The organism is Pseudoalteromonas luteoviolacea (assembly GCF_001696455.1).
GTDB lineage: Bacteria > Pseudomonadota > Gammaproteobacteria > Enterobacterales > Alteromonadaceae > Pseudoalteromonas > Pseudoalteromonas luteoviolacea_C.
In genome coordinates, this window is record NZ_MAUJ01000001.1 from 1,845,487 (window position 1) to 1,903,157 (window position 57,671).

At 42.6% G+C, this 57,671-nt stretch carries 56 protein-coding genes and 1 pseudogene (2 of these 57 only partly in view); 10 read left to right on the forward strand and 47 right to left on the reverse strand.

Annotated features, from left to right (window positions below; all coding sequences use genetic code 11):
* The 15 genes from rnhB to rpsB form a co-directional block, all read right to left on the reverse strand.
* Nucleotides 1–57, reverse strand: the beginning of a protein-coding gene (rnhB, locus tag A7985_RS08020; protein ID WP_065789881.1) for a ribonuclease HII. It extends 537 nt beyond the left edge of the window; the window shows 57 of its 594 coding nt (coding positions 1–57); its start codon is at nucleotides 55–57; its stop codon lies off the left edge, out of view.
* On the reverse strand, nucleotides 47–1,201 hold the full coding sequence (gene lpxB / locus A7985_RS08025; protein ID WP_065789882.1) for a lipid-A-disaccharide synthase: 1,155 nt from the start codon (nucleotides 1,199–1,201) through the stop codon (nucleotides 47–49). The genes rnhB and lpxB overlap by 11 nt, the downstream gene beginning before the upstream one ends.
* A gap of 121 nt (nucleotides 1,202–1,322) precedes the next feature.
* A complete protein-coding gene (gene lpxA, locus A7985_RS08030; RefSeq protein ID WP_065789883.1) occupies nucleotides 1,323–2,093 on the reverse strand; it encodes an acyl-ACP--UDP-N-acetylglucosamine O-acyltransferase in 771 nt (256 codons plus the stop codon).
* Nucleotides 2,094–2,095: 2 nt separating this feature from the next.
* Nucleotides 2,096–2,548, reverse strand: coding sequence for a 3-hydroxyacyl-ACP dehydratase FabZ (fabZ, locus tag A7985_RS08035; RefSeq protein ID WP_063357028.1), 453 nt, complete (start codon nucleotides 2,546–2,548; stop codon nucleotides 2,096–2,098).
* Nucleotides 2,549–2,559: 11 nt separating this feature from the next.
* Nucleotides 2,560–3,600: a UDP-3-O-(3-hydroxymyristoyl)glucosamine N-acyltransferase gene (lpxD, locus tag A7985_RS08040; protein WP_065789884.1), complete on the reverse strand. Its 1,041-nt coding sequence runs from the start codon at nucleotides 3,598–3,600 to the stop codon at nucleotides 2,560–2,562.
* Nucleotides 3,600–4,118, reverse strand: a complete 519-nt coding sequence (locus tag A7985_RS08045) for an OmpH family outer membrane protein (protein WP_065790058.1) — start codon at nucleotides 4,116–4,118, stop codon at nucleotides 3,600–3,602. Before A7985_RS08045 ends, lpxD begins: the two co-directional genes overlap by 1 nt.
* A 10-nt stretch (nucleotides 4,119–4,128) precedes the next feature.
* The gene (gene bamA, locus A7985_RS08050; RefSeq protein ID WP_065789885.1) at nucleotides 4,129–6,600 is read right to left on the reverse strand and encodes an outer membrane protein assembly factor BamA; all 2,472 of its coding nucleotides are present in this window, start codon (nucleotides 6,598–6,600) and stop codon (nucleotides 4,129–4,131) included.
* A gap of 71 nt (nucleotides 6,601–6,671) precedes the next feature.
* On the reverse strand, nucleotides 6,672–8,024 hold the full coding sequence (gene rseP / locus A7985_RS08055; protein WP_065789886.1) for a sigma E protease regulator RseP: 1,353 nt from the start codon (nucleotides 8,022–8,024) through the stop codon (nucleotides 6,672–6,674).
* A gap of 2 nt (nucleotides 8,025–8,026) precedes the next feature.
* Nucleotides 8,027–9,232: a 1-deoxy-D-xylulose-5-phosphate reductoisomerase gene (ispC, locus tag A7985_RS08060; protein ID WP_065789887.1), complete on the reverse strand. Its 1,206-nt coding sequence runs from the start codon at nucleotides 9,230–9,232 to the stop codon at nucleotides 8,027–8,029.
* On the reverse strand, nucleotides 9,229–10,095 hold the full coding sequence (locus A7985_RS08065; protein ID WP_065789888.1) for a phosphatidate cytidylyltransferase: 867 nt from the start codon (nucleotides 10,093–10,095) through the stop codon (nucleotides 9,229–9,231). The genes ispC and A7985_RS08065 overlap by 4 nt, the downstream gene beginning before the upstream one ends.
* Nucleotides 10,096–10,106: 11 nt before the next feature.
* The gene (locus A7985_RS08070; protein ID WP_065789889.1) at nucleotides 10,107–10,880 is read right to left on the reverse strand and encodes an isoprenyl transferase; all 774 of its coding nucleotides are present in this window, start codon (nucleotides 10,878–10,880) and stop codon (nucleotides 10,107–10,109) included.
* Between the two features lie 228 nt (nucleotides 10,881–11,108).
* Nucleotides 11,109–11,666: a ribosome recycling factor gene (gene frr, locus A7985_RS08075; RefSeq protein ID WP_063370657.1), complete on the reverse strand. Its 558-nt coding sequence runs from the start codon at nucleotides 11,664–11,666 to the stop codon at nucleotides 11,109–11,111.
* Nucleotides 11,667–11,770: 104 nt separating this feature from the next.
* Nucleotides 11,771–12,511: a UMP kinase gene (gene pyrH / locus A7985_RS08080; RefSeq protein ID WP_063370658.1), complete on the reverse strand. Its 741-nt coding sequence runs from the start codon at nucleotides 12,509–12,511 to the stop codon at nucleotides 11,771–11,773.
* A gap of 141 nt (nucleotides 12,512–12,652) precedes the next feature.
* Entirely contained in the window at nucleotides 12,653–13,504 is an 852-nt protein-coding gene (gene tsf / locus A7985_RS08085) for a translation elongation factor Ts (RefSeq protein ID WP_065789890.1), read from the reverse strand.
* A 106-nt stretch (nucleotides 13,505–13,610) separates the two neighbouring features.
* Nucleotides 13,611–14,339 (reverse strand): 30S ribosomal protein S2, encoded by a 729-nt coding sequence (rpsB, locus tag A7985_RS08090; protein ID WP_063362921.1) that lies wholly within the window; start codon nucleotides 14,337–14,339, stop codon nucleotides 13,611–13,613.
* Nucleotides 14,340–14,629: 290 nt separating this feature from the next.
* Between rpsB and map the strand changes: the two genes are divergently transcribed.
* The 5 genes from map to A7985_RS08115 all read left to right on the forward strand — a co-directional run bounded on the left by map (nucleotide 14,630) and on the right by A7985_RS08115 (nucleotide 19,874).
* Entirely contained in the window at nucleotides 14,630–15,418 is a 789-nt protein-coding gene (gene map, locus A7985_RS08095) for a type I methionyl aminopeptidase (RefSeq protein ID WP_065789891.1), read from the forward strand.
* A 185-nt stretch (nucleotides 15,419–15,603) separates the two neighbouring features.
* Complete coding sequence (glnD, locus tag A7985_RS08100; RefSeq protein WP_065789892.1) at nucleotides 15,604–18,222, forward strand: [protein-PII] uridylyltransferase; 2,619 nt, start codon at nucleotides 15,604–15,606, stop codon at nucleotides 18,220–18,222.
* A gap of 10 nt (nucleotides 18,223–18,232) precedes the next feature.
* On the forward strand, nucleotides 18,233–19,060 hold the full coding sequence (gene dapD, locus A7985_RS08105; RefSeq protein WP_065789893.1) for a 2,3,4,5-tetrahydropyridine-2,6-dicarboxylate N-succinyltransferase: 828 nt from the start codon (nucleotides 18,233–18,235) through the stop codon (nucleotides 19,058–19,060).
* A gap of 106 nt (nucleotides 19,061–19,166) precedes the next feature.
* Nucleotides 19,167–19,472, forward strand: a complete 306-nt coding sequence (locus A7985_RS08110) for a hypothetical protein (RefSeq protein ID WP_065789894.1) — start codon at nucleotides 19,167–19,169, stop codon at nucleotides 19,470–19,472.
* A 36-nt stretch (nucleotides 19,473–19,508) separates the two neighbouring features.
* Nucleotides 19,509–19,874: a hypothetical protein gene (locus tag A7985_RS08115; protein WP_065789895.1), complete on the forward strand. Its 366-nt coding sequence runs from the start codon at nucleotides 19,509–19,511 to the stop codon at nucleotides 19,872–19,874.
* A gap of 86 nt (nucleotides 19,875–19,960) precedes the next feature.
* Here the strand turns inward: A7985_RS08115 and putP are convergent, their stop codons facing one another.
* Nucleotides 19,961–21,439, reverse strand: coding sequence for a sodium/proline symporter PutP (putP, locus tag A7985_RS08120; RefSeq protein WP_065789896.1), 1,479 nt, complete (start codon nucleotides 21,437–21,439; stop codon nucleotides 19,961–19,963).
* Nucleotides 21,440–21,715: 276 nt separating this feature from the next.
* On the opposite strand from putP, the gene A7985_RS08125 reads away from it, so the two are divergent.
* Both A7985_RS08125 and A7985_RS08130 read left to right on the forward strand, forming a co-directional pair.
* Nucleotides 21,716–22,939 (forward strand): EAL and HDOD domain-containing protein, encoded by a 1,224-nt coding sequence (locus tag A7985_RS08125; RefSeq protein ID WP_065789897.1) that lies wholly within the window; start codon nucleotides 21,716–21,718, stop codon nucleotides 22,937–22,939.
* Nucleotides 22,940–23,167: 228 nt separating this feature from the next.
* Nucleotides 23,168–25,195, forward strand: coding sequence for a TonB-dependent copper receptor (locus tag A7985_RS08130; protein ID WP_065789898.1), 2,028 nt, complete (start codon nucleotides 23,168–23,170; stop codon nucleotides 25,193–25,195).
* Nucleotides 25,196–25,442: 247 nt separating this feature from the next.
* On the opposite strand, the gene A7985_RS08135 is transcribed toward A7985_RS08130, so the two are convergent.
* Entirely contained in the window at nucleotides 25,443–26,381 is a 939-nt protein-coding gene (locus A7985_RS08135; RefSeq protein ID WP_065789899.1) for a hypothetical protein, read from the reverse strand.
* Nucleotides 26,382–27,091: 710 nt separating this feature from the next.
* Between A7985_RS08135 and A7985_RS08140 the strand changes: the two genes are divergently transcribed.
* A complete protein-coding gene (locus tag A7985_RS08140) occupies nucleotides 27,092–28,132 on the forward strand; it encodes a helix-turn-helix domain-containing protein (RefSeq protein WP_065789900.1) in 1,041 nt (346 codons plus the stop codon).
* Between the two features lie 87 nt (nucleotides 28,133–28,219).
* On the opposite strand, the gene A7985_RS08145 is transcribed toward A7985_RS08140, so the two are convergent.
* The 10 genes from A7985_RS08145 to ccmA are packed head-to-tail and all read right to left on the reverse strand — an operon-like array spanning nucleotide 28,220 to nucleotide 35,962.
* Complete coding sequence (locus A7985_RS08145) at nucleotides 28,220–28,951, reverse strand: MlaA family lipoprotein (RefSeq protein ID WP_065789901.1); 732 nt, start codon at nucleotides 28,949–28,951, stop codon at nucleotides 28,220–28,222.
* Nucleotides 28,952–30,229 carry a c-type cytochrome biogenesis protein CcmI gene (ccmI, locus tag A7985_RS08150; RefSeq protein ID WP_065789902.1) on the reverse strand — a complete coding sequence of 426 codons (1,278 nt, stop codon included), beginning with the start codon at nucleotides 30,227–30,229 and terminating at the stop codon, nucleotides 28,952–28,954.
* On the reverse strand, nucleotides 30,226–30,696 hold the full coding sequence (locus A7985_RS08155) for a cytochrome c-type biogenesis protein (protein WP_065790059.1): 471 nt from the start codon (nucleotides 30,694–30,696) through the stop codon (nucleotides 30,226–30,228). The genes ccmI and A7985_RS08155 overlap by 4 nt, the downstream gene beginning before the upstream one ends.
* Nucleotides 30,692–31,270, reverse strand: coding sequence for a redoxin family protein (locus tag A7985_RS08160; protein WP_065789903.1), 579 nt, complete (start codon nucleotides 31,268–31,270; stop codon nucleotides 30,692–30,694). Before A7985_RS08160 ends, A7985_RS08155 begins: the two co-directional genes overlap by 5 nt.
* 4 nt (nucleotides 31,271–31,274) lie before the next feature.
* Nucleotides 31,275–33,227, reverse strand: coding sequence for a heme lyase CcmF/NrfE family subunit (locus A7985_RS08165; protein ID WP_065789904.1), 1,953 nt, complete (start codon nucleotides 33,225–33,227; stop codon nucleotides 31,275–31,277).
* A 1-nt stretch (nucleotide 33,228) separates the two neighbouring features.
* On the reverse strand, nucleotides 33,229–33,708 hold the full coding sequence (gene ccmE, locus A7985_RS08170; protein ID WP_063370671.1) for a cytochrome c maturation protein CcmE: 480 nt from the start codon (nucleotides 33,706–33,708) through the stop codon (nucleotides 33,229–33,231).
* Nucleotides 33,705–33,911, reverse strand: coding sequence for a heme exporter protein CcmD (gene ccmD / locus A7985_RS08175; protein ID WP_065789905.1), 207 nt, complete (start codon nucleotides 33,909–33,911; stop codon nucleotides 33,705–33,707). The genes ccmE and ccmD overlap by 4 nt, the downstream gene beginning before the upstream one ends.
* A 2-nt stretch (nucleotides 33,912–33,913) precedes the next feature.
* Nucleotides 33,914–34,651, reverse strand: coding sequence for a heme ABC transporter permease (locus A7985_RS08180; RefSeq protein ID WP_065789906.1), 738 nt, complete (start codon nucleotides 34,649–34,651; stop codon nucleotides 33,914–33,916).
* Between the two features lies 1 nt (nucleotide 34,652).
* Nucleotides 34,653–35,339, reverse strand: coding sequence for a heme exporter protein CcmB (gene ccmB, locus A7985_RS08185; protein ID WP_063370674.1), 687 nt, complete (start codon nucleotides 35,337–35,339; stop codon nucleotides 34,653–34,655).
* Nucleotides 35,339–35,962 (reverse strand): cytochrome c biogenesis heme-transporting ATPase CcmA, encoded by a 624-nt coding sequence (gene ccmA, locus A7985_RS08190; RefSeq protein WP_081310464.1) that lies wholly within the window; start codon nucleotides 35,960–35,962, stop codon nucleotides 35,339–35,341. The genes ccmB and ccmA overlap by 1 nt, the downstream gene beginning before the upstream one ends.
* A gap of 106 nt (nucleotides 35,963–36,068) precedes the next feature.
* Between ccmA and fliK the strand changes: the two genes are divergently transcribed.
* On the forward strand, nucleotides 36,069–38,588 hold the full coding sequence (gene fliK / locus A7985_RS08195) for a flagellar hook-length control protein FliK (protein WP_065789907.1): 2,520 nt from the start codon (nucleotides 36,069–36,071) through the stop codon (nucleotides 38,586–38,588).
* Between the two features lie 2 nt (nucleotides 38,589–38,590).
* Nucleotides 38,591–38,887: an EscU/YscU/HrcU family type III secretion system export apparatus switch protein gene (locus A7985_RS08200; RefSeq protein ID WP_065789908.1), complete on the forward strand. Its 297-nt coding sequence runs from the start codon at nucleotides 38,591–38,593 to the stop codon at nucleotides 38,885–38,887.
* Nucleotides 38,888–39,207: 320 nt separating this feature from the next.
* Here the strand turns inward: A7985_RS08200 and A7985_RS08205 are convergent, their stop codons facing one another.
* From A7985_RS08205 to fliM, 20 genes and pseudogenes are all read right to left on the reverse strand, one after another.
* A complete protein-coding gene (locus tag A7985_RS08205) occupies nucleotides 39,208–40,464 on the reverse strand; it encodes a hypothetical protein (protein WP_065789909.1) in 1,257 nt (418 codons plus the stop codon).
* A gap of 444 nt (nucleotides 40,465–40,908) precedes the next feature.
* Nucleotides 40,909–41,337: a DUF2802 domain-containing protein gene (locus A7985_RS08210; protein ID WP_065789910.1), complete on the reverse strand. Its 429-nt coding sequence runs from the start codon at nucleotides 41,335–41,337 to the stop codon at nucleotides 40,909–40,911.
* A 3-nt stretch (nucleotides 41,338–41,340) separates the two neighbouring features.
* Nucleotides 41,341–41,838: a chemotaxis protein CheW gene (locus A7985_RS08215; RefSeq protein ID WP_023401824.1), complete on the reverse strand. Its 498-nt coding sequence runs from the start codon at nucleotides 41,836–41,838 to the stop codon at nucleotides 41,341–41,343.
* A 24-nt stretch (nucleotides 41,839–41,862) separates the two neighbouring features.
* On the reverse strand, nucleotides 41,863–42,660 hold the full coding sequence (locus tag A7985_RS08220) for a chemotaxis protein CheW (RefSeq protein WP_065789911.1): 798 nt from the start codon (nucleotides 42,658–42,660) through the stop codon (nucleotides 41,863–41,865).
* Complete coding sequence (locus A7985_RS08225) at nucleotides 42,653–43,438, reverse strand: ParA family protein (protein WP_065789912.1); 786 nt, start codon at nucleotides 43,436–43,438, stop codon at nucleotides 42,653–42,655. Before A7985_RS08225 ends, A7985_RS08220 begins: the two co-directional genes overlap by 8 nt.
* Before the next feature lie 61 nt (nucleotides 43,439–43,499).
* Nucleotides 43,500–44,660: a protein-glutamate methylesterase/protein-glutamine glutaminase gene (locus tag A7985_RS08230; RefSeq protein ID WP_065789913.1), complete on the reverse strand. Its 1,161-nt coding sequence runs from the start codon at nucleotides 44,658–44,660 to the stop codon at nucleotides 43,500–43,502.
* Between the two features lie 84 nt (nucleotides 44,661–44,744).
* Nucleotides 44,745–47,014: pseudogene (locus tag A7985_RS08235) on the reverse strand (chemotaxis protein CheA).
* A 15-nt stretch (nucleotides 47,015–47,029) separates the two neighbouring features.
* Nucleotides 47,030–47,794: a protein phosphatase CheZ gene (locus A7985_RS08240; RefSeq protein ID WP_065789914.1), complete on the reverse strand. Its 765-nt coding sequence runs from the start codon at nucleotides 47,792–47,794 to the stop codon at nucleotides 47,030–47,032.
* Between the two features lie 21 nt (nucleotides 47,795–47,815).
* On the reverse strand, nucleotides 47,816–48,199 hold the full coding sequence (gene cheY / locus A7985_RS08245) for a chemotaxis response regulator CheY (protein ID WP_010364893.1): 384 nt from the start codon (nucleotides 48,197–48,199) through the stop codon (nucleotides 47,816–47,818).
* Nucleotides 48,200–48,246: 47 nt separating this feature from the next.
* Nucleotides 48,247–48,981, reverse strand: coding sequence for an RNA polymerase sigma factor FliA (locus tag A7985_RS08250; RefSeq protein WP_065789915.1), 735 nt, complete (start codon nucleotides 48,979–48,981; stop codon nucleotides 48,247–48,249).
* A gap of 2 nt (nucleotides 48,982–48,983) precedes the next feature.
* Nucleotides 48,984–49,844 carry a MinD/ParA family ATP-binding protein gene (locus A7985_RS08255; RefSeq protein ID WP_023401816.1) on the reverse strand — a complete coding sequence of 287 codons (861 nt, stop codon included), beginning with the start codon at nucleotides 49,842–49,844 and terminating at the stop codon, nucleotides 48,984–48,986.
* Nucleotides 49,837–51,360 carry a flagellar biosynthesis protein FlhF gene (gene flhF / locus A7985_RS08260; protein WP_065789916.1) on the reverse strand — a complete coding sequence of 508 codons (1,524 nt, stop codon included), beginning with the start codon at nucleotides 51,358–51,360 and terminating at the stop codon, nucleotides 49,837–49,839. The genes A7985_RS08255 and flhF overlap by 8 nt, the downstream gene beginning before the upstream one ends.
* Nucleotides 51,361–51,379: 19 nt before the next feature.
* Entirely contained in the window at nucleotides 51,380–53,479 is a 2,100-nt protein-coding gene (gene flhA, locus A7985_RS08265) for a flagellar biosynthesis protein FlhA (RefSeq protein WP_065789917.1), read from the reverse strand.
* A gap of 58 nt (nucleotides 53,480–53,537) precedes the next feature.
* Nucleotides 53,538–54,668: a flagellar biosynthesis protein FlhB gene (gene flhB / locus A7985_RS08270; RefSeq protein ID WP_065789918.1), complete on the reverse strand. Its 1,131-nt coding sequence runs from the start codon at nucleotides 54,666–54,668 to the stop codon at nucleotides 53,538–53,540.
* 9 nt (nucleotides 54,669–54,677) lie between these two features.
* Complete coding sequence (gene fliR, locus A7985_RS08275) at nucleotides 54,678–55,457, reverse strand: flagellar biosynthetic protein FliR (RefSeq protein WP_065789919.1); 780 nt, start codon at nucleotides 55,455–55,457, stop codon at nucleotides 54,678–54,680.
* 1 nt (nucleotide 55,458) lies between these two features.
* Nucleotides 55,459–55,728 (reverse strand): flagellar biosynthesis protein FliQ, encoded by a 270-nt coding sequence (gene fliQ, locus A7985_RS08280; protein ID WP_063375892.1) that lies wholly within the window; start codon nucleotides 55,726–55,728, stop codon nucleotides 55,459–55,461.
* Between the two features lies 1 nt (nucleotide 55,729).
* The gene (gene fliP / locus A7985_RS08285; RefSeq protein WP_065789920.1) at nucleotides 55,730–56,473 is read right to left on the reverse strand and encodes a flagellar type III secretion system pore protein FliP; all 744 of its coding nucleotides are present in this window, start codon (nucleotides 56,471–56,473) and stop codon (nucleotides 55,730–55,732) included.
* A 5-nt stretch (nucleotides 56,474–56,478) separates the two neighbouring features.
* Complete coding sequence (gene fliO, locus A7985_RS08290) at nucleotides 56,479–56,850, reverse strand: flagellar biosynthetic protein FliO (RefSeq protein WP_065789921.1); 372 nt, start codon at nucleotides 56,848–56,850, stop codon at nucleotides 56,479–56,481.
* An 11-nt stretch (nucleotides 56,851–56,861) separates the two neighbouring features.
* Nucleotides 56,862–57,257, reverse strand: coding sequence for a flagellar motor switch protein FliN (gene fliN, locus A7985_RS08295; RefSeq protein WP_063375895.1), 396 nt, complete (start codon nucleotides 57,255–57,257; stop codon nucleotides 56,862–56,864).
* A gap of 24 nt (nucleotides 57,258–57,281) precedes the next feature.
* Nucleotides 57,282–57,671: the end of a flagellar motor switch protein FliM gene (gene fliM / locus A7985_RS08300; protein ID WP_063370695.1), read on the reverse strand. The gene runs 705 nt beyond the window's last position; only the last 390 of its 1,095 coding nucleotides appear in the window; its start codon lies off the right edge, out of view — the gene reads right to left on this strand; it ends in the stop codon at nucleotides 57,282–57,284.

Consider the following 57,671-nt stretch of genomic DNA (forward strand, 5'->3'; position numbering starts at 1 on the left):
TCGACCTACTTCATCTACGCCTGCGATATACTTAAAATCAGGTCGTTCAATTTGCATCAATTACCTCCGCAACTGCAATTGCTGCCTGTTCACTGGCATTCAAACGAATATTTTTATGAATTTCATAAAAACGCTCAACCAATGCTGAATTGTCTTCTCTAAGCAGTGGAAGCAAAGCATCTGTTAGCGCATCTGGATTACATTCTTCTTGCAAAAACTCAGGCACCAAGGGGGCGTCTGCTAATAAATTTGGCAAAGAGAAATATTTAATATTAAAAGTAAAGAACGTACTAAAAATTTTATAGCTCAACGTTTTAAGACGATAACCCACCACCATAGGCTTTTTATAGAGCATCGCCTCCAACGTGGCTGTACCTGAGGCAAGTAACACGGCATCAGCAGCCTTCATCGCCAAGGCAGATTGACCATCAAGCAAAACTGGCCTCAGCTCGGGCGCTACTTTATTTAAAACCTGATTAAATTGCTTCTGTCGCTTTTCGTTAACCAGCGGAACGACAATCTTTAGGTTTGGAATTTTGTCTACCAACTGCTTAGCTGTTTGCAGGTATGTTTCGCTCAATAATCCAACTTCCGAGCCTCGACTTCCTGGCAGCAGCGCTAACACGGTATCTGATTCTTCTAGGCCTATCTCAGACCGCGCAGCTAGCTTATCGGACTCTAATGGGATCTCGTCAGCCAAAGTATGGCCAACAAAAGTACAGGGTACTTCATGCTTGTCGTAAAACGCTTTTTCAAAAGGTAATAACGAAAGTACTAAGTTTGTTGCTTCCGCAATAGTATGAATACGCTTTGGACGCCACGCCCACACTGAAGGGCTCACGTATTGAATGGTCTTAATACCCGCAGCTTTCAATGGCTTTTCAACACGAAGATTAAAATCAGGTGCATCAATACCAATAAATACATCCGGTGGATAGTCGATAAAATAGTTTACCAACTCTTTTCTGATTTTTAATAATCTTGGTAAACGTCCCAAGACCTCTACTAGCCCCATAACGGCTAGCTCTTCCATATCAAATAAACTTTTACAGCCTGCTGCTTGCATTTTGGGTCCTGCAATACCAACAAATTCTGCATTTGGGTATCGCTTTTTAAGCGCTTTGATTAATCCTGCGCCCAGAATGTCGCCAGACAGTTCGCCTGCAACAATGCCAATGGTGATTGATTTTTCGTTTGCCATTTTTGTTCTTCTGCAAAATAAAAAAACGCCATACTATGTATGGCGTCATTATATCAGAACCCACTCTTTGTTATTTGCCTATTTAGTGATTGGATTAGGCAATACCAAGAGCTAATCTGTCTTAGCGTACTAAACCGCGCTCTGAGTTTGCTATAAAGTCCAACATCTGCTGCACAGCAGGGAACTTTTGAGCTTCTTCTTGCAATGATTCCACGGCTTCAGCAAGTTTTAAGCCTTTACGGAACAACGTTTTATACGCTCTTCGTGTTGCCATAATCTCATCAGATTCAAAGCCACGACGCTTCAAGCCTTCTGTATTAATTGCAACTGGGCGCGCTGGGGTGCCTGTCGTTGTCACAAACGGCGGTACATCCTGATTAACACCAGAATACATACCAACAAATGCATGTGAACCCACTTTGCAGAACTGGTGAACACCAGAATTACCCGCAAGGATAACCCAGTCACCAATATGCACATGCCCTGCAACACTTGCATTATTGGCAAAAATAACATTATTGCCAATCACTGCATCATGCGCGACGTGTGTGTAAGCCATAAATAAGTTATTACTACCGATTATGGTCACGCCTTTGTCTTGTATAGTACCACGATGTATCGTCGCACACTCTCGAATGACATTGTTGTCACCGATGATCAGTTTTGTTGGTTCATCCTTGTACTTTTTATCTTGACAGGCTTCGCCTACTGACGCGAATTGAAAAATGTGATTACCAGAACCGATTTCACTCGGCCCTTTAATAACAACGTGAGATTCAATTTTACAGTCATCACCAATCACCACGTCGTTACCGATGTAGCTATATGGTCCAACAGAGACGTTACTTCCTAATTTAGCACCTGGCTCAATAATTGCGGTAGGATGGATCACGCTTAAAACTCTCTTCTAGCACACATTAATTCGGCACTACATACTACGTTGCCGTCAACCTTCGCTTCACCGGAAAACTTCCAGATGTTGCGACGCTCTTTAACAAACTGCACATGTAAGTGCATTGTATCTCCAGGAACAACGGGCTGCTTAAACCTTGCGTTGTCAATGGCTGCAAATAAGTATAGCTCATTATCAGAACGGTTCTCGACTGTCTTAAAGCCTAATAGACCTGTCGCCTGAGCAAGCGCTTCAAGGATCATAACACCTGGGAAAATTGGTTGTTCTGGAAAGTGCCCTGTGAAAATAGGTTCATTCGCCGTGACATTTTTTATCGCATGAAGATACTCACCCGGTTTGTAATCGACAACTTTATCAACTAAAAGCATCGGGTAGCGATGTGGTAATAACTTTAAGATCTCTTGAATGTCAAAGCTGTTTAATTCGTTGGCCAAAATACCACCTTTTATTTATCCGTAGTTTGTAACTGCTCAGTTAAACTTTCTAACGCTTTAATTCGCGCTTTAAAATCAGAAAGATTTCGTAAGTGGGCAATGTTCTTGCGCCATTCTTTATTCGTTGTATGCGGCATGCCAGAAGAATAAATACCAGGCTTGGTAATCCCCTTCGTGACCATACTCATACCTGTAATAACAACACCATCACACACTTCGTTGTGACCATTGATTGCTACCATGCCGCCAATTTGACAGTGCTTCCCAATTTTAACACTACCAGCTAACACCGAGCATCCCGCAATTGCGGTGCCATAGCCAACTTCCGCGTTATGGGCAATCTGAATTTGATTGTCTAGTATGACGTTGTCATGGATGATCGTGTCGTCGATAGCACCACGGTCTATCGATGTGCATGCGCCAACTTCTACACGATTACCAATAATGACTGTGCCAATCTGAGGGATCTTAACCCATTCCCCAGATTCATTCGCATAACCGAACCCGTCACTACCTATCACAGTACCCGATTGGAACAAGCACTGCTCGCCAATCACCACATCATGATAGATGGTTACATTCGCCCAAAGTTTAGTATTAGCACCAATGCGCGCATTTTTACCAATAAAACAGCCTGCACCGATTTCCACGTTGTCGCCAATGACCGCACCGGACTCTATCACGGCGTTAGCCGCTACCTTGACGTTTTCGCCTAACGATGCGCCTTCGTCAATACATGCTCTGGGATGGATAGCACTCGCAGCACTTGGTGTCGTGTCCATATATTGCGCCAACTTGGCGTACGCAACATAAGGGTTATCACAGACTAATTTATTGCCCGTGTAGTGCTCAGCATCATCGGCTGACAAGATCACAGCACCTGCTTGCGTCGACTCTAATTGACTGCGGTACTTTTTATTTGCCAAGAACGCAATGTCTTGGCTCTTGGCATTCACCAAGGTCGCGATTTTCACAATTGGCTGACTACCGTCACCTTCCAAAGAGGCGCCTAGATATTCTGCCAATTGTGACAACGTGTATTGTTTCGTCATTATTTTTTGCTAACTACTTCAACAATTTCATTTGATAGATCGCTAACTTTATCAGGGTTGAAGTAAATTGTCGTTTCTTTTACTCGAACTTCGTCAAAGTTTCCTTTTTTAGCAACATATTGAATCGCATCGAAGATTAGCTTTTGAACTTTTGCTAACTCTTGGTTTTGACGTTGCTTAATTTCTTGCTCTAGCGGACGGCCTTTTTCAGCAAGTGTTTTTTGCATGTTTTGAATTTTGTCACGTAGCGCAGTTTTTTGCTCTTCGCTCATTGTCGCGCTTTCGCGTTTGAATTTTTCAGCTTCAAAACGAATATCGCCTTGTAGTTTTTCAAGTTCTTGGCGACGCTCAGCAAATTCATTTTTTAACGTTTGCTCAATTTTTGCCATTTGCGGTAACTGAGAATAAATATTCTGCATGTCAATTAAGCCCACTTTATGAGCGAATGCATTAACTGAGTTACCCATTAACAACGCTGCCAAAATACCCATAGCAGATGTTTTAAAAATCTTTTTCACAATAAACTCCTTAGAAAGTATTGCTGATGTTGAAGCTGATGTTTTGAGTGTCATCATCGTCTTCTTTTTTCAGCGGATACGCAAAACTAATTAACATTGGTCCCATTGGAGATATCCACTGTATAGATAAACCCGTAGAAACCCTAAAACGGCCAGGATCAGAATAATCTGATAATTGTTTGTATTGATCTTCTGGCAAGTTTGTATAGCGACTTACGTCGAATTCAGTGTCCCATACGTTAGCTGCATCTACGAAGAAGCTAGTACGTACTGAACTTGTATTTTCTTCATCTAGGAAAGGTGTAGGTACAATCATCTCTGCACCTAATACCGCCTTAGCATTACCACCGATACGACCAAGTGGAACTAACTGGTCAAACTGAGGATCTCCCCCAATAGTACCTGTCGAAGAGCCATCTTTCGAAGGTGTACCTGGTATGCCTAATGGACGACGTTGAACCGCCTGAGGCAGGATTGTATTTCTCTCGAAACCCCTCAACTCCATTTCGGTGATACGGTAGAACTCTTGGAAAGGTAAAACCTGATCAAAGCCGTTTTTCTCACCATAACCATTACCATATGCCAACGCAGCACGTGTTGAGAATACCCAACGGTGGTCATTACTTATCGGCCAATAGAAACGAGAATCGTAGCTCAACTTAAAGTAGTTCAAGTCAGAGTTTGGAGTCGTAAAGTTTAAATTTGCCGACTGGCGTGAACCATCTGTTGGGAACATACCACGGTTTACCGTAATACGAGACCAACCAATACCTAACTCAAACTTCGTGAAATCGAATCCATCGTCCGGATTGTTTGGATCTTCGAATGTAAGCCTCATTACTCGCGTTTGCTCGTAATCAGCAATACGATCCAGATCTTCTTCAATCCAACGGAAACTAAAGTTTAATCGGTTAACTGGGTTAATTGGTATACCAAAATGAGTACCAATACCGTAACTACGAGAATCGTAATCGACTAGGCCAATTTCGCCGCCATCAAAGTTGCTATAGAAAATACTGCTACCTTGAGAAATACCATCAGGCGTAAAATAAGGATCTGTGTATGAAACACTGTAGCGCGTAGAAGCACGTGATGTGTTGATGTTAAACGCAACTTGGTCACCAGATCCCAAGAAGTTAGATTCACTCACGCCCACATTAAATTGCAAACCTGCATATGAACCATAAGCAACACCTGCTTGGAAACTACCTGCCGGTTGCTCTTTTACATTGAAATCGACATCCACTTGGTCATCAACACCAGGAATAGGCTTAACTTCAAACTCAACCTTTTCCATATACGGTAAACGTTGGATCTGTAATTTTGAGCGTTCTAGACTTTGGTTTGACAGCCAAGCGCCCTCTAACTGCGTCATTTCTCTTCGCACTACATGATCTGCGGTATTTTGGTTGCCGTTGACTAAAATGCGTCGAACATAAACACGCTTGCCAGGATCAACTGATAAGGTTAAATGTACTTCTTTATTTTCGTCGTCAATTTCTGGAATTGTGCGAACTTCGGCATTGGCGTAGCCAAATCTTGCTAGGTACCCTTTGATGAATTCTTCTGATGATGTCACCAATGAGCCGTTATAAAGTTCACCTGCTCTCAATGGAACAACACTACGAATTAACTCTTCACGCCCTAATAGGTCACCAATAAAGTCAAAACCTTTGACCGTATACTTCTCACCTTCAGTGATATTTGCGGTCACATACACCGACTCACGCTCAGGACTTACTGATACTTGCGTTGAATCAATGTTAAATCTCAAATAACCCCTATCAAGATAATAACTCCTGATCTTTTCAAGGTCGCCTTCGATTGTTTGCTTTTGGTAACGGTCACTAGACAGGAACTTCCACCAAGGCAAATCTTGCTGAGATTCAACTAAGCGTAACAACTGCTCGTCTGAGAATAGTTCGTTACCAACTAAGTTGATTTGGCGAACAGACGCTGCGTCACCTTCTTCAAACTCAAATTTGAGTTTTACTCGGTTACGCGGTAATTCGACAATACTGACATCGATTTTAGCGTTGTATTTACCAATACTGTGGAAGAACTCTATTAAGCCTTTTTCGATACCATCAATTACCGTACGGTCTAATGTCTCACCGGTACGTATATCTTTGTCATCTAAACTTTCTTGAAGTTGTTCGTCTTTGATGTCTTTGTTGCCGTCAAACTCAATAGAGGCAATTGTCGGACGTTCTTTAACTTTGAAAACGATCTGGTTGCCATCACGATAAGCGGTAATATCGTCAAAGTGACCTGACGAAAATAATGCCTTAATCGTTTTTGAAACTGTGTAATTATCAACCTCATCGCCAACATTGATTGGAATATGAGTTAATGCAGCACCTAGTGCAACACGTTGTAACCCTTCAACTTTTAAATCTTCTACGATAAAGGAGTTTTGCCCTAAAGCGGCAAAACTGGCGCCAAGTAAACTCGTTACAGCTAAATGTTTTTTTATAGGCATTTTGTTATCTTTATCCTTTACAGCTTACGGCGTACTATACGCCACGTGCGCTATCGCCCTTATTACAGAGCCTAGAGCCTCGATACGTCATTAAACAGTGCAAAACAAGTCAGAGCTAAGAGCATCATCGCTCCAAGCTTGTAACCTAACTCTTGTGTCTTTTCAGAGACCGGTTTTTTTCGAATTAGTTCAATTAAGTAATACATCAAATGCCCACCATCCAACATCGGCAGAGGCAAAAGGTTGAAAACTCCCAAGTTAACACTAATTAGTGCTAAAAAGCTTAAAAAGGCAACTAACCCATAACTGACACTGTCACCAGCGCCTACGGCAATTCCAACTGGACCACTAATATTTTGAACAGAGACTTGACCAGTGAGCAGATTGCCAATCATATCGAAGCTCAGCGCTGTCAACGCATAGGTTTTCTGAACGCCAAGCACGATACTATCGAATACACCATACTGTCTAGTCTCAATGTAGCCTTCAGGCCAACTTTTCTGTTTGGGGACAACTCCCAAATAACCTATTACTTGGTCTTTTGAAATCTCTTTTCCATCAGGGGTCACATTCAGGGTAACTTCTTGACCATCTCGCAAGACAGTGATCACACTTTGCTGATAGGCCGCTTGTTGTACTAAGCCGACAAAATGTGCCCAGCTCTCAACGTTTTGTTGATTGAAAGACAAAATCACATCATTTGCTTTCAATTGTGCGCGCTGCGCAGCAGAGTTTTCGGCTATCAGCGCCAACTCGGTTGTGATATCAGGTCTGTATGGATTAATGCCTATCGAGGCCAAAGGCGCAACGTCTTTTTGATCTAGCTTCCAGTTACGCACATCCAAGGTTCGGATTGCAATCTGGCCCTTGTCGTCAACAACTTTTATTTCCAGCTGTTGTTCACCTAACCCGGACATGACAGCGAAGTTAACTTCTTGCCACGAATTTACGTCTTCACCGCCTATGCGCTTGATTGCATCGCCAGGTTGAACACCCGCTTTTTGCGCAATCGACGACTCTGTTACGTTACCAACAACAGGCTTAACATTTTGAACGCCAACCGAGTACATAATGGCTAAAGCAAAAATCGCAAAAAGGAAATTCGCCGCAGGGCCTGCAGCCGCAACAGCCATACGCGCATACACTGACTTACTATCCAGTGTTTTATCGATATTGTGTTCATCAACATCATCAACGCGCGAGTCAAGCATTCTCACATAGCCACCCAAAGGAATGACTGAAATAGCATACTCGGTACCCATTTTATCGTACCAAGTAAAAAGAGGCTTACCAAAACCTATGGAGAAGCGCAGCACCTTCACACCCGCTTTTCTGGCAACCCAAAAGTGTCCGTATTCATGTACAGCGACTAAAATACTTAACGCAATAACAAATGAACCTAGATTCCAGAAAAAATCAAACATCATTACCCCTGATTTGCAATCATCTGCTGTGCAAGCCGACGGGCTTGACTGTCCATATCTAAAATTTCTTCCAATGATTCTAAATCTTTTAACGTACTGTGCTCAAGCACCTGCTCATTAACTCTAAAAATATCCATAAAGCCAATGCGCTTGTCCAAAAATGCCGCAACCGAGATTTCATTGGCTGCATTAAGCGCTGTTGTAGCTGCTTGACCTAGTCGGCATGCCTCTATAGCAAGTTTTAAATTTGGATAACGTGCATAGTCTGGGTGAGTAAATGTGAAATCACGCATATCAGAAAAGTCCAACGGTTTAACGCCAGCATCGATACGTTCTGGGTAAGCAAGACCGTAGGCGATTGGTGTACGCATGTCAGGTTGACCCATTTGCGCAATCACTGAACCATCTTGATATTGAACCATGGAGTGGATCATGCTTTGAGGGTGAATAACAACTTCGATATCATCAGGTTGACAATCAAACAGCCATTTAGCTTCGATAAATTCGAGACCTTTATTCATCATCGTCGCAGAATCAACCGATATTTTACGGCCCATTGACCAATTTGGGTGTGCTACAGCTTCCTCTACGGTAACCGCTTTGAGTGTATTGACATCACGAGTTAAAAAAGGACCACCAGATCCAGTGAGGAGGATTTTTCGAATTCCCACCGCATTAAAATTAGTTTGCTCAGCACGCTGCACTTGTGCAGGCATGCACTGAAATATCGCATTGTGTTCACTGTCTATCGGCAATAATGTAGCACCGTGGTGCTTCACTTTGTCCATAAACAATTTGCCCGACATCACCAATGACTCTTTGTTGGCCAACAGTACCTTTTTACCCGCTTCTACCGCCGCCAAAGTTGGCAACAAGCCCGCAGCGCCAACGATGGCAGACATCACGATATCAACATCTGGGTGCGCAGCAATGTCACACATGGCGTCAGTACCACTTAGGACTTCAATGCTGGTATTGCTTAAGTGCTCACGTAGCGAGGCCGCAGCATGCGCTTCTTGCATTACAACATAACGAGGCTTGTACTCAAGCGCTTGCTTAAGTATCACATCAACATTGGAGCCGGCCACAAGCGCAAATACATCATATCGCTCTTTATTGCGCGAGATAACATCTAAAGTTGAGGTTCCAATAGAACCACTCGCACCAAGAATGACGACTTGTTCTAGCTGACTTAACTCAACACTCATAGTGTGACCGTCCAAGCATAAAACAACGCAAACATCGGTGCTGCCGCTGTAAGACTATCAATGCGGTCTAAAATGCCACCATGACCAGGCAGGCAGCTACCTGAATCTTTTAACCCAGCTTCTCGCTTGAACATACTCTCAAGCAAATCGCCTATCGCTGAAAACAAAGCAATCACGATTGTCAATGCGCCGTACAGTAACCACTGCTTATATTCAACGTCTGAGCAAAAGCAAAAAATCAAAACAAAAACGACCGCGGTCACTAGCCCACCGATCAGACCCTCAATGGTTTTGTTTGGGCTGACATTTGGCATGAGCTTGCGCTTACCTAGGTTCTTCCCGGCGAAATAAGCGCCAATATCAGCACTCCAAACGATGCCTAAGACAACCATAATCAGCACAGAGCCAAATTGCTCAGAGGTGCCGTACTCAGCGCTTCTCAGCACATTTAAAGCTAACCATAGCGGAACCAGAGTCAGAAACCCAGCCACCGCTGGCATAACTAGACCTTGGCTCCACGCGCGCGCCATCTTGGGATATCGAAACACCAATAATGTTGCCACAATCCACCAAGCAGCAGCTAAGGTAAATAGGTAGTTCGCGTCAGCAACTAATTTGCCCGATTGCCACAAACTCTCTATTGGCCAGTGAAAATGAAGCACCCCAATTAATGCTGCTGTAATCACAACATAAACAGCGCGGTGTGCCCCTTTTTTCAACCCCATTAAAGATGCCCATTCCCAAGCTCCTAGTAGTACGATTGCGCCGGCAATCAAACTAAACAGCTGTAGCGGCGTATAAAACACCAAAAGTAGCGCCAGTGGAGCTAATACCACCGACGTCATAATACGTTGTTTTAACAAATTTTATACCTTTAACTTGTTGATTTGCTCTCGGCGAGTAGTTGTTGTATTTGTTCGCCTGTGCAACCGAAGCGCCTTTCTCTAGAAATATAGCAAGCAATTGCTTCTGAGAAAGCTTCTTCTTTAAAATCAGGCCAGAGTGTTTCTGTAAAATACAGCTCAGCATATGCAGCTTGCCATAACAAAAAGTTACTGATGCGATAATCACCACCAGTACGGATCAACAAATCTAGAGGACTTTGCTCTGCCATTGTTAACTTTTCAGACAATGCGTCTTCCGTGATATCTGCAACAGAGAGCTCCCCTTGCTGTACCTGAGTCGCAAGCGACTGGGCTGCAGTCACAATATCCCATCTTCCACCGTAGTTTGCAGCAACATTCAAGGTTAACCCTGTGTTATTTGCGGTAAGTGCGTGGGCATCATGGACTTTAGCCTGTAAGCTTTCAGGAAACTTTGATATATCACCAATTATTTTTAGTTTTACATTATTTTTATGTAATTTCTTAACCTCTTGACTAAGTACAAAGAGGAATAATTCCATTAAGGTACTAACTTCATCTTCAGGCCTGCGCCAGTTCTCGCTGCTAAATGCAAACAGCGTTAAAGACTCGATACCTAACTTAGTACAGAACTGTACAGCGCTGCGAACAGAGTCGACACCTTTTTTATGCCCATATGCTCTAGGACGCTTACGCGCCTGAGCCCAGCGTCCATTTCCATCCATAATGATGGCAACATGCTTAGGTAATGATTGTTGTGAAATCGCGTCAGCGTTTAAAACCATAGTACTATTTTAAATAAAAAAAACGCCGCCTAGTATAGCGCAGACAACGCCGCAAACCTAATAAAATTCTTTTTGCTCAATTCTTAACCATGAGTGATTGTAATATAAACAAGTTTTATTCTTTTTTAAAAAGATAAAGCCACTCGATGCTTTTCAAGCTCAGTTAACGAGCTATAAGACAGCAAAAAGCCGCTAAAAAGCGGCTTTTTGGCACAACTCAATTGAGTTTTAGATTTCCATCAACTCAGCTTCTTTCGCGCTAAGTTGCGTATCCATCTCTTTGATATGCGTATCAGTGATTTTTTGGATCTCATCTTCTGCTTGACGCGCTTCATCTTCTGAGATCTCTTTGTCTTTTAGCAGTGATTTAATATCACCGTTCGCGTCACGACGAATATTACGTACCGCAACTCGACCACCTTCTACTTCACCACGAACGATCTTGATAAGGTCCTTACGACGCTCTTCTGTTAGTGGAGGAAGTGGAACACGAATCACTGTACCCGCTGACATCGGGTTTAAGCCTAGATCAGACGCCATGATCGCTTTTTCTACAGCTTGTGCTAATGACTTATCAAAAACACTGATAGCAAGCGTACGAGAGTCTTCAACAGTTACGTTAGCAACTTGGTTTAGAGGTGTATCAGCACCGTAATAAGATACTGAAATACCATCTAACAAAGCTGGGTGTGCACGACCAGTGCGGATCTTAGATAGTTGGCTAGCAAGTGCCGCCACGCTTTTTTTCATGCGCTCTTGAGCGTCTTTTTGGATATCATTAATCACAGTTGCAATCCTATTTTTACTATTCTAATCAATCTACAACATCAATGAGATTGATCTAAGTTTGTTCTAAACAAATGGTGCCTAACGCACCACCTGAAATTGCTTTATTCCGCTACTTTTTTCGATGTGATCAAAGTGCCTTCGTCTTCGCCCATGATAACGCGTTTCAACGCACCTGGTTTATTCATATTGAATACACTCAGTGGCATGTTGTGGTCACGCGCCAATGTGAAAGCGGCTAAGTCCATCACTTTAAGCTCTTTGTCGATAATTTCATCATGAGTTAACTGGCTGTACAAGGTTGCCTCAGGGTTTTTAACCGGGTCATCACTGTATACACCGTCAACTTTAGTTGCTTTGATCACTGTGTCCGCTTCAATTTCAATACCGCGTAAACATGCCGCAGAATCTGTTGTAAAGAACGGATTTCCAGTACCTGCTGAAAAGATAACAACACGGCCTGATTTTAACAAGCTGATTGCCTCTGCCCAGTTGTAAGCATCACACACACCATTTAGTGGAATAGCAGACATCAAACGTGCGTTTACGAAGGCTCTATGCAGCGCATCACGCATCGCCAAACCATTCATTACCGTTGCTAACATGCCCATATGATCGCCAACTACACGGTTCATACCCGCTTCAGCTAGAGAGCCACCGCGTAAAAAGTTACCGCCGCCGATCACCAAACCCACTTCTACGTCGAGTTCTACAAGTTCTTTAATTTCTTGCGCCATACGATCCAACACTTTTGGATCGATACCAAAGCCTTCATCTCCCATTAAAGCTTCACCGCTTAATTTAAGAAGAACGCGTCTAAAAACAGGTTTTCGATTGATAGTCATAATTTCCGGGCCAAGTTAAAATTGAGACAAAAAATAACCGCGCTTATGATAGACATAAATGCGCGGTTATTTTAGAGAATTTTCTTCATTGACGCAAAAGCAAATCACTACTTTTATGTCAATAAGATTATTCTATTGCGATTATTCGCCTTTTGCAGCAGCAATCTGTGCAGCAACTTCAGCAGCGAAGTCTTCTTCTTTCTTCTCGATACCTTCACCAACTTCAAGGCGAATGAATGAAGAAACTGTAGCACCTTTCTCTTTAAGGTACTCACCAACAGACTTCTTAGGCTCCATGATGAAAGCTTGACCAGTAAGAGAGATCTCACCAGTGAACTTCTTCATGCGACCAACAACCATTTTTTCTGCGATTTCAGCAGGCTTGCCTTCGTTCATAGCGATTTCAACTTGAACCGCTTTTTCTTTTTCAACAACGTCAGCAGGTACGTCTTCTGGCTTTAGGAAGTCAGGCTTAGAAGCAGCAACGTGCATTGCAACGTGCTTAAGTGTTTCTTCGTCAGCATCACCAGTTACAACAACACCGATGCGGTCGCCGTGACGGTATGCAGATAGCTTGTCGCCATCGATGTACTCAACGCGACGTACGTTGATGTTTTCACCGATCTTAGCAACTAGAGCAACACGCGTCTCTTCAAACTTAGCTTGAAGGTCAGCAACTGAAGCTTTAGTAGCAACAGCGTCGTCAAGAACAGTGTTAGCAAAACCTAGGAAGTTTTCGTCTTTAGCAACGAAGTCAGTTTGACAGTTAACTTCAAGAAGCGCAGCAAAACCTTCACCTTGCTTGATAAGGATTGTACCTTCTGCAGCGATGTTACCCGCTTTCTTAGCAGCTTTTGCAGCACCACTCTTACGCATGTTCTCGATCGCTAGATCGATGTCACCGTTAGTTTCAGTTAGTGCTTTTTTACAATCCATCATGCCAGCGCCAGTACGCTCGCGAAGTTCTTTAACTAGGGCAGCAGTTACAGCCATTAGAATATCCTCAATTCTGAATTCGGTTTTTTTGGTAAGCGAATTTCCGCTTGTAAAGAATATCAAGCCTTCACCATTAAGTTGATGAAGACTTGATGACAGCTAATTACTCAGCTTCTACGAAATCGTCGTTTTCTGCTTGAGCAACGATGTTGCTTTCACGACCTTCTGTGATAGCAGTTGCAACAGCGTTAGTGTATAGCTGGATTGCACGGATCGCATCGTCGTTACCAGGGATGATGAAGTCAACACCATCTGGGTTAGAGTTAGTATCAACAACTGATACTACTGGAATACCTAGGTTGTTAGCTTCACGGATAGCGATGTGCTCGTGGTCAGCATCGATTACGAAGATAGCGTCAGGTAGACCGCCCATATCTTTGATACCGCCAAGGCTCTTCTCAAGCTTTTCCATTTCACGCGTTTTCATTAGCGCTTCTTTCTTAGTAAGCTTCTCGAAAGTACCGTCTTGGCTTTGAGCTTCAAGGTCTTTAAGACGCTTGATTGATTGACGAACTGTTTTCCAGTTAGTCAACATACCACCTAACCAACGGTGATTTACGTAGAACTGCTCACTTGAGATAGCTGCTTCTTTAACTGCTTCACCAGCTGCGCGCTTAGTACCTACGAAAAGGATTTTACCTTTGTTAGATGCAACGTTTGATAAAAACTTAAGTGCATCGTTGAAAAGTGGAACTGTCTTTTCTAGGTTGATGATATGAACGCGGTTACGAGCGCCGAAGATGAACGGCTTCATCTTAGGGTTCCAGTAACGTGCCTGGTGACCAAAGTGAACACCAGCTTGAAGCATATCGCGCATTGAAACGTTTGCCATTTGTATTTTCCTCTATTTAATTAGGGTTAGGCCTCCACATATCCCATATCACCAACATGCTAATTACGTATCTTTGACCGATACAAACATGCACCCAAGTGTATGTGTCGATATGTGTGTGTGTTAAAATTTAATTTTGCTTGTCTTAAGTACAAACAACCTCAACATCTGTTAGAGAAGATTTATTTGTAAAAAGACGGCGCGCTTTATACCATATAAATTAAATTAACTCAATGACGAGAGCAAAATTTGCTCGTTATTGCTACTAGAAATTATGACTTGGAGTCTCAATGAGTGCAGTGATTAAAACCCCTGATGAAATCGAAAAAATGCGTGTTGCCGGTAGGTTAGCGGCTGAAGTATTAGAAATGATTGAACCTTATGTGAAGCCTGGGGTTACCACAGACGAATTAAATACAATTTGTCATGATTACATTGTGGATGTACAAGGCTGCATCCCGGCACCATTAAATTATCATGGTTTTCCAAAGTCTATTTGTACCTCTGTTAACCACGTAATCTGCCATGGTATTCCGAATGAAAAACCTCTAAAAGAAGGCGACATCGTGAATATCGACGTGACGGTTATCAAAGATGGTTACCACGGCGATACCTCTAAAATGTTCTACGTAGGTCAGCCGAGCATTCAAGGAAAGCGCTTGAGTGAAATCACGCAAGAGTCTCTTTATTTGGCAATTAAAATGGTTAAGCCTGGTGTCAGATTAGGTGATATTGGCGCAGCGATTCAAAAGTACGCTGAAGGCTTTAATTATTCAATTGTTCGCGAATATTGTGGTCACGGTATCGGCGCTCAATTCCATGAAGATCCGCAGGTGATGCACTACGGAAAACCAGGCACGGGTGAAGTACTAAAAGCGGGCATGTGCTTAACCATTGAGCCGATGGTCAACGCTGGAAAACGTCAATGTAAACTACTAAAAGATAACTGGACTGTTGTCACTAAAGACCGTAGTCTATCTGCACAGTGGGAGCACACGTTACTCGTCACAGACAATGGTGTTGAAATCTTAACGCACCGCAATGATGACACCATTGAAAAAGTGATCGAGCACGCATAATTTCGACTATACTGCTCTTGCTTTTCAATCAGCAAGTAACATGACTACTATCTAAAGCAACCGCATGGGTCTTCCCACAGCGGGCAACGTTGCAATTATTTTGAAAGCACAGGCCGTAAAACACGGCCTGATAAGCTTGCAGCGACAAAAAATACTTAAAGATAATAAGGACCCAAGGACATCCCGTGGCGTTACCGAACAAAGTAAAATTGTTGCTAGAAGAAGCCGAGCAACTTTGTGACTATAAGGGTTGTATGAGCTATTTTTATAAATGGCTAAACAATCAATTTTCCAAGCAACCCGTAAGACTCCTTATCAATGCGCGTTCTGAATTCATTGATATCCTGCTAAGAAAGCTATTCATTCAAACTGGCTTAGCTGATTTCGAGCAACTCGCATTAATTGGTATTGGAGGATATGGCCGAGGCGAGTTACACCCTTTCTCCGATATCGATTTCTTACTCCTTACTGACGGCGAACCCAATGATGAGTTAAGACAAAAGCTTGAATCTTTTGTCACTATGCTTTGGGACCTAAATCTCGATATCGGCCATAGTGTGCGTACCCATGAACAAGTATTAGAGCAAAAGCGGCAAGATGTACACTTTACGACTAGCTTACTCGAGAGTCGCTTAATCTGCGGCAACTTGGTTGAGTTTGAACGCCTTAAAAGCCATATTGTCAAAACCCCAATTTGGCGCTCTGACGACTTTTTCATCGCTAAAGTTAAAGAGCAAAGAATCAGGCGTAAAAAATGCCATGGTACGGCCTATAACTTAGAACCCAACATCAAAGAGAACCCAGGCGGCTTGCGTGATTTGCAGACCATTTTTTGGGTTGCTAAAAAACATTTCCACGCAGAAACCCTCGAAGAGCTTATTGGCCATGGCTACTTGACCCACGAGGAGTATCAAGAGCTTATGGAATGCCTAGAGAACTTGTGGAATATTCGGTTTGCCCTGCACCTCGCAGCTGGGCGACCAGAAAACCGTCTGCTTTTTGACTACCAACCGCATGCAGCCGAGCTATTAGGGTTCGGATCTGAGGGTAAGCCTTCCGTCGAACGTATGATGAAGCGCCTGTTTCGTATCATGAGTCGCGTTCGAGAAATGAATCAGATGCTGCTAGCATACTTCGAACAAAGTATTTTACCTGATCAAGATGCAATCACAGTGGTGCCTTTAGATGCGCATTTTGAGCGCATTGGTCAAAAAATCAGAGTCAAAGACCCTTCTGCATTTTTCTTGCGCGAAAACTTACTTGTCCTCTTTGAGCACATCGCAGACAACCCGGATATCACAGATATCGATCCTAATACAATACGTTCAGTTAGGCAGGTAAGACGCCGTTTACTGGGGGATTTGCAAGATTATGCAGCGTGTAGAGACGCATTTATGCGTCTACTCAAGCACCCAAATGGGATGGGCAGAGCATTTACCCTCATGCATAAACATGGCCTGATCGCAGCCTACTTACCGCAGTGGCGAAGTATTTTTGGCCAAATGCAATTTGACTTATTTCACGCTTATACCGTCGATGAACATACCCATAAGCTGATTAATAACATCCATAAATATCGCGATAAGCAGTTCAATAAAGAATTCCCGATATGCTCTGAAATTATGACCCGCATGGATAAGCCGGAACTGTTGTACTTAGCCGGGATATTCCATGATATCGCCAAAGGCCGTGGTGGCGACCATTCAGAGCTCGGAGCCGTCGATGCAACGGCATTTGCAAGTATGCATAAGTTGACGCCATCCGATGGCAAGTTGGTCGCTTGGCTCGTAGAACATCACTTATTAATGTCCGTGACTGCACAACGTAAAGATATTAACGACCCTGATGTCATCAACGAGTTTGCCTCCAAAGTTAAAAATGAGCGCCAACTAGACTATCTCTATTGCCTAACCGTCGCGGATATACGCGCCACCAATGATAACCTTTGGAATGACTGGAAAAATACACTCCTAAGAGAACTCTACTTGCATGCTCAACGCGCGTTGAGATTGGGACTCGAAAACCCAATGGATATGCGAGATCAAATTCGCGACAAAAAGGCGCAAGCACAGCAAAGGCTGCTAGATGCGGGGTATGAAGAAGAGCGTATCACGCTGCTATGGTCTCGCTTTAAAGCCAACTATTTTACCGGCTTTAGTGAACAGCAGATCTCTTGGCATAGTGAATTCTTACTTTCAAGGAAAGATCAAAGTAGCTCTGGAGTTGCTGTCTCTGAACAAGCAATGCATGGCGGTACCCAAGTGTTCGTCTATGCCCCATATGAAGCAAGTCTATTTGCTAAGCTAGTTTCTGTGATCGGCACCAAAAAAGCACAAATACAGGATGCTCAGGTTATGACAACCAAAGACGGGTATGTTGTGTTTAGCTTTGTTATTTTGGAAGTGAACGGTGATGCCATCGGTGGGAGCAGAGCAAAAAATATACGTCGTGGATTAGAGAGTATTCTTGCCGACCCGAAAAAGAAGATAAGACTTAAAAAGAATCGCTCACACAGGTTTAAAGACTTTAACATCAAGCCCAAAGTGATTTTGCGACCACATGCCCGTGAAGACCGCAATTTGCTTGAAATACAAGCAGTTGATATTCAGGGTCTATTAACCAAAATTGCGGAAGTATTACAGGTTAAAAACCTACATATTCATGCCGCTAGGATCACAACGGTAGGTGAACGAGCAGAGGATTTCTTTGTCGTTTCTAATGAACAATATCAAGCGCTAAGTGAAGATGAAAAGAGCGATCTCCACCTCTCACTTATGAAAAAATTAAACGCCGAATCTGAATAACGAGGATACTATGTCGGATTTAAAAAGTATTATTGAACAAGCATGGGAAAACCGTGACAACATCACACCTTCTAGTGTTGCCCCTGAAATCAAAAAAGCCATCACAGACTCTTTAGAGCTGTTAGATTCAGGCGCTGCGCGCGTTGCTGAAAAAATCAGTGATGAGTGGGTAGTGCACCAGTGGCTAAAGAAAGCGGTTTTATTGTCGTTTAGGATCCGAGACAACCAGCCATTGAGTGATGGCGTAAATCAGTTTTATGACAAAGTACCGCTAAAGTTCAGTGACTATACGCCGGAGCAATTTCAACAAGGCGGTATGCGTGTTGTGCCAAATGCCGTGGCGCGTCAAGGTAGTTTCGTAGGCAAAAACGTTGTACTTATGCCGTCATACGTCAATATTGGCGCATACGTTGATGAAGGCACCATGGTTGATACATGGGCTACCGTTGGTTCGTGTGCACAGATTGGTAAAAATGTTCACCTATCTGGCGGCGTAGGCATTGGTGGCGTATTAGAGCCACTACAAGCAAACCCGACAATCATTGAAGACAACTGTTTTATCGGTGCACGCTCTGAGATTGTTGAAGGTGTTATCGTCGAAGAAGGCGCGGTCATTTCAATGGGCGTATATATTTCGCAAAGTACGCGTATTTACGATAGAGAAACGGGTGAAATCCATTATGGTCGCGTGCCGGCAGGTTCAGTTGTTGTACCAGGCTCTCTCCCAAGTAAAGACGGCACACACAGTTTATATGCTGCCATAATCGTTAAAAAAGTAGACAAGCAAACTCGCGAAAAAGTAGGCGTTAATGCCCTACTTCGTTCAGTTCAGGACTAATATCGTCCTTTTACCGTACACCGAGTGGTGTACGGTATTTATCCAAATGGTGACTTTTCAGTCCCTTTCATGCTAAATACATAGCTGATGAAAAAGGACTGAAGTGATGACAAAAACAATACAACCTCAACTTCTCTTATGCATTCTTTGCACACTGCTTTTTGGCTGTACGCATACAACAACAGTGCATGTTTTCGGCAAGTATTTGACCGATGAAGAACTCAACAAATTACACATCGCATTGAATGAGCAAGGGTTAGAAGTTGATACAAATAACCTTGATTTCCCCACCAGCATCTCTCAAAACACCATTCTCCATTCACTCATGCTCAGAGATCCCTCTGCGGTAGAGTCAGTAAGATCTATTGCCATACAACAAGGTTTTGAAATCGCGGATATACAAGGCCTCTAAGAAGGTAATCATTGGTATACCAAGGATGCCATTGCCTTGTATCCGTTTCCTAAAAATAGTGCGAACAGTCCACTACTGAAACAAGCTCTGGCTCGCCGATTTAAAACGACAGAATGTGATCTTTCATTTGATCTCAAACTGTCTTCAAACGGTCATTATGAAATTTCGGGCCCGCCAGTTTCTGACGAAAATAAAAGGCTCTTAAAGGGGACTTGGCACTATGTACAATATCCATACCTTGAACTGCGCCCTTACAAAGGAATAAGTTGGAGCCGCTACTTCGAAATTCACCAAGTCATAAAACAAGATAAGGTAAGCCAGATTGAGGTGCTACAACTACACCCTATTGAAAATCATCATATTACTCAAAATTGCTTCTTCGAAAACGGCGTGAGGATGTGATGGGTATTGTTAACACCACCAATAAAGTGGGGTCAAAAAAGGTGAGCTAATGCTCACCTTTTACGCGTCAGACATGTGAGAGTCGATCACAAACTTCGATTCATTTCTGTGAATTTTTGCTCAATGGTATTAGAAGGTGGTGCAGTCAACAAACTCGCAACCACAATGGCTACCGAAGCAACAACGAAGCCAGGTACGATTTCATAAATAAAGGCACTTGGCGTTTGCCCTGCAATCGTAAACGGTGCATAGATCCATATCAGCACAGTTGCAGTACCGGCAACCATACCCGCTAAAGCCCCTGTAAAGTTCATACGGCGCCAGAATAAGCTAAACAATACCAGCGGACCAAATGCGGCACCAAATCCAGCCCACGCGTTACTCACTAAGCTTAAAATAGTGCTGTTTCGGTCGTGTGCTAAGTAAATCGCTAAAATCGACACCGCAGCTACACTGATACGACCGACCATCACCAACTCCTTTTCAGAAGCCGTAGGTTTAATGAACACCTTGTATACATCTTCAGTCAGTGAACTTGAACTGACTAAAAGCTGAGATGAAATGGTACTCATAATTGCGGCAAGGATAGCAGCCAGTAAGAACCCAGCTATCAAAGGGTGGAACAATAACTCTGACAACACCAAGAAAATCGTTTCAGCATCTTTAATCTGGAGGTTATTTTCATGGGCATACGCTGCACCAAATAAGCCAGTCGTAATTGCACCTAAGGTTGCAACCACCATCCAACTCATACCAATGTTACGTGCAGTCGGCATATCTTTAACGCTGCGTACTGACATAAACCTAACAATAATGTGCGGTTGTCCAAAGTAGCCTAACCCCCAGGACATTGCTGAAATGATACCAATCACGCCACCAGCACCAACCCAAGTCAACATGTCTGGGTTTACCTCTTTCAAGGTACTCAGTAAAGGTTGCTCTAACAAGTTAAAAGTGACAAGCGGCACTAGCACAAGCGCGATAAACATAATACAACCTTGCACAAAGTCGGTCAGACTCACGGCTAAGAAACCACCAAATAAGGTGTACAGTACTACCACGCCAGTCGTTACATACAAGCCAGTCTCGTAACTCATCCCGAACGAGTTTTCAAACAACTTGCCGCCCGCAACGACGCCAGAAGAGGTATATAAAGTGAAAAACACAATAATGACAACAGCAGATACAATACGTAACGCATTACTATTGTCTTCAAATCGGTTAGCAAAATAATCAGGGATCGTGATCGCATCATTGGCGATTTCAGTGTAAACCCGTAGTCTCGGTGCAACGAGTAGATAGTTTAAAAACGCTCCTATCACTAAGCCAATCGCAATCCATGTACTGCTAAAACCGGTTACAAACATTGCACCAGGCAGACCCATTAAGATCCAGCCACTCATATCCGACGCACCAGCTGATAATGCAGCCACACTTGGTGGCAAATTACGCCCACCCAGCATATATCCCGACACATCGTTAGTAGATTTGCGATAGGCATAAAGGCCAATAGCCAACATCACAATAAAGTACAATGCCAGCGATATCATTGTGCCAATTTCCAAAATGACCTCCGATCAAAAGAGCTTCTCTCCGAATAACAGTCAATTTGAATTATTAAACTGGTATTGGAACAAAAGCCAAACACAAAAGTTCACTATATCACGGCCGTATTCAGTCCCCAAGCAAGTCAGCATAAATTGCTGTTATTGAACATTTAACATTCTAAAATATTACCCTTTAGTACGAAAATACTAAATAACTGTAAATTTATTAATGAAATATGCTTTAGATTACCTTATATTTGAACCATAAGATGTAACATACTGGGTGTCTCGTTCATGTATTTTTATGCCGCAAGGCAACCTATTCTAAATATAAATAAAGATGTCGTGGGATATGAACTTCTTTTTCGCGACGGGGTCGATAACGTCTTTCCTAACATAGACGACGTAGAAGCAACCTCAAAGCTTATCGAGGGAAGTCAATTCAATTTTGGTCTTGAAGATCTCACCGATGGAAAACCCGCCTATATCAATTTCACCCTTGAAACGATTCTAAAGGGCTACCCTACCATGATGGGGAGAGATCAGTTGATAGTGGAGATACTGGAGACTGTTCAACCAGGTAAGCGCTTACTCGCAGCCGTGCAAGAATTAAAAGAAAAAGGCTATAAATTGGTCCTTGATGACTACAAACATCAAAAAGTATGGCGACATTTTTATCCATACATTGACCAAATCAAAGTAGACATGCTGGTTACCAGTATCGAAGAAATTCATGAAATTAAACAAGCGATTGTGCCACACCCGCAAATCGAGCTAGTTGCCGAAAAAGTCGAAACTTATGAACAATATCAGCTGGCGTTAGAGTTAGGCTTTACGCTGTTCCAAGGGTTCTTTTTTGCCAAACCTGAAATGGTGCAAACCAAAGCGTTACCCCCTTCAGAAATGGCATTAGCTGAGTTGCTTTACGAAACATCCAGCGTCGACGTTGATCTCAAACGCATCACTCAAGTTTTTGAGCGAGACGTCAATTTGAGTTACAAGCTACTGCGTTACTCAAACTCAGCGGCGTTTAAACGTCGAGCCGAAATTTCAACGATTAAGCAAGCACTTATCGTACTGGGTAATCAGGAACTTAAAAAGTTCTTATCGCTGCTATTTGCATCGCAAGTCGCCTCGGAAAAACCTATGGAGCTTATTCGGCTATCGCTTACCCGTGCTCGGTTTAATGAACTTCTTGCGATTAAACACAAAAAGCTTCCAGACATTGGCATGGCGTTTTTAACGGGTATGATGTCGTTAATGGACGCAATTTTGGATGAAACCATGGAAAGTGTGATGCAAAAGCTACCGCTTACCATAGACATCAAAGATGCCTTGCTACAAGGAGAAGGGTTGTTAGCTGATTACCTTGCACTCGTAATGGCCTATGAACAAGCAAAATGGGATGAAGCCTCACAGCTTACTGATAAACTAGGTTTGGTTGCCGAAGAGTTACCAGAACTTTATCGCGAAGCGCTGCAATGGTGCGACCAACAAATTGAAGTCATGTCCATTTAATCATCACAATTAAAATATCGTGGTATACACACCCAGTGATGCCACTTTATTCCTTACTATGTTGAGCTATATCAAATAGATAAATGTTAACCATTCAGGTGCGACATTTTGTCACATCCCAACAATTCCATCACTCAGTACAATACCCCCAGTCAAACATCAATCCCATTCTCTGTACGCAACTTTCACTTTAAGTTTGCGTTATAAGTACATAACCCGAGGATATAAATGAAACAACGCTTGATCTATGCCGCTGTTGTCGCAGCTTGCACTTGGCAAAGTAATGCCCAAACCGAACAAACTCTCGAACATATCGAAGTCATCGCACCGATGCACAGCCCTCTTGATATAAAAATGGACCCAAAGGCGACAAGACAGCCCCTGCCCGCTCAAGATGGTGCAGATCTACTTTCTAGCATTGCGGGCTTTTCTTTGGTTAAGAAAGGCGGTGCGAGCAGCGATCCGGTTTTCCGTGGCATGGCAGGCTCTCGGATTAATATTGTTACCGACGGCGGAGTTGCGTTAGGTGGCTGTGGAGGCCGAATGGATCCGCCTACCGCCTATATTACCCCTCAAACATACGACACGTTGACCGTCATTAAAGGGCCTCAAACCGTGCTCTATGGTCCTGGAAATAGCGCCGCAACTGTAGTTTTTGAACGAGAGTCAGAACGCTTGTTAGAGTCGGGTATAACAGGATTTGCAAATACCACACTGGGTGAGTTTGGTAGAACTATTTTAAATTCCGATATAAAGGCAGGTACCAAAGAGTATTTTGCTCGCGTTGCTGCAAGCTACAGCGAAGCGGACGATTACCAAGACGGTAACGGTATAGATATTCACTCTGCCTATAAAAAATGGAATTTGGATACTCAGTTTGCCTACACGCCAGATGACAACAGCTTATACAGCATCAGTCTAGGTCGCAGTGATGGTGAAGTTGCTTATGCTGATAGAATGATGGATGGTAGTCTATTCGACAGAACACAGATTGCATTAAAACTAGAGAAATACGAATTGGATGGTTTAATCGATAGCGCAGAAGTAAGTATTTACTATAACAATATTGACCATATCATGGATAACCATAGCTTACGACAGTTTATGCCCAATATGATGATGAAAAATCCGACATCCTCTAACCCTGATAGAAAGACCGCTGGTGCTAAAGTTCTGTTGACATCGGAACTAAATGAAAAAGTCAGTTTATCTTATGGTGCTGACCATCAGCAAAATAGGCATCGCCTGCGGATTAGCCGAGACCACTTTACAACACCTGTTGATTCTCTAGTGCGAACTGAAACTGCCGAATTTAAACAGACCGGTTTATTTGCTGAGCTCGAGTATGGCCTAAGTTCAAATAGTCAATGGGTGACTGGCTTAAGAATAGATGACTGGGAAGCAACAGATCGAAGGCAAACGCGTTCAGTCATGATGCAAGTTATACCCAATCCGACTGCGGACCTAACGCGAGATGATACACTTATCAGTGGCTTCACCCGTTATCAGGCCCAATCAAGTAACGATAGTTATTATATTGGTATTGGTCGTACTGAGCGTTTTCCAGATTATTGGGAGCTCATGGGCGGCGGCCGGGGTGCTGTTGATAGCCCTAGTGCATTTTTAGTGGACCATGAAACCACTGATCAATTGGACATTGGTTGGCTAGGACAATCTACCTCATTTACGCATTCTGTATCACTCTTCTTTAACCGTATAGACAATTATTTATTGACAGATAATCTATACCAAAAGATGGATATGGCCAGTAAAGTGACGAGAAATATCGATGCACAAACTTACGGATTTGAAGCCGAAAGCCGCTATCAAATCAGCAAGCACTTTTCAGCCACCGCAAGCATCAATTATGTTCGAGGCGAAAATCGCACTGATAACATTGCGCTCGCCCAGCAACCTCCTCTGCAGGCCCGAGTAGCATTAAGCTATATTAAAGAAAAATGGCAGTTTGGTGCACTTTGGCGTGTTGTTCAAAGACAACACCGTGTTGCAATTGGCCAAGGTAATATCGCCGGTCAAGACGTGTCACCTAGCCATGGATTTGGGACGTTAGCGTTAAATACATCGTATGAGTACACATCTGATTTAGTTTTTTCTTTGGGCGTAGACAACCTTTTCGATAAAGCTTATGCAGAACATTTAAGTCGCTCCGGAGCCATGGTCGGCGGTTACCCCCAAACGGCGAAAGTCAATGAAGCAGGCCGGACCTTGTGGTTAAATATGAATTGGCAATTTTAGATGTTAGCAATGTCCACATCATATGATAAGGCACTGTGTTCGATTTAAAACACAGTGCACTGAATACTTGGACCACAGAAATCTTCAATCAAATACATAGGCTTTATCATTACCGGCCCATTTTGCTATTCGAAATAGCTAGTCCATGACATAGTCACCTTATGCATATAAACACAGTTAAGTGCATAAGGTGTGCTTATCAAATATCGAAGCTGTCTACCAAACAATGGGCATACCTAATTTACCCTCACATACGACTCAGTGAGTTTAATCTAGTAATTATGTTGTCGTAATCATTTCCTTTAATGTCATCTTTATATGAATTTATCTTCTGATTTCTATATGATGTTGCTATATCGCCTTGATTCATCGGGAACGACTTATATCCCCCTTTGATATGGTCATGCACTTGCCAAACACATCCAGACCAACAGTATGAAATTGGCTTGTCCGTCATCATAACAATGCGATGTGAAATATAGGAGTCGGCCGAATTGCCAAGTTGACTTAGAATGCCTTTCAATTCACTTGCATGCCCTGCGACAAAACCTTTGGTTACTTTTCCATGCAAATATTCCTCAGTGATAATAGCGACAACAAGAGATGTTGTTAACGCATAACTCGCAGTAAGTAACTTCGCATTTTGATTGTAAGTAGAGCGATAAACTCGATGATTTTTCAAGTCAAATGCACGACCTTTAATATCTGAGAGTAAAGCAAAGTCAGGGTTATTTGTTCTGACTGACTCATGGTAAAAATTAAGTAGTTCGCCCAAAGTTTTTAAATCACTTTTAGCTGATTCAAGTTCAGATGTAAGAATATTATCTCTAACAATATTATTTATCTCGTCCAAAGCCTGCTGGTGGAGTCTAACAAACTGAGGAGAGCTACCTCCGCCAAAAATAGCATCAAAAATCAGTGAACCAGCCTGATCAAATATTGCAGACTGAGCCTTATCCAAAATAAAACTGCTCATGGCCGAAAGAGTTAAAGGGTCTACCGATGGTACGACATTATAATCAAAACCATCTGGATAATAATTTTTCCTTTCAACACTTGAAAACTTTATATCACTTCTCGAGATATCTTCTAACGTCACACTATACATTTCGCTCTCTGCATAGCTTGAAGATGAAGATACCGCTAAAAAAACAAGACCCAACTTAACCCCATTAATACCTTTCATGTTTTGCATCCTTTTGTTAATTGAATTTCAAATTTAACTTACACAAATAAAATTCTTATTCAAACCCCAAAAAAACCTAAAAACACAAACACTTTTAAAAATAAAAATTAATAATTAACCAATATCCAAAAAGCTTAAATTTGGGGCATAAAAAATGAAAGTTAAATTCTAGCTAGAGAAGTTCAAAAACCAACTCAAAACATACACTTAAACAATAAAATCAATACTTTAAGAGAATTTTTAAAAGTCACTTTAACCATCTTTCGGATATGTTCAAAGTGAATATTCAAGAAAACAAAAACAAAAAACTTTGAATTTAATGAAACTTCTAAACTAATAAAATCAACAATAAATTTTAAAATATATTTTTTATTCTCTACCTTCTCCTAAAAATCGTTATTTAACATCACAAAATACATGCTATTTATCTTCATAAATCGCTTTTTAAAAGTGGTTATTCGCAGCAGACTACATCGCATTACTTCAATACAAGAGAGCGCTACTCACGAATTTGTATGTCTAAATCTGGATCATAGAAAGCATTAAACCGAAAACTTTTTAATGTTAAATTGTTCCAAATGTAATTAATTTCAAATTAATGTAAATTTATTGATCTTACCCTTGATTTGGAATAGCTTAGGCAAGCCAAGTGGCGCTTTATCAGGCAAGTTTTGTCGTGCAAAATTACAGTCAATTCAACAGGAGGTCTTTTGATAGCTGAATCTTTGAAAGTAATGCATATCATTACTGTATCTTATGTATTGTTTGTCACACTCTCACTAAGAATGATTCAAGGAAAGCTAGCTATAGATCAGGCTCTGTCACTCACGGTGTTTTGGCTATTGGTTATCACACCAATGTTCGAGTATATCGGGTTGGCTTGGAATTACATTCCCTATTTTTTAGTTGCTTTTAGTCACTCTTCTATTCTTCTAGTAGGACCTGTGATACTACTTTATATTCAGCCTCAAAAAGGACATAGATTTGATGTATATAGATTCTCTATTGCATTATTTCCCTTTGCTATATTTTTCACAGCTAGACTGTTGGAAAGAAACGATATACCGAGCTTAATAATTTTAGTATACATATCAAGTTTGACATATTACCAATATATATTTTTTAAAAAATTAAAATCAAAAAACAAAGAAAAAGAAGAGAAAAAGCCTAAATACGACCTCATATCAAAAGAAAAAATTATCGTTTTCTATTTCATACTTTCTATTGCGTATGCTGCTCAAGTCATCGCTGATAAATTGGGTTCTCCTTACTTAAGATTTATTTTGGACATCACAAACATACTAACTTTTTCCTATGTTTTATTATTGTCTAAAAATTATATAATTTTAATCAAAGGATCATTCAGCCCCCCTTCAAAAGACTCAAAGTTCACACATGAATTAATTAAAAGTAAAAAAGAGATACTAGATAACTTGTTAAAAGTAGAGAAAATACATTTACGAAGCGAGTTGTCTTTATCTTGTCTAGCAAAAGAGTTAGAACTCTCTCCAAACCAAACATCTGAACTACTAAATAAACATCTTAAAACGAGCTTCTACTCCCTTATAAATAAATACAGAGTAAAATCTGCGATGTCGAGGATTATGTCATCTGACGAAGAGCTTTCAATAACTGAACTCTATATGTCATCCGGGTTTAGTAACAAAAACACATTCTACAAAGAGTTTAAAAAAGAGTTTGATATTTCACCAAGAAAATTCATCAAGAGTAGATTAATTGACAAGCCCTGAAACAGATTGACACAAATTGAGGAAGGGTCATACACAAAGTAAAAAGCCAGCAAATGCTGGCTTTTTATTGTCTGTAATTTAAATTCTCTAGAGGTTCTCTAAGAAATCATCATCGAAATCTTCTGGTTCTTCTTCCATCGGCGGATTTCCATCATGAAGCTCATATAGCTGCCTTTGAAAGTACACATCCTTTAAGAAGGTATAAGGGTCTAAAGACTCATTTAGAAGCTTTTCCTGTGACATTAATGAAGCGCGCGCTTCAACCGCTCTAAGAGCAAACACAATTAACGTTTGTGGTGTAGATAGTGCGATTTTAGGAATCACCACATTATCGACAATATCGCCCGTGGTGTTTCTAACAGTTGAAGGCCCCATACCTGGGATCATCAAGTATGCACCATCACCGACTCCCCAAACCCCTAGTGTTTGACCAAAATCTTCGTCTTTGTGCTCAAGGCCGATTTCTTTGGCAACATCAAAGAGACCCAAAATCCCGACGGTTGAGTTAATCAGGAAACGTGCAACATTGACACCGGCATCACCGGGCTTTCCCTGTAAGGCGGCATTAATTGCATCGGTCGGCGCAGCAATATTTGTCGTAAAGTTTACAATACTACTGCGTACCGGGGTGGGTGTAATGGCTACGTAGCCTTTTGCAGCAGGGCGCAAAATATACGCATCTAACACATCCATGTTAAAGTCATAGATGGGTCTATTCATAGACTGCAAAGGATCTCGCGGATCTTGCTTTTCTTCTGGGACTTGAGCACACCCCACAAGCATTAGCGCAAGCGCAGCGCCAACAATTTTTTTATACATTTAGCTTCCTGTGCTGGTTATAACACGACTTATAGTAACATTAACCAGTTGCGTACCTTCTTGTCGAACAATCACATCAGATTGACCCTCAAGCTCACCGTCTTGAAGCATGACTGAATCATCTACTGAAATACGCGCAGTTATCACAACTTCTTCAAAGCTTGATAACTTTAGTTCTGGCATCATCGCCATACTATCATTCAAGTTGACCTGTAAAGGCAAGTTAAAAACTGTAAGTTTTTTCACAGCCAGTGGCATTCTCGGTCCGTTTGCTGCTTTTGCGAACACAAACAACGTCGCATTGTTTGGAATTTGCCCAGCCAACTCGCCTGCTATATCAACATTGACGGTCAGCTGAGGCCCTGCTCCCACTTGCTCAGTGCCAGTGCTGTTAGTCGCTATTTTCTGATCAATTTCAGTAATTCTCTGCTTAATAAAACCATAGCGAGGGTCGTTTTGAGTCATTGTCGCAAGTAGTACTTCAAATGCAGACTTAGCTTCAAGCCAATCCTCCCGTTCATAGGCTATCAATGCAAGCAAAGATATCGCGTCAATATTTTGTGGATCTTTTCTAAGCACACGTGACAGCATATGGGCCGCTTTGTTCACACTGGCCTCGGTACCCTCTATCAATAGAGCTTGGCTATAGTTCACCAACACATTGTGGTTGTCTGGTTGCATTACTAAAGCCTTGTCAAATGCCTGCATCGCCATTTCATAATCATTGAGCGACATGGCAACACGACCTAGTAGCATCCAAGCAACTGCGTCGTCGCCACTATTTGCGAGCTTGGTACGTAAACCCAAAGCAAATGCTTGAAGCTCATTTGCCGTTAATGGCTCACCTGTTTGCAACACGGCACGTTCACCATATTCCGGTAATTTTTCTACCGCTTTGTGCCAATTAGTGATTTGTTGATGGCTACCAGTAAAATAGTAAAACACGCTACTTACAACGACAGTAAAGGCAACCCCTGTAGTGGCAAGTACCAGATTGTTGCCCCGTGTGTCCAAAGTTCGCTCCGGAGACAACTCATTAAGCAATCTTCTTTTTAATTCGATGACTGAGTCTTCAAAGTCACCCTGCTCCAAACGCTGATTATCCAGTTCACTTTGAAGTTCTTCTAATCTTTGGTGGTAGATGTCTATACGCTCAGCATTCGCATCATGGTCCACAGAAACGAGCTTTTCTTTACGTAAAAAAGGCACAACCACAAACAAACAACTAAGGACAACGAGTAATACAAACATCCCCCACATTTGTGACAATTCACTCATGAATGACGCTCCTTACGCTGATATTGCTGAATCAGTTTTTCAAGCATTTTTTCGTCTTCAGCACTCCAAAGCTGCTTTTTCGCAGCCTTTTTCTGACGAAAAACAATGAACCCAAACCCTAATATCACAATGACAACTGGCAGCACCCATAAGATGATAGTAGCCGGCGTGACTGGAGGTTGATAATGAACAAAGTAGCCATAGCGGTCTATCATGTAGTCGATAACTTCTTGCTTCGTGTTTCCTTCATGAATTAATGTCAGTACTTTATCTCGTAAGTCTTTAGCCACCACGGCATCAGAATCCGCAATGTTCTGGTTTTGACACTTAGGGCACCTGAGCTCCAAAGTAAGCTCTCGAAAAGTTTGCTCCTGCTCTTTGCTTTTAAACTGATATTTGTCTTCTGCCGCCTCACTGAAACTGGCACTGCACAAAAGGATCACGACAAGTAGGATCACGTTTCTAATTTTCACTACGCAACTCCTCTAGCACGGGTAAAAATTTATTGCGCCATACCCTTTGGTTAATATCTCCAGTATGGTGCAATAAAATAGTGCCTTGTTTATTGACCAAAAATGTTTCGGGTGCACCTGACACGCCAAGGTCTAATGCAAGGGTTCGTTCTAAATCCAAGATGTTAAATTGATATGGGTTACCAGCACGACTTAGCATCATTTGTACTTCTTCGCGCAAAGCATGTATATCAAAATGGTCGCCAAAATCGGGGTCATAGGCTTGTTCATAATACAGCCCGACTATTTTGACTCCCTGCTCCCGCAACCTGGTTAAATATCCCAGCTCCGCGATACAAGTCGGACACCAAGTGCCCCACACATTCATCAAATACACATCCCCTAATAGGTCTTTTTCTGTCCAGCGCTTTTGATCGCTCATTAAATCGGGCAGATTAAAGCTCGGCATGGCTTGGCCCAATCGACCTGTTTGTAATTCTCTTGGATTACCAAACAGGCCCTGATATAAAAAGACACATAAAAACACAAAAATGAGGAAGGGCAAAAAGCCTAATATTTTACGATTCATATTGTTATCCTTTTATCCCTTTATCAACTCGACGACGATAGCGCTTATCGCCAAGCACGATAAACCCAGCAAAGGCAATTAAGAGACCACCCAACCACATCCAACGCACATAAGGCTTGTGATAAATACGTAATGACCAAGCACCGTGACTTAATTGCTCTCCTAAAGCTAAATACAGATCTCTGAAAAATCCGTCATCGATGGCTGCCTCTGTCATAAACTGCATGCCGATATCATACAAACGCTTTTCTGCATATAGCTCAGTTACGAATTCGTCCTCTTTCAAAACGGTAACCACACCTGCATGGCCACTGTAATTTGGCCCACGAATTTCTTTCACACCTTCAAAGCGATACTGGTACTCATTTAACATCGCCACATCGCCCGGCTTCATGGCAACAGCACGCTCTACAGAATAAGCTGAAGTTAATGTTACGCTCGCAATTACAAAGGCTAGGCCAACATGACCTAGCATCATTGCCCAGTAACTCAGTCCCAATCGTTTAACCCCTTCAGTGATAGTCGCTTGGCTAGAGACCTTTTGTAAGAGATCAGATGCGGTCGCAAACACAATCCAAACCGCTAAAGCCGTCGCCAAAAACGTCAGTGGAGTCACTTTTTCATAGCTAGATAACAACCAAGCAGCCGTAGCTACAAGACTTAGCGCCACAATAACGCCCCACTTTTTAACCAGTCCGCTGAGCTTATTTTGTTTCCACCGCAACATAGGTGCCATGCCCAATAAAATCGCAAAAGGCACTATTAAGATGGCAAACATTTGATTGAAAAACGGCACACCGATTGATATGGAACCCAAGCCCAACTCTTTGTGGATCATGGGTAATAAGGTTCCTAGCAAAACAATCAGCGTCGCCACTACTAAGAAGATGTTATTCAGCCAAAGCCCGACTTCTCTTGAAACAAAGCGGTAACGACCTTCACTGTGAACTTGTGCTACACGTGCTGCATATAACGCGAGGCTCCCTCCAACCACAACCGCGAGGAATGACAAGATGTATAGGCCTCGATCTGGATCCGTGGCAAACGCGTGCACAGATACAATGATGCCCGAGCGGACAATAAACGTACCAAGCAAACATAAACTGAATGCAGCGATTGCCAACAATACAGTCCATGACTTAAACACGCCGCGCTTTTCAGTCGCAGCAAGGGAATGAAGCAGTGCTGTTGCAACTAACCAAGGCATCAATGAGGCATTCTCTACTGGGTCCCAGAACCACCAGCCTCCCCAGCCAAGTTCAGCATACGCCCACCAGCTTCCAATGGTGATACCCAAAGTCAAAAATGCCCAAGCAGCCATAGTCCAAGGACGTGACCATTTAGCCCAAGTATTATCTAGTTTACCAGTTAGTAGGGCAGCAATCGCAAAAGAGAACGAGACAGACAGTCCAACATAGCCCATATAAAGAAGTGGCGGGTGAATGATCATACCGGGGTCTTGTAACAGCGGGTTTAGATCTCGCCCCTCTACTGGGAAGTATGGTAGTAAGCGCTCAAACGGGCTGGACATCCACAGCGTGTACAGCATAAAGCCTACGCCCAAAAACCCCAAAACACCTAAAACACGGGCGCGCAACACCCAAGGCAGCGACTTTGACATCATGGCAACGAGTGCCGTCCAAGCAGACTGCATTACTAGCCAAAGTAAAATAGCGCCCTCGTGTCCCCCCCAGGTTGACGTTACTTTATAGTACCAAGGTAACGTACTACTTGAATGGTGAGCCACATAAGCCACTGTAAAATCATCAGTCAAAGTAATATAAATAAGCACAGCAAATGCAAAGAACACGAGTAGACATTGTCCGACAGCTAACGAAGGCGCTGCCCTCATTAACCTTAGATTACCCGTATAGGCACCCCACAAAGGAAAAATACACAGCAGTAAGCTTAGTGCCATAGCCAAAACTAGGGCAAAATATCCTATCTCAGGGACCATACTAGTTCTCGCTATTTAAATTGTACTTGGGCTTTTCGTGTTTAATGCCTTTAACTGCCTCAGCAACTTCAGACGGCATATATTCTTCGTCGTGTTTAGCGAGGACTTCAAATGCTTCAATCACATCTGACTCGATAAGTGTACCTTGCGCAACTATCCCCTGCCCCTCACGGAACAGATCGGGCAGAATACCTTTATAGCGAATTGTTACTAGTGGACCGGTATCAATCAGCTTAAACTCAACGTCTAAAGAGCTCTCATCTCTGACCACTGAACCGGGCACCACCATCCCCCCAATACGCAACTTTTGACCAATAGACGGTTTTTCTTGTTCGGGTCCTTTTCCGTTCACAAGCTCACTCGGCGTATAAAATAGGTTAATATTCTCTTGTAATGCATACAAGGTTAACCCGACTGCGGAGCCGATACCAAAGACCACAGCAAGCACAGTGAGCATTCGCTTTTTTCTTCTTGGATTCATGCCTGCGCCTCCGTTTGTTTTGCTTTCTTAATACGCTCTTCTCGGGACATTTGCCTTTTGACTTCTTGCTTTAGGCGCTTTCCATCATAAAGAGACACAAACAACAACCCAAGAATTATGGCTAAACAGCTACCGAAAGAGAGCCATACATAAAACCCGTAACCGCCCATGGCGATAAAGTCGCTAAATGATTCAAACTGCATAATCAACCTCGACTCACTAACTGACGCACCCAAGGACGGTGCTTATCTGCTTGCATAATTTCATTTTTTAGACGGATCAGAGACATCGCGCCGACAAGGGCTGCAAATCCAAAAATATTAATTAATAACGGCCATAACATTGAAGGATCAATCGCAGATGTATCAAACTTGGTGATAGTTGCTCCTTGGTGCAACGTATTCCACCACTCGACAGAGAAGTGAATAATAGGCAAATTTACAACACCGACAATCGCAAGAATGCAGGCTGCTCTTCCGCCCGCTTTTTTATCTTCAAAAGCATGGTACAAAGACAAAACACCTAAATATAAGAAAAGGAGGATCAGCTCTGAAGTCAATCTTGCATCCCAGACCCACCAAGCACCCCACATAGGTTTACCCCACGCAGCCCCCGTAATGAGTGCAATAGCAGTCATCGCAGCACCAACCGGAGCAATCGCAATCACTGCTAGCTCTGCATTACGTAATTGCCACACAAGGGCAACGATGGCCGCAATGGCCATTGACGAATAAGCGCCCATAGAGAGGATGGCCGACGGTACATGAATAAAAATAATCCGATAGCTGTCTTTTTGTTGATAGTCAGCGGGCGCATACGCTAAGCCCCAAACCCATCCGACTACAACACATATTACAGACACTACCGCGAAGTACGGCAGCAAGGTGTTACACAATTGGTAAGCACGCTCCGCTTTTGCATAGGGATGTAACCACTTCCACATTTTAACTTACACTCACTCTTAAAGCTGACGATATGGCAATTGGTGCTGCTACAAAAGCGACGGCGAGCATAGCACCAAGGATTGCAAGCTGTCCGCTATACGCTAGCGACATAATGCTAGTATCTATTGCAGACGTTGCAAAAATAAGTACAGGTATATACAGAGGCAATACGAGCAAACTCATCAGTATTCCCCCCTTTTGCAGGCCCACTGTCAAGCCTGCTCCTATGGCACCGATAAAACTCAATAAAGGTGTGCCAATTAATAATGTCAGAACCGTTGCGCTGAGCGCCTGCGATTCTAAATTCATAAGTAATGCAAATACAGGGGCCATTACCACCATAGGTAGGCCAGCTGTCGTCCAGTGCGCAGCGACTTTGGCAAGCACAGCCAGTGATAATGGATAGGGAGAAGCAATCAACTGCTCAAGTGACCCATCCATGAAATCATCGCGAAAAATTTTGTCTAACCCTAACATAGTAGATAAAAGTGCTGCGACCCAAATTATGCCAGGTGCCATCCGCGCAAGTAGAGCTGGTTCAGGACCAATTGCTAGAGGAAAAAGGGTTATAACAATTAAAAAGAACAATAGTGGATTGACGATTTCAGCGCGTTGCCTAAATGCTAGCGTAACGTCTTTACGATAAACATTACAAAACAGAGTCCAATACGAATTACTAGCTTGCATTAATGTCTATACTCCAGAACCAGTGTTTGCAACGAATCAAATGAACTGGTGAGATCCTGATGAGTTGTTAACAAAATAGAACCACCGTCATCTAAATGTTCTTGAAAACGGCTCTGCAACATAGCGACGCCGCGCTTGTCAAGCGCCGTAAATGGCTCGTCAAGTATCCATAATTTAGCTTGATTAAGCCACAACCTGACCAGTGCCACCCTACGCTGCTGACCCGCCGACAATGTCCTTACAGGCACATCTTCAAGGCCGACTAAACCGAGTTTGCCAAGGAGGCGATAAATTTCATCTTTATCGCATTGGTAACCATGAACACCAAGCCAATGTCGCACATTTTCGTAGGCGTTCAATTGTAAATTAACACCCGTTTTATGGCCAATAAATAACAATGATTCAGCAAAACTATCGTAATCATCTGTGATATTTTGATTGTTAAACAATACATTACCTTCATCAGGCCGCGAAAATCCAGAGATTATTCTAAGTAGTGAAGTTTTTCCTGCACCATTTGGGCCCTCTACTTGCATGATTTGACCTGGTAACAACGAAAAGTTAAGTGATTCGAACAAACAACGGTCTTGTTTGATACAAGTTAACGCCTTAATCTCTAGCAAAATTTGTTATTCTCACGACCCTTAAATGTGGGCCTAAGTCTATCATAGTGATATGGTAATACGAATAACGCGTTGCAGCCGATTACTGAAAATTTGATTTAGAATAATGAATAAGCAAACTATCCCTGTACAAAGTCAGGCAAATGTGTCAACAACAACGTTTTCTTCACAAGATAGCAACACCCAAGCTATTTTGGAAGCGGACAAAACGTTTTTAGCACGTAATGTTGTCATTAAGCCCGACTCGATCCAGATGGAGGTGGCACTAGAAGGGCGCTGGCAACCTATCCGCTTGAGCAGTAAAGCAAACCTAGAACAACCGCTAAAGTTAGCTGAGGCGCAACTCAGGTTGGACTCATCAGGTACGGTACTTACACTGTCTACACCAGAAGCAAAACTTACGCTAAATTCAGCGCAATCGCTATTAAGCTTGTTAAGTTTACTTAAAGGGTTTGGAGATCATAGTGCGCTGCAAACAGAAGCTCAGATAAAGCCACCTGCAAATACGCAACTGACATTGCCTAAACTCGGTATCAATATGCCACTCCCTTCAGGTGTCGGGGCACTGCTACAGCAAGAAGAAAAACTAGTCGCAAGCCTGAGTAGTAAGGGCGACAAAGTGCTGATGCAGCTGTTTAATATGTTTGGAGATAAGCTTCACCAAATGCCTGTTGCAAAAAAGGCAATTTCCCAACTTGTGGCTCAACTTAGCCAACAAACTTCAAACCATATTCAATTATCATCGCAAAAAGGGTTATTAAAGTTAGGCCATCATCAACACCAATTGGCCCAGTTGCAATCCAACACCCCTACTCAATTGTCCCAATTACAAAAGCAAGTTTGGCATCCAGTAAAAATCAGTAATAAGCAAGATGCTATTGAAGTTGCCATCGCCACGAAGACCACCACAATCAAATTGGCAACGTCAATAAAAAGCATGATGCCTAAACTGGATACTCAATCCTTCAAGGCGCAACTTGAACAGGCAATCAAGCCTCAAACAGAATCGACTTTAAAATATAACAAGCCGTTGTTTAATGTCTCTTTAGCCGATATAAAACAAACCGTAAAAAATGCCCTACAAGCCATTGCACAAAAACCATTTTTTAGCCGTGCTGATATCTCCTCTACACAGCAAAAGCCGGGACCGAGCAATCAGAAAATCCCTGATATACAGCCAAATAAAGTTAACTATTTGCATCTACCACTCATAGCAAAAGCGGCAATTCGTCCTGCAAGTTCGCCACTCATGACCCTCACTCAAGGGATACAGCACAACTTTGCGCCAGCACAAGCCTCCACAAACCCCTCTCTTGCCCAAATATCTTCGCCTGAAGGACATAGAGGTACCGTAAAGCCTGAGCCTAGCCCTACCCTTGCGAGCACGAAGAACATACCGCAGGCGCAGACCAAGCCCACCGAAAACCAACCAAAGGCAGCAATGTCCTTTCAGCTTAATAGCGTGTCAGACTCTAAAGCAAAGCCTGCTTTTGAGGCGCGATTGGCATTATTGCAGCAGGTTATGGCCGCTGCGCTACCTAAAGATGTAAAACCTTTTGCCGCTGAGCAACTCAACCTTGTCAAAAATAAGGTTATTGAGCATGCTGTTCAGAAAAACGTTATTGCAGGACCTGTAAAAGAGGTAACCCAGCAGGCGTCCTCCGAAGGTAAACGCATGGCCCCTGCTGCGCTACCTTTGGCACATATCTTGAGTAAACCGTTACGTGCCGCAGCTTTGGCTCAAGTACCGACCGACCAATCGCAAGAATCCCAATTGTTAAGCGAAAAAATTACTGAAAAGCAATCGTTCAAGAGCCCACAGTCCGCAGATTTAACGCGCCTTGTTCACCAAGCCTTTTCTCGATTGATTGATGAGAATAAATCAAATGCTCAGGAAGTAAGCCAAGATTTGTTTGCACGCTTGCCTAGTATCGCCACTCCAATTAATACCAGCGTACCTGTCAGTAGTTTTACGCAAGCGGTAGATAAACTACTCGTAACCTTACTTGGCACTCAATTAACTGCACAAACAGATATGCAGCGACCAAAAGAGATTAGCCAAGAACAGCGTGTAGCCAGTATGGTAGAAACCTTATTCCCAGGTAACAAATTACAGCAGCCTAAACAATTTATACAGGCAGTAAACTTATCAGCACAGCAAAACTTATTGGATGACCTTAACTTCATTCAAAACTCTATGGCTGCAACAAATCAAACACAGGCTTTAGGGCAAAAATTTGACAGTGAGAGCCAACTGTTAATCAGTTTATTTTTACCAATGAAGGTGCCACCTGAATGCCGACAAAGTGAATTGCAAATTGGTCAATATAAAAAGCCTGCCAAGGCAGGCATGCCTGAAAAGCAAGTTTGGTTTGTTAGGCTTAATTTTGATTACGAAGCACTTGGACAACTCAGCGTACAGGCAGAGCTTATGGATAAAGCAGTAGACTGCGAGATTGTCGGAAACAGCACAGGCGTTTGCCAATTGGCTGAGCCACACTTAGACGCATTGCGCAGTAAACTGGCTGCACACGGCCTTCAGGTCGGTGAGATTGAACTTAAAGAAGATGCACTGCAAGTGAAGCAGTTTTATGATAAACATGCCATTGTGAATATTAAGGTGTAGTTATGGAACAGAAGACCGCCGTTGGTTTATTGTATGAAGCAGGAAAGTCCCCTGAAGTGGTTTGTAAGGGATTTGGAGAGCTAGCTGAAGAAATCATCTCTTTGGCAAAAGAAAAGGACATCATGATCCATGAAGATCCAGCACTAGTTAAAACGTTAGGCCAGTTGGATTTACATGAAGAAATCCCCAAAGAGCTGTACTATGTAATCGCAGAGCTTATTGCCTTTTCTTATGTTTTACGTGGTAAGTTTCCACCTGGGTGGAAGAACTTTCAGGGTAAATTAAATATCAAGGCATAAGCTCGCAGTATCGAAATAGCTTCGATGAGAGATTTATGTATGCTATTGAGTGGGACATTTGGGTAATGCTTTAATAAATAACTTCAGAAGATGTGAAGTATGTTTTGATAGATTCACAGGCCCATACTTAAAGTGCCTAAGCTATATTCACAATACGAACCTAATTCAATCAATTTGAGTATTTCTAGCTATCAAAAAGGGAGAATGCACTTGCACCGTCCCTTTTTGACACACAAGAATTGAGCAAGTGACTAATTGGCAGTTTAATTTCAGAATCGTTGACATGTAAGTATCTTTACATCTTCAACCCAAGCTAAAGTTTACAGCTCGTTAACTCCTATTGCTTCTAGTTCATCTTCATGCTTTGAATACCATAGCTCATATCTGTCCTTGAACTCGCGTTTTGACTGCTTCAAATTGCTCCTACTTACCTTATCAAGGAACCGTTCTAATTCGTAGAACACGTTAGATGAAAACTCTGAAAGAGTTAGATAATTGTTGGCAATTATCTCTAACTCATTAATTTTTTTGTTTTTTGAGAGAATCGATTTTTCCAGCCTAGCTACTTTATCGTTTAATAGAGTATTGTTAGTTTCAAAATTATTTTTAGTATCTTTCAGTTTATCTAGTTCTTGTGCATTGATTTTAAGTGAGAGTTCTAAACTGGCTATTCTGTCTTTATGTTCTGTAATCTGGCTATCTTTTTCAGAAATTAACTGCTGAGCGGCATCATTATTTGATAGTATTTCAGTCTTGAATTTATCTTCGTAGAGCTTTCTTTGTGACTCAAGTTTTTCTTCTGAAGAGATTCGTAGTGCAGACAGCTCTTTTTCTTTTTCACCTAATGTGGATTGAAGAACATCAAGCTTTTCTCTTAAAGAGTTTAACTCGAGCTGAGATTTCTTTGCTGAGTCTACAGAGTCAATATGAAGTTTTTCAAATTCTTTAAGACTTTTATTTTCTTCAGCTAGCGTCTTTATCCTGCTTTCTTTTGCTGTGTTATCTAACCTCAACTGATCCTTTGAAACTTCTCCCCAATAACCTAGCCCAATAATAACAAGAATAAATATAACTGCAGTTTGTAGAGGAGTTGTTTTGCTAAAAATAGCCTTGAAGATATTGATGTAGGGTTTGGTCTGTTCGGGAATGTTTTCCTCAATAACAATATTCTGACTTTTTTCTCCACTAGCTTCTTTTGGAGGATTTTCTTTTGAATTAATGTTCGATTCTTGTTTTGAATTATCTTCACTAATGTTGTTGGTGCTAGAATAGCCAAGAACCTTTGGTTGTTCTATCCAAGGTGATACCATGAATTCCAAACCAATTCTAGCCCCATCTTTTACGTTATTAAGAAGTAACGCTGTTTTGGTTTTATGTTCTGCTAACTCTAACTTGCCGGATAAGCCCTCTATTTCTACATCCTTTTTTAACTCAGATATTTTCTTATTTAGCCTACCAATCTCTCGTTCTCCCACTTTTACTATAATGAGCTCTAGATGGGTCTCTCTCGAAGTCTGCTTTTTTTCTTTCACAAACTTTAAGTACGCAGCATCTTTTTTTACAATTTTTTCAAACATGTACTTGCACCTCCACTCTTCAATGTGCCTTTGTTTCTTTTTGTTAAACTGCTGACAACCTGTTAACCTTTAAACCCTACATCACTGGCTGTTTTTTAGCCAGCCAATTAAGGGCGTGTATCTAATTTTAGTAAAGTGCTACAAAATAATTAGCTACCTCTAAAAGTGTCTCAGCCAACTTAAGAACATATGAGAAACGTAACTGCTTATGTGCGCTAATCAACTTAGAAAGACGAAATACGGCTAATGGTGATTTATCACCAGCGGATTATGGAAAAGATTCCTTAAAAAAGTGTCCTGATTTAGTTGTGCTGAACAGGCTTCGTGAAAGCACTATTTTGAAACTGTTATAGATTAACTTGAGGGGTATTAGAGGTGTTTAAATCACTTTACTAGACGTCAAAAATCTGCGGAACCATTAAAAAAGGTGCTCTAGGCACCTTTTTATTGTGATTTGTTGTGCAGAGACATGAGCAATTCAGCTTCTGCTCTTGGCAGTTCACATTCTCTCATAATCTCTTCGAGGTCAGCGCCTAACTCCACCATTTTAACAGCTCTGGAGTATATTTTAGCGTCCGGATCATCGTATTTTTGAGCCGCTTGCTGCTGAGCAAGCTCTTTAGCGAACCCCTCACAAGCAACCAATCGTTTACCGATACTCAATACGCTGGCTCTCACCTCGGCAATTTCACTTCTCAGGATGCTGATTTGCTCAGCATCACTTTGTGTTTGCTTTTGAAGCCTAGCAAAATGCTGTTGACCTTGTTGTACACGCTTACTAAAAACAAACAAAAGCCCCAAGCATAAAAGACTGATAAAGCTTGAGGCAATGACTAGTACGACTAAAATATCGTCTAAAGTTACTGCAGCCACGAGTTACAGATGACTCAACTCATCCCACTCATCGTCGCTGAGTAGTTTGTTCAAATCGACCAAGATTAGTAGTTCACCTTCTCGGTTAGATACGCCTTGGATAAACTTCGCACTTTCTTCTGTGCCTATGTTTGGCGCACTGTCAATCTCTGAACTGCGTAAGTATACAACTTCAGCAACGCTATCAACCAAAATACCGATAACCTGCTTTTCAGCTTCAATGATGACAATTCTAGAGTTATCTGTTACTTCCGCACTCATCAACCCAAACCGTGCGCGCGTGTCAATGACAGTAACTACGTTACCACGCAAGTTGATTATACCCAGCACATAGCTTGGTGCACCCGGTACTGGCGCGATTTCAGTGTAACGAAGTACCTCCTGCACTTGCATCACATTGATACCGTAAGTTTCTTCCTCTAGCTTGTATGTCACCCACTGTAGGACTTCATCATTACTATCGGCATTTTTATCTGCAGAAAGTATTCTTTCTTGACTCATGATTAAACTCCAGATTGATGCTAGTTACTGCTCTCGGCTATCGAGGCCTTGCTCTAGCAACCTATTTAAATTCTCTACGTCAATAAGCGCACACATTTTCTCTTTAATCACGCCCGCAAGCCATGGGCGCTTTCCACATGCTGTTCGCCATTTGACGTCGTCAGCAGTCAGTGTGATATTGTTTACCAGTTTTTCAGCCAATAACCCCCAAGGGCTATCTCCCAGCATAATGAGGTATTGGTAATTTAGCTGTTCCTCAAGCTCAGGTGTGTACTTTTCAGGCATAACCCAACGAGCCGTATCCACCACATTAAGCTTTTCTTCTCTGTTGAGCATCACCCCTTTAAACCACTTCGGCTTACCAAATAATTGGTTTACTTCTGTCAATTGGTGGATACCACCAAGGGACTGCAATGGAACCGCAAGTGTCAAACCCGCTACTTCAAAGAACAATGCTTGGAACTCACCTTCAATGAAGGCATCCTTAGCAGCGCTCAAAGCTGGTGCTTGTTCTTTGATAATAGTTGTATTTTCAGTTATCTCAAGCTCTTGGGCTGGTGCCACTGTAGATTCTTGTAGATCTTTTACAATCGGCTCAACTTTAGGCTCAACTTTCTCTTCTAATTGAACTTCTGTCTTTGTCTCAACTTGCTCGTGGACTTTTACCTCAGGAGCAGTCTGTACTTGTTTTTGCGCATCTGGCACAGACTCCAGCAACCTAGCAACGGGTGCAAGCGCAACATCCTGTTCGTCCTCTTCTTGTAGCAAGGCTCCTAGATATTGTTTCATCACTTGTTCGTTCGCAAACAGGTGCTTACTCATTATTACCTCTTTCCAGTTCACCAATATGCTCTAACAACGCCTTGTACGCGTACACCCCTCTAGATTTAGGGCAAAACTGTATAGGCACTTGTTGAGCTAAACTTGCATCTCTAAATTTGGTGTCTACTGGGATCACGCCGGGCCACACTTTGTCTTTGTAAGATTCTACAAGAGACTTATATGCTTCTAAAGATGCCTTGGTACGCTTATCGTACATTGTTGGCACTATAGTATATTGATATTGCTTAGAATGCGAACTTTGCATTAATGTCATCGTCCGCATCATCCTGTCTAACCCTTTTAGTGCCAAAAACTCGGTTTGAACAGGGATCAAAATACGCTCACTTGCGGCTAAAGCATTGACCATCAAAACCCCTAGTACAGGAGGGCAGTCTAAAATCGCGTAATCATAATAATCACTGATTTTTGCTAGCGCTTTTTTCAAAATAAGGCCCATGCCAGAACGGTTACCCATACTCCTATCCAGAGTGGCAATAGCCATTGTCGCAGGTAGAATATCCAGGTTTTCTACCGTCGATGGACACAAAGCTTGTAGTATTTCCTCACTCGCCATATTTGAGCCACGTATAAAAATATCATACACACTCACTTCAAGGTCTTCAGAATCAATACCAAAGTAATATGTCAAAGAAGCATGGGGGTCGGTATCTATCAACAATACCTTTTTTCCTTGCGCAGCCAAAATACCACCAAGGCTGACCGTTGTGGTCGTTTTCCCCACACCACCTTTTTGATTAGCAACCGTCCAAATTTTCACTTTATTATTCTATTCCTTTGTGATTTTTCATGGCTAAGCTGTATTTAACAAGTAGTATAACTTAAGCAATACCTAATTCTTTGTTGATACGCAACGCTACGTCCTGTAGAGCCAAACTCTCAGATGAAAGACCAGCTGCCGCCACAGCTTGAGGCATACCATAAACCACACAAGTTTTTTCATCTTGCGCCCATATCGTTGCACCAACCTGCTTCAACATGCGCGCACCATCTCTGCCATCAGCGCCCATGCCTGTCAAAACAATTGCCAATACATCCCCTGAATAGGCTTTAGCAGTACTTGCAAAAGTAACATCGACACAAGGTTTATAAGTAATTCTTGGGCTATCGTCTTCGAATACTTTTAATGTTTTAGTACCGCCGCGAGATTCAACCATCATTTGCTTACCGCCTGGCGCTAGGTAGGCAACACCGGGCATTAACCTGTCACCTTGTTCAGCTTCCTTCACTTTAATTTTGCACAAACTGTTAAGCCTTTGCGCAAAAGCAGGAGTGAACGCCGCCGGCATATGCTGAATTAATAGAATGGGATGGGGAAAATTAGCTGGCAATTGTGTCAAAATCGTTTGCAATGCCACTGGGCCACCGGTAGAGGTGCCAATTGCAACCACTTGATACGACTTGCCAGATGCTTTAAAACTTCGTTGAGGAGTCGTTTCTGGTGCCGTTTTCTGGAAGCTTCTATCTGGCTGTGCGACCGTAGAGCTTGTGCGAACGCTGGTAGCAGGCTTTGGTGAAAAACTTGTAGTACTCGAAGTAGACGCAGGTTTAGATGGAGAAATGGGCCGAGTAAATCGGCTTACACGCTTACGTCCTATCTCTTTTACTTTGTTCTGTAGTGCACGTATGGCTTCTTCACTATTTCGCGCAATATCTTCAAATTTTTTCGGTAAAAAGTCTACAGCGCCTGCATCTAGAGCATCTAATGTTGCACTTGCGCCTTCTCTAGTTAATGAAGAAAACATTAAAATTGGCGTTGGATTACTCTGCATTATTTTTTTAACAGCGCTAATGCCGTCTAATACAGGCATCTCAACATCCATCGTTATCACATCTGGTCGTAGCTTACTCGCCTTCTCTACAGCTTCTTGGCCATTGACTGCAAAGTCAATTACCTCAATTCCAGTATCTTTTTCTAGTATTTCACTTACACGACGACGAAAAAAACTTGAGTCGTCAACTACTAATACTTTAACTGCCATTGGCATCGCTCTTTTTTATGTTACAGATCCGAAAAGTGGTGCACGTGGCACCACTATATCGGTGTTAGCAAGTAGTGATTTAGACTACTTGCCCGCGTAATGCTTCAACATACTCGGTACATCAAGAATGAGAGCTATACCACCATCGGAGGTGATTGTAGCGCCCGCCATACCAGGTGTACCTTGAAGAAGTGAATCAAGAGGTTTAATAACCACCTCTTCTTGACCAATTAACGAGTCAACAACAAAGCCGACTTGCTGAGTACCTATCTGAACTATTACTACATGGCCTTCTGCTTTTTTCTGGTTTATATCGGTGCCTTTAACTAACCAATGCTCCAGATAAAATAACGGAATAGCCTTTTCCCTAACAATAATAGTTAATTGTCCATCAACTACATTTGTTTTGGTCAAATCTAAATGGAAGATTTCACTTACGCCAGCCAGAGGTAAAGCAAATGTTTGCTCTCCTACCATTACCATTAATGTCGGTAGGATAGCTAACGTCAGCGGCACCTTGATTTCTAAAATAGTACCTACACCCAGTTCAGACTGAATGTTCACTTGACCATTAAGCTGAGTAATTTTTGTTTTAACAACGTCCATCCCAACACCACGGCCGGAGATGTCAGAAATCTGTTCTTTTGTAGAAAAGCCTGGCGCGAAAATTAAGTTATAAGCCTCAGTGTCAGATAATCGACTAGCTTGGTCTGAATCAATAACACCTTTGCTAATCGCAATTTTCTTCAGTTTTTCTGGGTCCATACCTGCACCATCATCTCTGATAGTTAATAGAATATGGTCACCTTCTTGAGAGGCTGAAAGTGTCACCGTACCTGTTCTAGCCTTACCTGCTGCCTCACGCACATCCGGCATTTCAATACCGTGGTCAACCGAGTTCCGAACAAGGTGAACCAGTGGATCGGCCAGCGCCTCCACTAAGTTTTTATCTAAATCGGTGTCTTCACCTTCAAGAATCAAATTAATGTCTTTTTTGAGGCTTCGCGCTAAATCTCGTACAACACGAGGGAATCGGCCAAACACCTTTTTAATCGGCTGCATTCGCGTCTTCATAACAGCACCCTGAAGATCCGCAGTTACAACATCGAGGTTCGATATTGCTTTACCCATGGCTTCACTGTTGCTGTTATTGGCAAGGCTCACTAACCGGTTTCTCACAAGCACAAGCTCACCAACCATGTTCATGATTTGGTCTAATCGCTTAGTATCAACCCTTACAGTTGTTTCCGCTTGTGCCGCTGGCTTTTTAGGCGCTGCGGCTTTAGGCTCTGACTTCGCTGGTGCAGGTGCTGGTTTCGCCGCCGGAGCTGGTTTTGCAGCTGCAGCCGGCTTAGGAGCTGGTTTTGGTGCGGCCGCTGGCGGAGGCGGTGGTGGCGCTTTAGGAGCTGCTGCTTTTTCAGCCCCATCTTCTAAGTTTTTAGGTGCTTGTCCTTTACCATGAAGTTCGTCAGCAACGCTTCAAAATCATCATCATTAATTTCTTCATCATCGCCACTATCAGCTGCTGATGCCGCAGGCGTTGCTGGTGCTGCAGGTGGAGCAGCAGGTGCTGCTGGCGCAGGTTCACTCGTACCAGCCCCAAATTTTCCAACCCCGTGAAGTTCATCTAGCAAGCTATCAAACTCGTCATCGGTGATGTCACCATCATTGGCATTACTAGGGGCCGCAGGTGTTTCAGCTTTAGGCACGGCGTCAGCTTGACCTTCTGGTGTAGGTGCTTTACCTGCTCCGTGCAATTCGTCAAGCAGACTTTCAAATTCTTCTTCAGTTATCTCATCGATACTATCAGAACTTGCTTTCTCATCTGTCGCGTCATCGCTGCTACCATCTAAATCAAAGAAAACATCATTTTCTACAGGTGCTTCTTGTGGTGTTTCTTCAACTATTGGTGGTGCAGGAGGTGCGGCTGGAGCAGCTGCTTCGATTGGCGCTTCATCAGCAGACTCTGGCTGACTAAGCTTATGTAGAACATCGAGTAACTCTTGGTCTGCAGGCTCAGGTTGTTCGCGATTTTGAATACAGGCGAACATATCATTGATAGTGTCCAAAGACTGCAAGATTACATCCATTAATTCAGGATTAACTGAGCGCTGTCCCTGCCTCAACACATCAAAGACGTTTTCAGCACCATGACAAGCGTCAACAAGCTCATTCATGCCCAAAAACCCAGCTCCACCTTTAACGGTGTGGAACCCTCTGAATATTGCGTTCAGTAAATCTTTGTCATCTGGGTTATTTTCTAATTCAACTAGTTGCTCAGATAACAGTTCGAGTATTTCTCCAGCTTCAACAAGAAAGTCTTGTAAGATATCTTCATCGACTTCAAAGCTCATTATTATACTCTCCTATTAGAAACCCAAACTAGATAACAGATCATCAACTTCATCTTGACCAGAGACCACATCGTCTCTCTCTTCTGCGTCAATGATTGGCCCTTCTGGACCGGATAGTTCATCAGTGGTTTCAACTACTTCTTGTGGTTTTGGAGCCGCGCTAAGTTGACCCACTTCTGCTGTACCAAATACGGTTAACAGATGTATTAAGCTGTCTTCAACTTCTCTGACAAGTTCAATGACTCGACGTATAACCTGACCCGTTAAATCTTGGTAGTCTTGAGCCATTAAAACGTTCGTCATCAACGATTGTAATTCGTCTGTACGGCCTTGCGAAGATTGCATAAAATCGTTTAAGTCGTGACAGAGAGATTTGAATTCTCCCAGCTGTATGTCACGACTCATTAACCTATCCCAAGTAGGTTTTATCTCTGAGAGCTCATCAGCTAGTTCTTGAGCCAGCGGTAGGCTCGCTTCCACTGCATCCATTGTTTTATTAGCAGCGTTTTCTGTCATTTCCATAACATAATTTAAACGCTGTTTAGCATCCGGAAGAGCCTCTGTAGTTAGATCTGACAAGCGAGTATCTAACTCAAAGTTTTTCAGAGATTCGTGTAATTGACGCGTCAACTTACCGACTTCAGCAAATAACTCAGATTGCTCTTTATTGGTTGCTTCAATTAGTATTTGATCGGCCTTCTCTTGATCACCATTCTCGAGATACTCAACAAGTTGTTTCGCTTGTTCTAATGTAATTTGTGGCGCAGAGGATTCTGACATAAGCCTATCCTTAACTCGTTACTAGCCTAAGCGTTCAAAAACTTTTTCTAACTTGGTTTTTAGTGTTCCAGCAGTGAATGGCTTTACGATATAGCCATTAACACCAGCTTGTGCAGCTGCAACGATTTGTTCTTTTTTGGCTTCAGCGGTTACCATTAAAACAGGAATATGTTTTAGGCTGTCGTCTGCACGGATAGCTCTTAGCAGATCGATACCTTGCATACCTGGCATGTTCCAATCGGTAACAACAAAGTCAAATTCTTGATTTTGCAACATCGGAAGCGCAGTGCTGCCGTCATCAGCCTCTTGAACATTTGTAAAGCCTAAGTCTCTCAACAGGTTTTTGATTATTCTTCTCATCGTAGAGAAATCATCAACCACGAGAATTTTCATGTTCTTATCCAAAACTTCCTCCGGTGAGGTTTGAACCTATAAAAAAATTAAAACGTACTCTAATTGATCCAGTCATTAATTTTAGCTCTGAGTTTAATCATTGCCTGACCATGAATCTGACTCACTCGAGACTCGCTTACATCTAAGATGTGGCCAATCTCTTTTAAATTCATTTCATCGTTGTAGTACAAAGACAAAACCATCGCATCTCGTTCTGGTAATGTTTTTATTGCATCTATCAGCGACTCATTAAAGCGCTCATTCTTAACGTTATTGAATGGTTTGTCTAGCGCTAAATCATTGTCTGCAGGTGAAATTACATCTTGGTCGACACCGAGGTCTTCTATTCCAATAATTTTACTTGCATTTACGTCATGTAAAATATGATGGTACTCATCTAAAGGAATATCAAGTTTTTCAGCAATTTCCGTGTCTTTAGGCTCTCTACCTAAACTGGACTCAAGCTCTGCTATCGCTTCAGCAACTAATCGGCTATTTTTGTGGACCGAGCGAGGTGCCCAGTCTCCACGCCGTATTTCATCAAGCATTGCGCCGCGAATTCGAATACCGGCAAACGTTTCAAAACTTGCACCTTTGCTCGCATCAAAGTTTTTCGTTGCTTCGATTAATCCAATCATACCTGATTGGACCAGATCATCGAGCTGAACGCTAGCAGGTAACCTAGCAAGCAAATGACATGCGACTTTTTTGACCAAAGGTGTATGACGCTCGACCACTTTGTTCAAGTGGTCCGCTGATTGATATCCCGCCATTCGATTGACCGGTGTAGCCATAATTACCCGTTAACTAATTGCTCAATGAAAAACTCTAAGTGCCCCGACGGTTGATGGGGAACAGGCCATTTAACGGCTTTGCTAGCCAATCCTCTAAACGCCACGGCGGCTGGAGAGTTGGGATAGAGCTCTACGATGGTTTTTTGACGCCTCGAAGATTTACGCATATTTTCGTCGAATGGAATCGTCGCTACCAGCTCTAAAGCCACATCCAAAAACCTGTCCGTCACTTTAGAGAGTTTAGCAAACAATTCTTGACCTTCACGAAGGCTACGTACCATGTTAGCAACTATCTTAAATTTGTATACACCATGCTCTCTACTTAAGACTTTAATCAAAGCATAAGCATCGGTGATTGAAGTTGGTTCATCACATACAACAACCATAACGTCTTGCGCTGCGCGGGAGAAACTTAACACCATGTCCGAAATACCGGCGGCAGTGTCTACAATAAGCACGTCAAAGTCGTTACTTAATTCGCTAAAGGCACGAATAAGCCCAGCGTGCTCAGCTGGACTCAGCTCCACCATATTTTGGGAGCCCGAAGTAGCAGGCACTATTCTAATGCCAGCCGGTCCTTCAACCAAAATCTCATCAAGTTCGCACTCACCTGATAGAACATGTGATAAATTGCGCTCGACCCGTAGACCTAGCATCACGTCACAGTTTGCCAATCCTAAATCGGCATCCAAAACTAAAACTCGATGGCCCTGTTGTCCTAGCGCAATTGCAGTATTCAATGAAACATTGGTCTTACCGACTCCTCCTTTACCACCAGTTACTGCTATTACTTTTACCCCGTGGTTACTTTTTTGGTTCATTTTACGCAGGCCACTTGCTTGATCTAAAACTGTATTAATCATACATTCCTACTGTCTGGGACGCCACTGCTTCACGTCGTGAATGTTGTGCTTTTGTTCTTTTTAAATACAATTGCTCAGCCTTTTTTACTAATTTTTGAGCATTTGCTACACGAATGTCCTCTGGCACTCGCTGTCCGTTGGTAAGATACCCTATTGGCAAGCGATTTTGAATCGCAATACTAATAATCTCACCCAAACTTAGACATTCATCAAGTTTTGTAAAAATGCAACCACTTAGATTCACTTTTTTGAAGTGATTTACTGTCTCTTGCAAAACATGCATTTGAGATGTTGCACTCAGTACAAGGTAACTGCGAATATCAACTCTAGAGCTGCGCATCAATGTATTTAATTGCTCAGTCAAGCGAAGGTCTCTTTGACTCATACCCGCTGTGTCTATTAATACTAGACGTTTATTGCGCAAATGATAAAGAACTTCTGCTAACTCGTTTGCATCTTTAACTTGCTTAACCGGACAACCGATGATTCTACCATAAGTTGCTAGCTGCTCGTAAGCGCCAATTCTATATGTATCTGTTGTAATTAGCGCTACTTTATCTGCGCCATATTTTTGTGCGCCTAATGCTGCCAGCTTTGCCACTGTCGTGGTTTTTCCAACACCTGTAGGGCCCACCATAGCATAAACACCGCCCTGACGCAGAATATCATTATTAGTCGTATGCATCTGATTAACAACCATATTCAATAATGCGTTCCAAGCTTCTTTACGAGAAACGTCATCAGGGATGAAGCATGCCATTTGCTCAGCGACATCTGCGCTGATGCCCATACCTTGAAGTCTATCGACCAAGCAGGCTCTAGTTGGATCGCGACGCTCCATTTCTTGCTTCATCAATCCAGAAAGCTGATACTCAAGTAGCTGACGAATCGCATTCATCTCATCTCTCATTGAGCTCATTTCATCCTGCTTCGCTTCATTTACCACTGGCTGAGCATCAAAATCTGTCTCTAAATCATCATCGAACCCCCAGTCAGATGCAATAGGCTCTGGTTGGCGAATTGGACGTGTTGCAGCCTGCTCTCTGGGTGCTGTCATGCTAGCAGGTTGGCGAGTCGCTTGCTGAAATTCAGGTTTGTGAAAACTAGAGCTTTGCGCTTCTTTTGCAGCGAAAAGGTCACCGGTATCGATTCCTGACTGAGAGAACATAGACGCAAGCTCTGGCGAACGAGGTTTAGGAGCTTGGCGCTCCAACAGCGCTTCTAGACTATCTGCAACTCTAGCTTGAGGCTCAGGTTGGGCACGACGAGCTTGCGGCTTTACAACTCTAGCTGGTTGACTGTAAGTAGACTGAGCTGGCGGCGCAGATTCAACATTTGCGTGAGGTGCAGCTTCTTGTGGCTTTGCAGCCACTCTGTCATTATCGATGGCAGCGACAATCTCTACACCATCAGCTAACTTTTTGTTAGACATAATCACTGCATCTGCGCCTAGCTCATCTTTAACTTCTTTTAAAGCTGTACGCATATCTTTTGCAAAAAATCTTTTAATCTTCATGACTCAGCACCTCGTTCCTCTATTGCCCAACAGAGCTTATGATCTTGATTTGTCTTTCGTCTGGTACTTCCTGATATGACATTACTCTCAAACCAGGGATCGTATGTTTGACAAATCTTGATAAAACACTTCTTAACATACCTGAGGTTAATAAGATGGACGGCTCGCCTAACATTTCTTGCGTTTGATGCGCTTCTCTCAATGAACCTTGAAGTCGCTCTGCAAGACCTGGCTCAATGCCTGCCCCCTCATCACCTGCGTTCTGAAGTGACTGATGCAACATCTGTTCCAACTCGGGCGCCAATGTTATGACAGGTATCTCGTCAGCGTTTCCAACAGCGTCTTGAACTATCAATCTGCGTAGTGAAATTCTTACTGCAGCCGTTAGTACATCTGGGTCTTGGCTACGTGGGCCGTACTCAACTAACGTCTGAACAATTGAACGCATATCTCTAATTGCGACGCCTTCATTGAGTAAGTTTTGTAGTACTTTTACAATTGTCGTCAGTGGAAGAATATCTGGTACCAGACCTTCAACTAAGCGAGGATGGCTTTTAGCGAGCATGTCTAGTAAGTTTTGAACTTCCTCATGGCCAAGCAGCAGTGAAGCATTATTAGTCAATAGCTGACTAATGTGGGTCGCAACAACGGTTGCTGCATCCACAACGGTATAACCCAGTGAGTGTGCTTCATCTTTTTGGTCAGGTTTAATCCAAACCGCCTCAAGGCCAAAAGCAGGGTCTTTAGTAGCTACACCTTGAATCGGACCGAAAACCTGACCGGGGTTAATTGCAAGCTCGTCACCATGCTTTAATTCGCCATCGCCAGAGCCTACTCCCATTAAAGTAATCTTGTAAGCGTTTGGATCCAACTCTAGATTGTCACGAATATGTACTGGCGGAACCAAGAAACCGAGCTCTTGCGATAATTTCTTACGAACACCTTTAATGCGGTTTAATAACTCACCACCCTGCGCTTGATCTACCAATGGAATTAAGCGGTAGCCAACTTCTAAACCAATTACATCTACTGGCTGTACATCATCCCAGCCTAGCTCTTTTTGATCCTGCTGCTTGTTTGCAACCTGAGTTCCTTGTGCTTCTTGTTCTGCTTGCTCAGCTGCTGCTTTTGCTTTGTGTTGCTTAGAATAGTAGGCCAACCCACCGATGAGACTGCCAAGCCCTAAGAACGCCACATGTGGCATCCCCGGTACTAAACCCATGACAATCAAAATGCCAGAGGCAATATATAAAGACTTCTCGTTTCCTAGTTGCTGTGTTACTTGCTCACCCATATTGTGAGATTCGTTCTGACGAGTCACAACAATCGCGGTACCGATAGAAAGCAGTAAAGATGGTAATTGAGCGACTAGCCCATCACCAATGGTGAGCAAAGTGTACACTTCCATTGCACGAGAAAACGTTAAATCGTGCTGCACCATACCAACAAACAAGCCACCAATAATATTGATTGCTAGGATCACGATACCAGCTATCGCGTCCCCTTTCACAAATTTACTAGCACCATCCATCGAGCCGTAGAAATCTGCTTCTCGCGTCACTTCATCTCGTCTTGCTCTTGCATCTTCTGCCGAGATGAAACCCGCATTTAGGTCAGCATCAATCGCCATTTGTTTACCCGGCATTGCGTCCAAAGTGAAACGTGCTGATACTTCAGAAATACGGCCAGCACCTTTGGTGATTACAACAAAGTTAATGATGATAAGAATTAAGAATACGACTAAACCAACAGCATAGTTACCGCCAATTACAACCGAGCCAAATGCTTCAATGACCTTACCGGCTGCGTCTCCACCGTTATGGCCTTCAAGTAAAACAACTCGCGTACTCGCTACATTCAGCGCCAACCTCATGATGGTTGCAATAAGCAGAACTGCAGGGAACATACCGAACTCTAGTGGCTTCATGGTGTAAACGGTTACCAACAACACAACTAGCGCAAGTGCGATATTGAATGAAAATAAGATGTCCAACAAGAATGGGGGCATGGGTAGAATAACCATACCCAATGCTGCAAGTACCAGTAACGGCGTACCAATACCTTTTGCATAATCTTTTTTGTCTCTATTTATTTGTTGTAGAACCGCTTTAAAATCCATAACTTATCAACTTCAATTTATTGACGCAGATAAGTTAAAGCAATCTTCATTCCAACTATTAGTGTTTCATGCTATCTGGAATTGGTAAGTCTTTATTTAATTCTGTAGGCCTTCGACCGCGCCCCTTGTTGAATTTTTTCAGCTGGAATACATAAGCCAGTACCTGTGCAACAGCGGTAAACAACTGATCTGGGATCTGGTCCCCTACTTCTGTTGTATGATACAGAGAACGAGTAAGCACAGGCGACTCGACAATTGGGACTTCGTTACCTTTAGCGACCTTACGAATTTGCATCGCCAATTCATCAACACCTTTCGCAATCACCATCGGGGCACCTGCTTTTTCGGTGTCATATTTTAACGCCACAGAATAGTGGGTTGGGTTTGTAACTACCACATCCGCGTCAGGCACATCTTGCATCATTCTGCGCTGCGACATCTCACGCTGCGTTCTTCTAATCCGCGCTTTAATTTGCGGGTCACCTTCAGAGTTTTTGTACTCGTCTTTAACCTCTTGAAGTGTCATTTTTAGCTGTTTGTGGTGGTTATAGCTTTGATATGGTGCATCAATAGCTGAAATGATGATCATCGTACAACTGAGTGCCAAAAATATCCAAGATAAAATTTCCAGTGAATGGATAATACTCCCAGGGATGGACTCGATGCTAAGGTGCAAAATGTCGTAAAACAACCACTTAATGAATAAAATAGCAAAACCTGCAACCACCACGAATTTCAAAATGGACTTAATTAATTCCACCGCTGCCTGTGGCCCTAACATGCGCTTAATGCCCTTCATCGGTGACATTTTACTCGCTTTTGGTGCAGCAGCTTCCCAGCTAAAATTAAAGCCGCCCAAGAGCGTATTCCCGATCACTCCTGCCACAAGAATAATTAAAACAAACATTGACATAGGGAAGAATAATTCTGAAAAGGCATCTCCCCACACCGCAAACATTTTAGTTGTATCATAGGTTTCGTTGCGGTTTAGTGTCAGCATGCGGCCCATAATGTTGTACAACCCTTTCGCAATGTCCGCACCATAAAGGATCAACGCCACAGCCGAAAAAATTAATACAAAGGTGGTTCCCAGCTCTTTTGAACGAGCGACCTGACCTTTCTTTCTGGCATCACTAATCTTTTTTGAGGTGGGTTCTTCGGTGCGTTCTTGACCTGAATCTTCAGCCATCGCTGCCTCCTACACTGTACAGCCAATCAAATCACACATCAGCTCAGTCATTTTAAGCCATTGAAACTCATACTGTAGAGTAAAGTTCCCCATTGTCGCCCAAATAATCGTTAGACCCGCTACAAGTGTAAATGCAAAACCCACAGAAAAGATATTCATCTGAGGTGCTGCTCGTGTCATGATACCAAATGCTAAGTTAATAACTAGCATAGCCGTAAGCGGGGCTAAAGACAGTGATAGCGCTGTAGCAAAGAGCCAAGAGCCCCATGTCGCAATTTTCCAATAGTTGTCGACATGCCACCAATCCCCCCCTATTGGCCAAGACTGAAAGCTAAAGATAACCATCTGAAACATCATCAAGTGCCCATTGAAAACAAAAAATAGTAAGGTAGCTAAAATCAAATAAAACTGGCCCACAGCCGGTACACTTAGCCCGTTTGAAGGGTCAACAACCGAGGCAAAACCTAGGCCCGTTTGCATCGCAAGCACCTGGCCTGCAACGATAAATGTATTTAGCAATAACAGAGATGCAAAACCAATCGCAACGCCAATAATCATTTCCTGGATGACCACCAACACCATTTGAAAAGAGAAAAGCTCTGTAAATTGAGATTGGGGAATCGCGGGGGCCACGACCAAGGTCACTACGATAGAGAGACAAAGCTTTATCCGTTTCGATACACTTTGCGCACCAAGACCCGCCATGACCATTATCATCGAACTAATACGTATCAAAGGCAGTATAAAGTCACTTAGCCCTTGCATTAATTCTGAAAAAAGAATTTCCATACTAACCCGCGATTTCAGGAATTCGCATAACCATCAATTTGAAAAAGTCCATTAACTCTTGAGTCATCCAATGTCCACCGGCAATTAGAGCGACCAGTGTAATGATCAGCTTAGGTAAGAAACTCAGTGTTTGTTCGTTAATGGATGTGGCAGCCTGAAACACCGACACGATTAAACCAATAATCAAACCTGGTACCACGATGGCAGCCACCAATTTTATCACCAGAAATAACGAGTCACTTAAAATGTCTACAAAAACTTCTGGTTCCATATTACACCCCTAATCCAAAACTTCGGGCTAGTGTCCCCATAACTAGTGACCAACCATCAACTAAGACAAATAGCATAATTTTAAAAGGCAACGAGACAATCATAGGAGAAAGCATCATCATACCCATTGCCATCAAAACACTGGCAACCACCAAATCAACAATCAAAAACGGGATGAAAAACATAAATCCAATAATGAATGCCGTCTGTAATTCACTGGTAACAAAAGCAGGAATAATGACTACAAATGGCGTGTCTTCAGGGCTATCAAGCTTATCGTAACCCGCAATTTTAGCAAACGTCTCAAGGTCTTTAATACGGGTCTGAGACAGCATAAACTTCTTAATAGGCTCTTTAGCCGCGTGCAATGCTTGAACTGATGTCATTTCTTCATTTAAGTATGGCTGAACAGCTTCATCATGAATTTTGCTAAAAATCGGTGCCATTATGAAAAAAGTCAAAAACAACGACATGCCAACCAAAATTTGATTTGACGGTGACTGCTGTAATCCAATTGCTTGACGTAAAATCGCTAAAACCACAATGATCCGTGTGAATGAAGTCATCATAATAACCGCAGCTGGAATGAAGCTGAGTGCGGTCATTATCGCGAGGACTTGAAGGGTTACCGAGTACTCTTGAGAACCATCAGGATTAGTCGTCACACTTAATGCTTCAAAACCGTCATTTGCGCTCACTTGGGGTAGAAATACAGCTAAAGCTAAAATTAAAAGGAATCGAAGCATGGTTTTCACTTTTCTTTTTTTATTGGTTGACCCATAAAGCGACTTAACTCTTTAACAAAAGGCGCGGCTTGGTTTTCACTTAATGGGGTTTCTAATTGGTATAAATAGTTAATGTTTTGCGGGGTAACGCCGAGCAGATGTTGCTTATCATCAATTTCAATTACGAGTAGCCTTTCGCGGGTACCCAATGGCAAGCTACGAATAACCTTGAAATCTTGGTTATTGCCCACATTGGGGTTGATGCGCTTTACTAACCATGCCAAACCAATGATAAGCGCGATGATAGAGATCAGTGACAGTGCAACCGTTACTATCTCCAAACTAGGCCCCTGCGGCTGCGTTGCGGCTGCCGCATTCGTAAATAGTATCAAAGTCATGACTTATTCTACTATCTAAGCTTCTTAATTCGCTCAACTTGGCTAATTACATCGGTGAGTCTGATACCAAACTTGTCGTTGACAACGACCACTTCACCGTGTGCAATCAGCGTACCATTTACAAGTACATCAAGCGGTTCACCTGCTACTCTGTCCAACTCAACCACTGAGCCTTGGTTTAATTGCAGTAAGTTTCGGATGTTAATTTTCGACCTACCCACTTCCATAGAAATGGTGACCGGAATATCTAAAATAGTATCTAGTTTTCTTTTTTCATCCGCGCTTAAATTCGCATCACTTTCTTCTAGCTCTTCTAACTCTGCAACTTCGGCGCTACCTTGATCAGCATCTTCTGCTTCGGCAAGCGCTGCAGCCCATTCATCCATCGTATCTTGATCATCACTCATGCACTTACTACCTTAAATTCTTGATCACCAATCAAGATCAACACCTTCAGACAGGTGCAGATCTTCTTCTAATTCAGCCAATTCTGCATCTGAATCGAGCTTTTTACCACCTTTGGTAAATACGTGTAGCTCAGATTTAACAGACTCAGGACGTTTAATCTTTTCACTTATTTGCAATGCCACATTGTCTCTCGAGCGACCCATTTTCGCTCTAAACGTCGGCAGTTCTTCTACAAACACCGTGATATGCTCTGGCATTTCGACTGGGATGATATCACCAGCTTTCAAGTCCATAATTTGTTGTAAAGACAAATCAACTTCAAGCAACTGGGTGGACATCTCTACTTCAACGTCCATTATTTCATCTCGCAGCGCTTTACTCCAACGTAAATCTGTGTCTTCGGTATCTGATTG

Excerpts from the sequence above, each read along its gene's own strand:
- fliN (WP_063375895.1), bottom strand. The coding sequence starts at position 57,257 with ATGAGTGATGATCAAGATACGATGGATGAATGGGCTGCAGCGCTTGCC.
- A7985_RS08215 (WP_023401824.1), bottom strand. The coding sequence starts at position 41,838 with ATGAGTCAAGAAAGAATACTTTCTGCAGATAAAAATGCCGATAGTAAT.
- A7985_RS08230 (WP_065789913.1), bottom strand. The coding sequence starts at position 44,660 with ATGGCAGTTAAAGTATTAGTAGTTGACGACTCAAGTTTTTTTCGTCGT.
- lpxB (WP_065789882.1), bottom strand. The coding sequence starts at position 1,201 with ATGGCAAACGAAAAATCAATCACCATTGGCATTGTTGCAGGCGAACTG.
- A7985_RS08110 (WP_065789894.1), top strand. The coding sequence starts at position 19,167 with ATGACAAAAACAATACAACCTCAACTTCTCTTATGCATTCTTTGCACA.
- A7985_RS08070 (WP_065789889.1), bottom strand. The coding sequence starts at position 10,880 with ATGGTTTTAAACGCTGACGCGATTTCACAACAATCATTACCTAAGCAT.
- A7985_RS08145 (WP_065789901.1), bottom strand. The coding sequence starts at position 28,951 with ATGTATAAAAAAATTGTTGGCGCTGCGCTTGCGCTAATGCTTGTGGGG.
- A7985_RS08255 (WP_023401816.1), bottom strand. The coding sequence starts at position 49,844 with ATGATTAATACAGTTTTAGATCAAGCAAGTGGCCTGCGTAAAATGAAC.
- fliR (WP_065789919.1), bottom strand. The coding sequence starts at position 55,457 with ATGGAAATTCTTTTTTCAGAATTAATGCAAGGGCTAAGTGACTTTATA.
- A7985_RS08250 (WP_065789915.1), bottom strand. The coding sequence starts at position 48,981 with ATGGCTACACCGGTCAATCGAATGGCGGGATATCAATCAGCGGACCAC.
- dapD (WP_065789893.1), top strand. The coding sequence starts at position 18,233 with ATGTCGGATTTAAAAAGTATTATTGAACAAGCATGGGAAAACCGTGAC.
- ccmI (WP_065789902.1), bottom strand. The coding sequence starts at position 30,229 with ATGAGTGAATTGTCACAAATGTGGGGGATGTTTGTATTACTCGTTGTC.
- ispC (WP_065789887.1), bottom strand. The coding sequence starts at position 9,232 with ATGAGTGTTGAGTTAAGTCAGCTAGAACAAGTCGTCATTCTTGGTGCG.
- A7985_RS08180 (WP_065789906.1), bottom strand. The coding sequence starts at position 34,651 with ATGTGGAAGTGGTTACATCCCTATGCAAAAGCGGAGCGTGCTTACCAA.
- A7985_RS08130 (WP_065789898.1), top strand. The coding sequence starts at position 23,168 with ATGAAACAACGCTTGATCTATGCCGCTGTTGTCGCAGCTTGCACTTGG.
- fliO (WP_065789921.1), bottom strand. The coding sequence starts at position 56,850 with ATGACTTTGATACTATTTACGAATGCGGCAGCCGCAACGCAGCCGCAG.
- ccmE (WP_063370671.1), bottom strand. The coding sequence starts at position 33,708 with ATGAATCCAAGAAGAAAAAAGCGAATGCTCACTGTGCTTGCTGTGGTC.
- lpxD (WP_065789884.1), bottom strand. The coding sequence starts at position 3,600 with ATGACGAAACAATACACGTTGTCACAATTGGCAGAATATCTAGGCGCC.
- pyrH (WP_063370658.1), bottom strand. The coding sequence starts at position 12,511 with ATGACTATCAATCGAAAACCTGTTTTTAGACGCGTTCTTCTTAAATTA.
- A7985_RS08220 (WP_065789911.1), bottom strand. The coding sequence starts at position 42,660 with ATGAGTAAGCACCTGTTTGCGAACGAACAAGTGATGAAACAATATCTA.
- rseP (WP_065789886.1), bottom strand. The coding sequence starts at position 8,024 with ATGTTTGATTTTTTCTGGAATCTAGGTTCATTTGTTATTGCGTTAAGT.
- A7985_RS08125 (WP_065789897.1), top strand. The coding sequence starts at position 21,716 with ATGTATTTTTATGCCGCAAGGCAACCTATTCTAAATATAAATAAAGAT.
- flhF (WP_065789916.1), bottom strand. The coding sequence starts at position 51,360 with ATGAAGATTAAAAGATTTTTTGCAAAAGATATGCGTACAGCTTTAAAA.
- flhB (WP_065789918.1), bottom strand. The coding sequence starts at position 54,668 with ATGGCTGAAGATTCAGGTCAAGAACGCACCGAAGAACCCACCTCAAAA.
- A7985_RS08160 (WP_065789903.1), bottom strand. The coding sequence starts at position 31,270 with ATGAATCGTAAAATATTAGGCTTTTTGCCCTTCCTCATTTTTGTGTTT.
- A7985_RS08240 (WP_065789914.1), bottom strand. The coding sequence starts at position 47,794 with ATGTCAGAATCCTCTGCGCCACAAATTACATTAGAACAAGCGAAACAA.
- map (WP_065789891.1), top strand. The coding sequence starts at position 14,630 with ATGAGTGCAGTGATTAAAACCCCTGATGAAATCGAAAAAATGCGTGTT.
- flhA (WP_065789917.1), bottom strand. The coding sequence starts at position 53,479 with ATGGATTTTAAAGCGGTTCTACAACAAATAAATAGAGACAAAAAAGAT.
- fliQ (WP_063375892.1), bottom strand. The coding sequence starts at position 55,728 with ATGGAACCAGAAGTTTTTGTAGACATTTTAAGTGACTCGTTATTTCTG.
- A7985_RS08135 (WP_065789899.1), bottom strand. The coding sequence starts at position 26,381 with ATGAAAGGTATTAATGGGGTTAAGTTGGGTCTTGTTTTTTTAGCGGTA.
- A7985_RS08205 (WP_065789909.1), bottom strand. The coding sequence starts at position 40,464 with ATGTTTGAAAAAATTGTAAAAAAAGATGCTGCGTACTTAAAGTTTGTG.
- A7985_RS08165 (WP_065789904.1), bottom strand. The coding sequence starts at position 33,227 with ATGGTCCCTGAGATAGGATATTTTGCCCTAGTTTTGGCTATGGCACTA.
- bamA (WP_065789885.1), bottom strand. The coding sequence starts at position 6,600 with ATGCCTATAAAAAAACATTTAGCTGTAACGAGTTTACTTGGCGCCAGT.
- ccmD (WP_065789905.1), bottom strand. The coding sequence starts at position 33,911 with ATGCAGTTTGAATCATTTAGCGACTTTATCGCCATGGGCGGTTACGGG.
- tsf (WP_065789890.1), bottom strand. The coding sequence starts at position 13,504 with ATGGCTGTAACTGCTGCCCTAGTTAAAGAACTTCGCGAGCGTACTGGC.
- fliP (WP_065789920.1), bottom strand. The coding sequence starts at position 56,473 with ATGCTTCGATTCCTTTTAATTTTAGCTTTAGCTGTATTTCTACCCCAA.
- ccmB (WP_063370674.1), bottom strand. The coding sequence starts at position 35,339 with ATGCAAGCTAGTAATTCGTATTGGACTCTGTTTTGTAATGTTTATCGT.
- rpsB (WP_063362921.1), bottom strand. The coding sequence starts at position 14,339 with ATGGCAAACGTTTCAATGCGCGATATGCTTCAAGCTGGTGTTCACTTT.
- A7985_RS08200 (WP_065789908.1), top strand. The coding sequence starts at position 38,591 with ATGGAACAGAAGACCGCCGTTGGTTTATTGTATGAAGCAGGAAAGTCC.
- fliK (WP_065789907.1), top strand. The coding sequence starts at position 36,069 with ATGAATAAGCAAACTATCCCTGTACAAAGTCAGGCAAATGTGTCAACA.